General features: G+C 34.0%; 52 protein-coding genes and 1 other RNA gene (1 of these 53 running past the window's edge). 26 read left to right on the top strand and 27 right to left on the bottom strand.

The window, feature by feature from the left end:
- Positions 1 to 651, bottom strand: the 5' portion of a protein-coding gene (locus tag Q5N74_RS15800; protein WP_304389958.1) for a nuclear transport factor 2 family protein. The gene continues 279 nt to the left of window position 1, outside the view; only the first 651 of its 930 coding nucleotides appear in the window; its start codon is at positions 649 to 651; its stop codon lies off the left edge, out of view.
- Positions 652 to 746: 95 nt separating this feature from the next.
- On the bottom strand, positions 747 to 2,030 hold the full coding sequence (locus Q5N74_RS15795) for an NAD(P)/FAD-dependent oxidoreductase (RefSeq protein WP_304389957.1): 1,284 nt from the start codon (positions 2,028 to 2,030) through the stop codon (positions 747 to 749).
- A gap of 114 nt (positions 2,031 to 2,144) precedes the next feature.
- Here Q5N74_RS15795 and lpdA point away from each other — a divergent pair, with 114 nt between their 5' ends.
- On the top strand, positions 2,145 to 3,521 hold the full coding sequence (gene lpdA, locus Q5N74_RS15790; protein WP_304389956.1) for a dihydrolipoyl dehydrogenase: 1,377 nt from the start codon (positions 2,145 to 2,147) through the stop codon (positions 3,519 to 3,521).
- A 64-nt stretch (positions 3,522 to 3,585) separates the two neighbouring features.
- Here lpdA and Q5N74_RS15785 read toward each other — a convergent pair whose 3' ends face one another.
- Entirely contained in the window at positions 3,586 to 4,050 is a 465-nt protein-coding gene (locus Q5N74_RS15785; protein WP_304389955.1) for a hypothetical protein, read from the bottom strand.
- Between the two features lie 101 nt (positions 4,051 to 4,151).
- Positions 4,152 to 4,568 (bottom strand): type II 3-dehydroquinate dehydratase, encoded by a 417-nt coding sequence (gene aroQ, locus Q5N74_RS15780; protein WP_304389953.1) that lies wholly within the window; start codon positions 4,566 to 4,568, stop codon positions 4,152 to 4,154.
- A gap of 168 nt (positions 4,569 to 4,736) precedes the next feature.
- Between aroQ and xerD the strand changes: the two genes are divergently transcribed.
- Entirely contained in the window at positions 4,737 to 5,633 is an 897-nt protein-coding gene (xerD, locus tag Q5N74_RS15775) for a site-specific tyrosine recombinase XerD (RefSeq protein WP_304389952.1), read from the top strand.
- Positions 5,634 to 5,705: 72 nt separating this feature from the next.
- Here xerD and rny read toward each other — a convergent pair whose 3' ends face one another.
- The 4 genes from rny to Q5N74_RS15755 all read right to left on the bottom strand — a co-directional run bounded on the left by rny (position 5,706) and on the right by Q5N74_RS15755 (position 8,103).
- Complete coding sequence (gene rny, locus Q5N74_RS15770; protein WP_304389951.1) at positions 5,706 to 7,280, bottom strand: ribonuclease Y; 1,575 nt, start codon at positions 7,278 to 7,280, stop codon at positions 5,706 to 5,708.
- A gap of 59 nt (positions 7,281 to 7,339) precedes the next feature.
- Positions 7,340 to 7,446: non-coding RNA, 6S RNA (gene ssrS / locus Q5N74_RS15765), on the bottom strand.
- A 57-nt stretch (positions 7,447 to 7,503) separates the two neighbouring features.
- A complete protein-coding gene (locus Q5N74_RS15760; protein ID WP_304389950.1) occupies positions 7,504 to 7,797 on the bottom strand; it encodes a cell division protein ZapA in 294 nt (97 codons plus the stop codon).
- 15 nt (positions 7,798 to 7,812) lie between these two features.
- Complete coding sequence (locus Q5N74_RS15755) at positions 7,813 to 8,103, bottom strand: hypothetical protein (RefSeq protein ID WP_304389948.1); 291 nt, start codon at positions 8,101 to 8,103, stop codon at positions 7,813 to 7,815.
- A gap of 177 nt (positions 8,104 to 8,280) precedes the next feature.
- Between Q5N74_RS15755 and Q5N74_RS15750 the strand changes: the two genes are divergently transcribed.
- Positions 8,281 to 9,966: a M23 family metallopeptidase gene (locus Q5N74_RS15750; protein ID WP_304389947.1), complete on the top strand. Its 1,686-nt coding sequence runs from the start codon at positions 8,281 to 8,283 to the stop codon at positions 9,964 to 9,966.
- A gap of 17 nt (positions 9,967 to 9,983) precedes the next feature.
- Positions 9,984 to 12,446: a carboxypeptidase-like regulatory domain-containing protein gene (locus Q5N74_RS15745; protein WP_304389946.1), complete on the top strand. Its 2,463-nt coding sequence runs from the start codon at positions 9,984 to 9,986 to the stop codon at positions 12,444 to 12,446.
- Here Q5N74_RS15745 and Q5N74_RS15740 read toward each other — a convergent pair whose 3' ends face one another.
- On the bottom strand, positions 12,447 to 13,589 hold the full coding sequence (locus Q5N74_RS15740) for a cysteine desulfurase family protein (protein WP_304389945.1): 1,143 nt from the start codon (positions 13,587 to 13,589) through the stop codon (positions 12,447 to 12,449). It lies immediately after the preceding gene.
- Positions 13,590 to 13,690: 101 nt separating this feature from the next.
- Here Q5N74_RS15740 and Q5N74_RS15735 point away from each other — a divergent pair, with 101 nt between their 5' ends.
- Positions 13,691 to 14,614 (top strand): hypothetical protein, encoded by a 924-nt coding sequence (locus Q5N74_RS15735; protein ID WP_304389944.1) that lies wholly within the window; start codon positions 13,691 to 13,693, stop codon positions 14,612 to 14,614.
- On the opposite strand, the gene Q5N74_RS15730 is transcribed toward Q5N74_RS15735, so the two are convergent.
- Both Q5N74_RS15730 and Q5N74_RS15725 read right to left on the bottom strand, forming a co-directional pair.
- Positions 14,611 to 15,174 (bottom strand): Smr/MutS family protein, encoded by a 564-nt coding sequence (locus tag Q5N74_RS15730; RefSeq protein ID WP_304389943.1) that lies wholly within the window; start codon positions 15,172 to 15,174, stop codon positions 14,611 to 14,613. The two genes, Q5N74_RS15735 and Q5N74_RS15730, sit on opposite strands and share 4 nt — an antisense overlap.
- 11 nt (positions 15,175 to 15,185) lie before the next feature.
- The gene (locus Q5N74_RS15725; RefSeq protein ID WP_304389942.1) at positions 15,186 to 15,365 is read right to left on the bottom strand and encodes an LPXTG cell wall anchor domain-containing protein; all 180 of its coding nucleotides are present in this window, start codon (positions 15,363 to 15,365) and stop codon (positions 15,186 to 15,188) included.
- A 191-nt stretch (positions 15,366 to 15,556) separates the two neighbouring features.
- On the opposite strand from Q5N74_RS15725, the gene Q5N74_RS15720 reads away from it, so the two are divergent.
- Together Q5N74_RS15720 and Q5N74_RS15715 are read left to right on the top strand one after the other, a co-directional pair.
- The gene (locus Q5N74_RS15720) at positions 15,557 to 15,838 is read left to right on the top strand and encodes a DUF2752 domain-containing protein (RefSeq protein ID WP_304389941.1); all 282 of its coding nucleotides are present in this window, start codon (positions 15,557 to 15,559) and stop codon (positions 15,836 to 15,838) included.
- A gap of 20 nt (positions 15,839 to 15,858) precedes the next feature.
- Complete coding sequence (locus Q5N74_RS15715) at positions 15,859 to 16,191, top strand: CCC motif membrane protein (protein WP_304389940.1); 333 nt, start codon at positions 15,859 to 15,861, stop codon at positions 16,189 to 16,191.
- A 71-nt stretch (positions 16,192 to 16,262) separates the two neighbouring features.
- Here the strand turns inward: Q5N74_RS15715 and rocD are convergent, their stop codons facing one another.
- Positions 16,263 to 17,507 (bottom strand): ornithine--oxo-acid transaminase, encoded by a 1,245-nt coding sequence (gene rocD / locus Q5N74_RS15710; protein WP_304389939.1) that lies wholly within the window; start codon positions 17,505 to 17,507, stop codon positions 16,263 to 16,265.
- A gap of 206 nt (positions 17,508 to 17,713) precedes the next feature.
- On the opposite strand from rocD, the gene rlmD reads away from it, so the two are divergent.
- From rlmD to Q5N74_RS15680, 6 genes are all read left to right on the top strand, one after another.
- Complete coding sequence (gene rlmD / locus Q5N74_RS15705; protein ID WP_304389938.1) at positions 17,714 to 19,123, top strand: 23S rRNA (uracil(1939)-C(5))-methyltransferase RlmD; 1,410 nt, start codon at positions 17,714 to 17,716, stop codon at positions 19,121 to 19,123.
- A gap of 85 nt (positions 19,124 to 19,208) precedes the next feature.
- Positions 19,209 to 19,754 (top strand): DUF6452 family protein, encoded by a 546-nt coding sequence (locus tag Q5N74_RS15700; protein WP_304389937.1) that lies wholly within the window; start codon positions 19,209 to 19,211, stop codon positions 19,752 to 19,754.
- The gene (locus tag Q5N74_RS15695) at positions 19,720 to 20,451 is read left to right on the top strand and encodes a DUF6048 family protein (protein WP_304389936.1); all 732 of its coding nucleotides are present in this window, start codon (positions 19,720 to 19,722) and stop codon (positions 20,449 to 20,451) included. The genes Q5N74_RS15700 and Q5N74_RS15695 overlap by 35 nt, the downstream gene beginning before the upstream one ends.
- 47 nt (positions 20,452 to 20,498) lie before the next feature.
- Positions 20,499 to 21,386, top strand: a complete 888-nt coding sequence (locus tag Q5N74_RS15690) for a carbon-nitrogen hydrolase (protein ID WP_304389935.1) — start codon at positions 20,499 to 20,501, stop codon at positions 21,384 to 21,386.
- 38 nt (positions 21,387 to 21,424) lie between these two features.
- Positions 21,425 to 22,462 (top strand): agmatine/peptidylarginine deiminase, encoded by a 1,038-nt coding sequence (locus tag Q5N74_RS15685; protein WP_304389934.1) that lies wholly within the window; start codon positions 21,425 to 21,427, stop codon positions 22,460 to 22,462.
- Positions 22,463 to 22,762: 300 nt separating this feature from the next.
- Positions 22,763 to 26,761: a LamG-like jellyroll fold domain-containing protein gene (locus tag Q5N74_RS15680; protein WP_304389933.1), complete on the top strand. Its 3,999-nt coding sequence runs from the start codon at positions 22,763 to 22,765 to the stop codon at positions 26,759 to 26,761.
- Positions 26,762 to 26,848: 87 nt separating this feature from the next.
- Here the strand turns inward: Q5N74_RS15680 and hisS are convergent, their stop codons facing one another.
- The 5 genes from hisS to rpsF form a co-directional block, all read right to left on the bottom strand.
- Positions 26,849 to 28,219, bottom strand: coding sequence for a histidine--tRNA ligase (gene hisS / locus Q5N74_RS15675; RefSeq protein WP_304389987.1), 1,371 nt, complete (start codon positions 28,217 to 28,219; stop codon positions 26,849 to 26,851).
- A gap of 263 nt (positions 28,220 to 28,482) precedes the next feature.
- A complete protein-coding gene (locus Q5N74_RS15670) occupies positions 28,483 to 28,953 on the bottom strand; it encodes a DUF6495 family protein (protein ID WP_304389932.1) in 471 nt (156 codons plus the stop codon).
- Positions 28,954 to 29,066: 113 nt separating this feature from the next.
- The gene (rplI, locus tag Q5N74_RS15665; protein WP_304389931.1) at positions 29,067 to 29,516 is read right to left on the bottom strand and encodes a 50S ribosomal protein L9; all 450 of its coding nucleotides are present in this window, start codon (positions 29,514 to 29,516) and stop codon (positions 29,067 to 29,069) included.
- A 15-nt stretch (positions 29,517 to 29,531) separates the two neighbouring features.
- Positions 29,532 to 29,831 (bottom strand): 30S ribosomal protein S18, encoded by a 300-nt coding sequence (gene rpsR / locus Q5N74_RS15660; RefSeq protein ID WP_304389986.1) that lies wholly within the window; start codon positions 29,829 to 29,831, stop codon positions 29,532 to 29,534.
- Entirely contained in the window at positions 29,831 to 30,169 is a 339-nt protein-coding gene (gene rpsF / locus Q5N74_RS15655) for a 30S ribosomal protein S6 (RefSeq protein ID WP_304389930.1), read from the bottom strand. Before rpsF ends, rpsR begins: the two co-directional genes overlap by 1 nt.
- Positions 30,170 to 30,378: 209 nt before the next feature.
- On the opposite strand from rpsF, the gene Q5N74_RS15650 reads away from it, so the two are divergent.
- Positions 30,379 to 31,074 (top strand): LytTR family DNA-binding domain-containing protein, encoded by a 696-nt coding sequence (locus Q5N74_RS15650; RefSeq protein WP_304389929.1) that lies wholly within the window; start codon positions 30,379 to 30,381, stop codon positions 31,072 to 31,074.
- Positions 31,075 to 31,089: 15 nt separating this feature from the next.
- On the opposite strand, the gene priA is transcribed toward Q5N74_RS15650, so the two are convergent.
- From priA to nadC, 9 genes are all read right to left on the bottom strand, one after another.
- On the bottom strand, positions 31,090 to 33,540 hold the full coding sequence (priA, locus tag Q5N74_RS15645) for a primosomal protein N' (protein ID WP_304389927.1): 2,451 nt from the start codon (positions 33,538 to 33,540) through the stop codon (positions 31,090 to 31,092).
- A gap of 143 nt (positions 33,541 to 33,683) precedes the next feature.
- Positions 33,684 to 34,889, bottom strand: a complete 1,206-nt coding sequence (locus Q5N74_RS15640) for a T9SS type A sorting domain-containing protein (RefSeq protein WP_304389926.1) — start codon at positions 34,887 to 34,889, stop codon at positions 33,684 to 33,686.
- A 2-nt stretch (positions 34,890 to 34,891) separates the two neighbouring features.
- Positions 34,892 to 35,926 (bottom strand): hypothetical protein, encoded by a 1,035-nt coding sequence (locus Q5N74_RS15635; RefSeq protein ID WP_304389925.1) that lies wholly within the window; start codon positions 35,924 to 35,926, stop codon positions 34,892 to 34,894.
- A 101-nt stretch (positions 35,927 to 36,027) separates the two neighbouring features.
- Complete coding sequence (locus Q5N74_RS15630; RefSeq protein ID WP_304389924.1) at positions 36,028 to 36,966, bottom strand: hypothetical protein; 939 nt, start codon at positions 36,964 to 36,966, stop codon at positions 36,028 to 36,030.
- Positions 36,967 to 36,985: 19 nt separating this feature from the next.
- Positions 36,986 to 37,942, bottom strand: a complete 957-nt coding sequence (locus tag Q5N74_RS15625) for a DUF6175 family protein (RefSeq protein WP_304389923.1) — start codon at positions 37,940 to 37,942, stop codon at positions 36,986 to 36,988.
- A 16-nt stretch (positions 37,943 to 37,958) separates the two neighbouring features.
- Complete coding sequence (locus tag Q5N74_RS15620; protein WP_304389921.1) at positions 37,959 to 38,444, bottom strand: hypothetical protein; 486 nt, start codon at positions 38,442 to 38,444, stop codon at positions 37,959 to 37,961.
- Positions 38,445 to 38,499: 55 nt separating this feature from the next.
- The gene (locus tag Q5N74_RS15615; RefSeq protein ID WP_304389920.1) at positions 38,500 to 39,783 is read right to left on the bottom strand and encodes a hypothetical protein; all 1,284 of its coding nucleotides are present in this window, start codon (positions 39,781 to 39,783) and stop codon (positions 38,500 to 38,502) included.
- A gap of 293 nt (positions 39,784 to 40,076) precedes the next feature.
- Positions 40,077 to 41,018, bottom strand: a complete 942-nt coding sequence (locus Q5N74_RS15610) for a YihY/virulence factor BrkB family protein (protein WP_304389919.1) — start codon at positions 41,016 to 41,018, stop codon at positions 40,077 to 40,079.
- A 100-nt stretch (positions 41,019 to 41,118) separates the two neighbouring features.
- Entirely contained in the window at positions 41,119 to 41,979 is an 861-nt protein-coding gene (gene nadC, locus Q5N74_RS15605; RefSeq protein ID WP_304389917.1) for a carboxylating nicotinate-nucleotide diphosphorylase, read from the bottom strand.
- A 128-nt stretch (positions 41,980 to 42,107) separates the two neighbouring features.
- On the opposite strand from nadC, the gene rlmH reads away from it, so the two are divergent.
- Positions 42,108 to 42,581, top strand: coding sequence for a 23S rRNA (pseudouridine(1915)-N(3))-methyltransferase RlmH (gene rlmH / locus Q5N74_RS15600; RefSeq protein ID WP_304389916.1), 474 nt, complete (start codon positions 42,108 to 42,110; stop codon positions 42,579 to 42,581).
- A gap of 15 nt (positions 42,582 to 42,596) precedes the next feature.
- Here rlmH and raiA read toward each other — a convergent pair whose 3' ends face one another.
- Complete coding sequence (raiA, locus tag Q5N74_RS15595; protein WP_304389915.1) at positions 42,597 to 42,896, bottom strand: ribosome-associated translation inhibitor RaiA; 300 nt, start codon at positions 42,894 to 42,896, stop codon at positions 42,597 to 42,599.
- A gap of 122 nt (positions 42,897 to 43,018) precedes the next feature.
- Here raiA and Q5N74_RS15590 point away from each other — a divergent pair, with 122 nt between their 5' ends.
- From Q5N74_RS15590 to Q5N74_RS15540, 11 genes are all read left to right on the top strand, one after another.
- Positions 43,019 to 43,591, top strand: coding sequence for a non-canonical purine NTP diphosphatase (locus tag Q5N74_RS15590; RefSeq protein WP_304389913.1), 573 nt, complete (start codon positions 43,019 to 43,021; stop codon positions 43,589 to 43,591).
- Between the two features lie 70 nt (positions 43,592 to 43,661).
- Positions 43,662 to 45,881: a bifunctional (p)ppGpp synthetase/guanosine-3',5'-bis(diphosphate) 3'-pyrophosphohydrolase gene (locus Q5N74_RS15585; RefSeq protein WP_304389912.1), complete on the top strand. Its 2,220-nt coding sequence runs from the start codon at positions 43,662 to 43,664 to the stop codon at positions 45,879 to 45,881.
- Positions 45,882 to 45,907: 26 nt separating this feature from the next.
- Complete coding sequence (locus tag Q5N74_RS15580; protein ID WP_304389911.1) at positions 45,908 to 46,360, top strand: Fur family transcriptional regulator; 453 nt, start codon at positions 45,908 to 45,910, stop codon at positions 46,358 to 46,360.
- 12 nt (positions 46,361 to 46,372) lie between these two features.
- On the top strand, positions 46,373 to 47,647 hold the full coding sequence (locus Q5N74_RS15575) for an adenylosuccinate synthase (protein ID WP_304389910.1): 1,275 nt from the start codon (positions 46,373 to 46,375) through the stop codon (positions 47,645 to 47,647).
- A 110-nt stretch (positions 47,648 to 47,757) separates the two neighbouring features.
- Entirely contained in the window at positions 47,758 to 49,881 is a 2,124-nt protein-coding gene (locus Q5N74_RS15570; protein WP_304389908.1) for an OstA-like protein, read from the top strand.
- Positions 49,882 to 49,927: 46 nt separating this feature from the next.
- Positions 49,928 to 51,106: an aspartate aminotransferase family protein gene (locus tag Q5N74_RS15565; RefSeq protein WP_304389907.1), complete on the top strand. Its 1,179-nt coding sequence runs from the start codon at positions 49,928 to 49,930 to the stop codon at positions 51,104 to 51,106.
- A gap of 162 nt (positions 51,107 to 51,268) precedes the next feature.
- Positions 51,269 to 52,657, top strand: coding sequence for a tetratricopeptide repeat protein (locus Q5N74_RS15560; protein WP_304389905.1), 1,389 nt, complete (start codon positions 51,269 to 51,271; stop codon positions 52,655 to 52,657).
- A gap of 52 nt (positions 52,658 to 52,709) precedes the next feature.
- Complete coding sequence (locus Q5N74_RS15555; protein WP_304389904.1) at positions 52,710 to 53,630, top strand: DUF368 domain-containing protein; 921 nt, start codon at positions 52,710 to 52,712, stop codon at positions 53,628 to 53,630.
- The gene (locus tag Q5N74_RS15550) at positions 53,630 to 54,649 is read left to right on the top strand and encodes a DUF368 domain-containing protein (RefSeq protein WP_304389903.1); all 1,020 of its coding nucleotides are present in this window, start codon (positions 53,630 to 53,632) and stop codon (positions 54,647 to 54,649) included. The genes Q5N74_RS15555 and Q5N74_RS15550 overlap by 1 nt, the downstream gene beginning before the upstream one ends.
- Positions 54,642 to 55,382, top strand: coding sequence for a shikimate dehydrogenase (locus Q5N74_RS15545; RefSeq protein ID WP_304389902.1), 741 nt, complete (start codon positions 54,642 to 54,644; stop codon positions 55,380 to 55,382). The genes Q5N74_RS15550 and Q5N74_RS15545 overlap by 8 nt, the downstream gene beginning before the upstream one ends.
- Before the next feature lie 105 nt (positions 55,383 to 55,487).
- Entirely contained in the window at positions 55,488 to 57,488 is a 2,001-nt protein-coding gene (locus Q5N74_RS15540; protein ID WP_304389901.1) for a DUF349 domain-containing protein, read from the top strand.
- The last annotated feature ends 183 nt before the right edge of the window (positions 57,489 to 57,671 follow it).

The raw sequence follows: 57,671 nt of genomic DNA, 5'->3' as shown, positions 1-57,671 counted from the left end.
TTTACCCATATCTAAGTTAGTGAATTGGGCGTTTTCAGCAAAAAAACTAAACCCTTTATCAACATCTCCATGTTCCAAAGCCCCCATCATCATTCTTACTTTATTAATGTTTTCATGTTGGTTATAAATAGTTCCATTGGTTCTTGAAGCAAAACCATTTCGAATTTCATCAAAAACGGAACCATCATCATAACTAATCATTCGCGCAATTTTATTATCCTTATTAACAATAAACAACCTGTGTAATTGCATGTCTAACTTAACTCCGGTTTTACTATGAATACCTCTAAGATAGTCCCAAGTTTGAACCCAAGTGCCACTTTTATCATACTCTAAAGCATCTGGATACGCTTCACCACTACGTTTAATGCTTAAATATGAAGCATTGTCATTCCAAAAAATTGATTGATTTAAAAACGCTTTTTTATCCGATCCTTTAGAATCTGGATTGGAGTTCATACCATTAATAGCTCGAAATTCCTTTGCTAAATAATTTGAAACTTTAGCCGTATCACCTTTTATAAAGGCTTGCTGCATAGCTTCTACAACGGTAATGGCAGGATGCTCACTGTAAATAGTCCCGTTTTTTTTCTTTTGAGAGTACATGACAACTGTAAACAGCAGCATTATCAAGATTGCTTGTTTTTTCATTTTTAATAAAATTTAGTTGATTATATCTTTAAATTTAATCAAAAACGACTGACATTCAATGAATTAAAATAAATTTTATTAGAATTAAAAATTATTTATTTCTTTAAACGCTTCTTATAAGGCCTTATAATTAAACGGGCTTCTCTATCAAAACGCACATAATTATATACCCAATTTATAAAAACTATCATGCGATTTCTAAAACCAATTAAGAAAAAAAGGTGTATAAACATCCAAACATACCATGCGAAAGCTCCTTGAAATTTAAACTTTGGCAAATCTACAACGGCTTTATTACGCCCAATAGTTGCCATAGCGCCTTTATCATTGTAAACAAAAGGAAGCATGGGCTGGTTATCTATTAACCGAACCATGTTTTCGCCTAATTGTTTTCCTTGTTGAATGGCCGGTTGCGCCATCATGGGTAAACCATTAGGGAACTCATTGGTGACCATATTGGCGATATCGCCTACCGCAAAAATATTTTGAAACCCGTTTACTTGACTAAACTCATTTACTAAAAGCCGTGCACCTTTGGTAATTAAATCGCCTGCATCTAAGCCCTTTATAGTCGCTCCCTTTACTCCTGCTGCCCAGACTAAGGTGGCGGTTTCGAAGGTTAAATCGGTATTTGTAGTGACTGTTTTTCCATCATAATTGGTCACTCTTACGTTTTTCCAAACGTTTACTCCTAGCTTTTCTAGAAAGTCTTCAGCTTTTTCAGATGCCTGATCACTCATCCCCTTTAAAATACAATTACTAGATTGAATGATATGTATTTGCGCCAAACGTGTATCTAAATCAGGATAATCTTTAGGTAAAATACCTTTTTTAATTTCGGCCAAAGCCCCTGCTAACTCTACGCCTGTTGGTCCGCCACCTACAATAACAAAATTCATAAGGGCATTGCGTTCGTTTAAATCGGACGTTAATAAGGCTTCTTCAAAATTTTCAAGAATTAAACTTCTTAAATTCAGCGATTCAGGTATGGTTTTCATCGCCATACTGTTTTTTTCTATTTCAGAATTACCAAAATAATTAGTTACAGCACCTGAAGCAACCACTAAATAGTCAAATTTAAGCTCCCCTATATCGGTTAAAACCTTGTTTTCAAGCGTATTTATTTCTTCAACATTTGCCAATCTAAAATGAAAATTGGGAAAATCCTTTAAAATTTTCCGAATTGGATACGCAATAGAATCAGGTTCCAAGCCACCTGTAGAAACCTGATAAAGAAGTGGTTGAAATGTGTGATAGTTGTTTTTATCAAGTAAAACGACTTGTACTTCTTGTTTAGATAGTTTTCTTGCCAAAGCAACCCCGGCAAAACCACCACCTATAATCACCACGCGAGGAAAACTTGTTCTTGGTATATTCATAAGGTAAATCTTAAAACAAAGGTAATAAAAGATATAAATTTATAGGATTCTAAATTCTTTATTCAAATTAGGTTTCGTAAATTCGTAGCTTGAAATAACGATTAAAAAAATCTCATGAGTAAATACGATATTATTGTTCTTGGAAGTGGTCCTGGTGGTTATGTTACAGCTATTAGAGCGTCGCAATTAGGTTTTAAAACCGCTGTTGTTGAAAAAGAAAACCTTGGTGGTGTATGTTTAAACTGGGGATGTATCCCTACGAAAGCATTACTAAAATCTGCTCAAGTATTTGAGTATTTAAAACATGCAAGCGATTATGGCTTAACTATTACAGAATACGACAAAGATTTTAATGCTGTTGTAGACCGTAGCCGTGGTGTTGCTAATGGTATGAGTAAGGGTATTGAGTTTTTAATGAAGAAAAACAAAATAGACGTTATTAAAGGTTATGGTAAAATTAAACCAGGCAAAAAAATAGATGTTGATGGTACTGAATACAGTGCAGACCACATTATCATTGCAACTGGAGCACGTTCTCGTGAATTACCTAACTTACCTCAAGATGGTAAAAAAGTAATTGGATACAGAGAAGCGATGAGCTTACCAAACCAACCAAAGAAAATGATTGTTGTAGGTTCTGGTGCTATTGGTGTTGAATTCGCTTATTTCTACAACTCTATGGGAACTGAAGTTACCATAGTAGAATATTTACCGAATGTTGTACCTGTTGAAGATGAAGACGTATCTAAACAATTAGAAAAATCTTTTAAGAAAAGTGGTATTAATATCATGACTTCTGCTGAAGTAATTAAAGTAGACACATCTGGTGAAGGTGTGAAAGCAACTGTTAAAACGAGTAAAGGTGAAGAAGTTTTAGAAGCTGATATTATTTTATCTGCTGTTGGAATTAAAACAAACATTGAAAACATTGGTTTAGAAGATGTTGGAATTGTTGTTGATAGAGATAAAATTTTAGTAAATAGCTTTTACCAAACAAATATGCCAGGATACTACGCTATTGGCGATGTAACTCCTGGACAAGCTTTAGCACACGTTGCTTCTGCTGAAGGTATTTTATGTGTTGAAAAAATTGCTGGACTTCATGCTGAAGCTTTAGACTACGGAAACATACCAGGTTGTACTTACTGTACTCCTGAAATTGCTAGTGTTGGTTTAACTGAAAAGCAAGCAAAAGAGAAAGGACTTGATATTAAAGTTGGTAAATTCCCATTCTCTGCTTCTGGTAAAGCAAGTGCTGCTGGTACTAAAGATGGTTTTGTAAAAGTAATTTTCGATGCTAAATATGGTGAATGGTTAGGTTGCCACATGATTGGTGCTGGTGTAACCGATATGATTGCTGAAGCTGTTTTAGGTAGAAAATTAGAAACTACAGGTCATGAAGTATTAAAAACAGTACATCCTCACCCAACTATGAGTGAAGCGGTTATGGAAGCTGTTGCTGCTGCTTATGATGAAGTAATTCATTTATAGAAAAAAAGATATTTAGAATTCTAGATAATAAAAAAAGTTCCGAGAAATCGGAACTTTTTTTATTTTAAAACCTAAATTTTGAACCTAAGGTAAATGCACTCTTAGACCCAAAAGAATAGTCTGTATTTATTGGTATATCTCCTGTTAACCTGTAATTAAACTTCGCTTCGATTAAAAAACTTTCAGATATATCATATTGAATACCCATGGTTCCAAATACTGCTGGAGCACTTTCTAACCCCTTACTATTCGTGTAAAAATCCAATTTTGGGCCAATTAAAAAACTTACTTTTTTAGTTATATTATACTTTAACAATAATGGAAATTCAAATACGGCATAATCACCACCGGTTCTTGTTTCCATGCCTTGTTTGAAAGCCCAATGGCTGTTAATCTTAATTTCATCAAAACGAGAAGCCTTTTCCTCGGTAACTCCTTTTGAATGTACCGAACTATCTACTTGTTCATTTTCTTGAGCAACCAGACTAATGGTAAACAATATAAATATGATGACATTTATAATTTTCATGATTTGAATTCTATTCCGAGTGTAAATCTGTTTTGATCAATTAAACAAATATAAATCCACTCTTATTAAAATTCTCACAAATAAATTATAAAAAATTTACTCTAAAAAAAACTTTGAATAGCCAACTCATAGCTCTGCAAGCCAAAACCAAGAATAACCCCTTTCGCATTAGGTGATATAAATGACTGATGTCTAAATTCTTCACGACCAAATGTATTGGAAATATGAACTTCAACCACGGGTGTTTCTATGCCCTTCACAGCATCACCAATACCTATTGAAGTGTGTGTATAGGCACCGGCATTTAAAATAACGCCATCAAAACTAAAACCAACTTCATGTAATTTATCAATAAGCACTCCTTCAATATTCGATTGAAAATAATTGATTTGAACATTTGGGTATTTCTCTTGAACTTCTTCTAAAAACTCGGTAAAAGTTAAACTACCATAAATATTTGGTTCGCGTTTTCCTAATAAATTTAAATTGGGCCCGTTGATGATCATAAGTTTCTTCATAACTCAAAAGTATTAAAAAAAAAGCATAAAAAGATGAAGATATAAATATTGCCCCTTTTCATAATAACATGCTCCTTCAATTTATAAAAAATAAAAAATTTAAGTTTCTAGATTTAGTTACCGCAAATATCTCTACTAAGTTCTAAAATTTCCGCTATTTTTACACTTATGAAATGGGAAAACGCATTAAAAGACTATCAATTATATTTGAAAATTGAACGCGGTTTATCCAAAAACTCCATCGCTAATTACAGTCTTGATGTTAAAAAACTTATGGGTTATTTGGAGGAACATGGCATTAGTGAATCGCCTATTTCCATAAAATCTGCCACCATACAACAGTTTATTTATGAAACAGCCAAAGCTGTAAATGCACGCTCCCAGTCGCGGTTAATATCTGGCTTACGTAGTTTTTTTAGTTATTTGATATTTGAAGATTATATAACATCTAACCCTTTAGAACTTATAGAATCACCGAAAATAGGGCGAAAATTACCTGATACTCTTTCGGAAGAAGAAATTGATAAACTAATTAACGCTATTGATTTAAGTAAACCCGAAGGAGAACGCAACAGGTCTATGCTCGAAACTTTATACGGTTGTGGACTGCGTGTAAGCGAACTTACCAATCTTAAAATATCAGATTTATTTTTTGAAGAAGGCTTTATTAAAGTAACCGGTAAAGGTGATAAACAACGCTTTGTACCCATTATAGGCATAACCCAAAAATATATTAATATTTATAGAAGTCAAATTCGGAACCATATGGTTGTTAAGCCTGGGTTTGAAGACACCTTGTTTTTAAACCGAAGAGGCAAACAACTTACACGCGCCATGGTTTTTACCATTATAAAACAATTAGCTGAAAAAATAGGGCTTAAAAAAAGCATTTCACCACACACCTTCAGGCATTCATTTGCAACACATCTATTACAAAATAATGCCGATTTAAGATCCATACAACTTATGTTAGGACACGAAAGCATTACCACTACCGAAATTTATGTTCATCTTGATAAAAGTCATTTAACCAAGGTTGTAGAAAAGTATCATCCTAGGAAATAACTTTGAACTTTAGACTAAACTAAAAAATCCAGCCTAGGCTGGATTTTTAATATATGATAGTATTAGATTTTACTACTTCGCTATATTTACGGCTCTAGTTTCTCTAATAACAGTTACTTTAACTTGACCTGGATACGTCATATCAGTTTGTACTTTTTGAGAAATACTAAATGATAAATCGGCTGCCTTTTGGTCGTCTACTTTTTCGCTTTCAACAATAACACGTAATTCTCTACCTGCTTGAATTGCGTAAGCTTTCTTCACACCATTAAATCCGAAAGCAATATCTTCCAAATCCTTTAAACGTTGAATGTAGCTATCTAAAACTTGGCGACGTGCTCCTGGACGTGCCCCTGAAATAGCATCACAAACTTGAATAATTGGCGAAATTAAAAACTTCATTTCTACCTCGTCGTGATGGGCTCCAATAGCATTACATACCTCATCTTTCTCACCGTATTTTTCAGCCCATTGCATACCTAAAATAGCATGCGGGGTTTCCATATCTGCTTCCGCATCTGGCACCTTACCTATATCGTGTAATAAACCTGCACGTTTAGCCAATTTCGGGTTCAACCCTAACTCAGCAGCCATAACGCCACAAAGTTTAGCAACTTCACGCGAGTGTTGTAATAAGTTTTGTCCGTAAGATGAACGATATTTCATTCTACCTACCATTTTAATAAGTTCAGGATGTAAATTGTGAATTCCTAAATCTATAACAGTACGCTTACCTACTTCTATAATTTCTTGTTCAATTTGTTTTTTAGTTTTCTCTACAACTTCTTCAATTCTTGCTGGGTGAATTCTACCATCGGTTACTAATTTATGTAACGACAAACGTGCAATTTCACGTCTAACAGAATCAAAACAAGATAGAATAATTGCTTCTGGAGTATCATCAACAATAATTTCTACACCTGTTGCTGCTTCAATGGCACGAATATTTCGACCTTCACGACCAATAATACGACCTTTAACATCATCAGATTCAATATTAAATACAGATACACAGTTATCAACCGCTTCTTCTGTACCAATACGCTGTATCGTATTTATAATGATTTTCTTAGCATCTTGTTCCGCCGTTAATTTGGCTTCTTCCATCGAGCTTTGAATGTATGCCATCGCATCACTTTTAGCTTCCCCTTTTAAAGACTCCACCAATTGTGATTTAGCTTCTTCAGCTGAAAGGCTAGAAATAACTTCAAGTTGTTGTACTTGGCTTTTGTGTAATCTGTCTATTTCCTCTTGCTTTTTATCAATCACTGTTAATCTGTGATTATAATCTTTCTCTTTAATTTCAAGATTTTCACCTAGCTTTTTAGTTTTAGCAAGTTCGCTAGATATTTGAGATTCTTTATCACGAATACGTTTTTCAACTTCAGCCATTTTTTTATCACGTGAAAAAATAACCTTTTCGTGTTCCGCTTTAAGCTCTAAAAATTTCTCTTTTGCTTGAAGAATTTTATCCTTTTTAATCGACTCGCCTTCACTATTCGCTTCTTTAAGTACTAAAGTCGCATTCTTTCTAGCTTCCTTTACTAGTTTAGAAGCATTGTTTTTCTCTAAGGTTTTTGCTATAATAAAGCCTATTATAAGCCCTAATAATACACCCCCAGCAATCAATATAATTGAGTTATCCATTCTTGTGTTTAGTTAATAATTGTATATAAAAAAGCCCACACCAGTCTAAAGTTTTGTATAAACTCCTTAAAAACAAGTTTAGGGCTAACAAGCTGATCAAGGATCTACTCAAGGTAGCTTGCTTTTACAACTTAAACTCACCCTTTTTAAAGAATTAACGTTGAGTTTATCAAAAAAAATAACTAATGCAGGCAGTAACTTTTTAGTTTATTTAAAAGAACGTTTAAGAGACTAATTGAGATTGTAACAAATCGTTTAAAGCATTTAGTTTTTCTTCAACATGCTCACTTACACTCTCTTTATCCATAGACTTCTGTTCTACTTGAGATGCAAACTGTAAGGCACACATGGCCAACACATCTTGTTTATCTCGAACCGAATAACTTTGCTCAAATTGCTTAATCATCTCGTCAATTTTCTTAGCCGCTTTACGCAAGCCTTCTTCTTGACTGGCATCAATAGTTAAAGGATACACTCTATTAGCTATAGATAACTTTATTTTAAGCTTTTCTGACATTAAATATGATGTTGCTTAATCAGATAGTTGAGCAATACAATGATCAATATCTCTAATTAATGCGTTTATTTTAAGCTTAGTTTCTCTTTTATTTTCGTCACTACCAAGTATTGTATTTGCCATTTTTAGCGCTTCATACTTCTCTTCCCAACTTGCAATGTACAATTTTTGGTTTTGAATTTCTTGCTTTGAAACTTCTAATTCTTCATTCAGTTTCAAGTTCGCAAGCTTCAAAAGCTCTAGTTTGTGTAATACCTTGCTAATTTTGTTTTCTAAAGAATCTACAATATCTTCAATATTACTCATTTACAAATTTCAATACTTATCTCACAAAGTTAACATACCTGCTTATAAATTACAATTGTTTTTTAATAAAATTTCAAAAAATTCGTTTACACTCATATTCAATACCATGGCTCAATTTTTGTTTTATTCTTTTGCACATTCATAACTAATTAATAATTTAGCAGCAACTACTTACATATGCGATTCATCCTTTATTTCCTTTTGGTTTCCTCAACATTAATCAACGCTCAAAATAATTATCCACAAGATTATTTTGCATCACCGCTAGAAATTCCACTCATATTATCTGGAACTTTTGCCGAACTTCGTTCTAACCACTTTCATTCTGGCTTAGACATAAAAACCCAGCAACGTGAAGGCTTAAAAGTAATTTCTTGCGCAGATGGTTTTGTTAGCCGAATAAAATTATCACATTTCGGCTACGGAAAAGCCTTGTACATAACACACCCAAATGGTTATACCACTGTTTATGGGCACTTACAAAATTTTTCACCCGAGATAGATGCTTATATTAAAAAGCAGCAATACGAAGCAGAATCGTATGAAATTGAACTATTCCCTAGTGTAGAGACCTTGCCCGTAACAAAGGGAAGCTTGGTAGCCTATAGCGGAAATACTGGTGGCTCTGGTGGCCCACATTTACATTTTGAAATTCGCGATAAAGAAGAACGCCCTATAAACCCCATGCTTTTTGGTATTGATATTAAAGACAATTCACGCCCTATAGTAAGCGCTGTGTATGCCTATGCTTTGGATGAAAACGGTTCTGTAAACAAATCGAGCTCCAAACAAAAGCTAAGACTTATTCCTTTAAAAAACGGTGAGTATACAACTGAAAGTATTGAAGCCTTTGGCGCCATTGGTTTTGGTGTTGAAACTACAGACAGACAAGATTTGGCAGCCAACTCTAACGGCGTTTACAACATTCAAACGTTTGTAAATGGAAACCAAAACTTTGAAGTCGATTTTAGCATATTTTCTTTTGATGAATCGTCGTGCATCAATCAGTTTATTGATTATGAACATTATATAAATAGTAGACAGCGTATTCAACGCCTTTATAAAAAGAATAATCCGCTAAGTATTTTAAAACCCACTGTAAATGATGGTATTTTAGAAGTGAAAGATAGTACTGCCACTGTTTATAAAATTCGTGTATCCGACTTTAAAAACAATGAAACTTTTGTAACCATTAATATTAAAGGGAAAAAATCAAACGTTTCAAACCCTAAAGTTGAAAAGACAACACCTTATTATATTACAGCCAATCAAGCTACCAATTTGAAATCGGGTAATGTGTCTGTTGATTTTTACCCGAACACTTTTTATGAAGATTTCTATATGAATTTTGATGTAAGCAACGACACCCTAACCCTGCACCAAGACGTTATGCCTACTCGTAAAAACTTCACTATAAACTACGACATTAGTAATTATAAGGATGCAGACAAAGACCAATTGTTTATAGCACGATTAGTTGGCTCTAGAAAATACCCGTCGTACTCCACAACAAAAAGAGAAGGAAACATATTAACAACGAGCACCAAAACACTGGGCTCCTACGGGCTTGCTTCCGATACAACACGACCTTCTATTTCTCCTATAAATTTTAAAGAGGGCCAATGGTTAAGCGATTACAGGTTTTTAAAAGTGAGAATAAGTGATAACCTTTCTGGAATTTCAAATTACCGTGCCACCATTAATGGCAAATGGATTTTAATGGAATACGAGTACAAAAACAACACACTTACTTATGATTTTAATGACAGTACAGTGACCGACACTAAGAATGATTTTAAACTAATAGTAACCGATAATGTTGGAAATAGTGCTACTTTTGAAGCAACATTTTTCAGGAAATAACACCTAACCACAGCCTTTTGAAAACAAAACTTTACGCCCTTACCCTAGTCTTTTTTTCTATTATTCTTGTTGGTTATTCGCAAACAGCAACCATAAAAGGTGTTATTTTAGATGAAAACAACACTCCTATTGTAAACGTAAATATTAAAAGCAACGCCAAAGGCACCGTTACAAATATTAATGGATTTTATCTGTTAGAAATTCCAGCCAATAAAGATGTTTCTATTGAATTTACCCACCTATCTCATAAAAAGATAGTGAGTGTTTTCAATTTAAAAAATGGAGAGGATTATGAATTTAATCCGGTAATGAGCACTTCCTTAGAACAAATAGCCGCGGTTATTGTAACCAATAAACGCCAGCGCGATGTAGAAGGTATCATTACCCTAAAGCCCGAAACCATTCGTAAAATACCCGGAGCCAATGCCGGTGTAGAAAACTTACTATTAACACTTCCTGGAGTTAGTAACAACAACGAATTAAGTACACAATACTCGGTACGTGGCGGTAATTACGACGAAAACTTAGTGTATGTAAACGATATTGAAGTGTACAGACCCTTTTTAGTACGCTCTGGCCAACAAGAAGGTTTAAGTTTTGTAAATACCGATATGGTACAGAATGTCGATTTTTCAGCAGGTGGTTTCCAAGCTAAATATGGCGATAAACTTTCTTCTGTGTTAGATATCACCTATAAAAATCCTTATCAATTTGAAGTTAATGCCGATTTAAGTTTATTGGGCGGTAGTTTTTCAATTGAAAATATAAGTAAAGATTCTAAATTCTCTGGTATTGTTGGTCTTCGTTATCGTGATAATAGTTTATTGGTAGATGCTAAAGAAACTGAAACTAATTTTAAACCATCGTTTGCAGATGCACAAGCCTATTTCACTTATAAGTTTACAAGTAAATTTCATTTAAGCTTTTTAGGTAATGCGGCTATTAATAAATATGATTACCAGCCACAAACAAGACAAACCAATTTCGGGACCCTTACCGACCCTATTGCCCTTTTAGTATTTTATGAAGGACAAGAAAAAGATCGTTACCAAACTTATTTTGGAGCTTTTAAAGGAACTTACTTTGCCAATGACGATTTAACTTTAAAACTGATTGCTTCGAGATACAACACTACTGAAGAAGAGTATTTTGATATTTTAGCACAATACCGCTTAGGTGAAGTAAACTCCAATATAGGTGATGAAAGTTTAGGTGAAGTTGAATTTAGCCGAGGTGTTGGAGCGCAACTGAATCATGGTCGAAACGATTTAGATGCCTTAATTACGAATATTGAACATAAAGGTGATTTCAATGTAAACGACAACCGTTTTGAATGGTCTTTAAAATATACCAATGAAGATATTCGCGACCGTTTAATTGAATGGGAAGTGATAGATTCTGCTGGATTTTCAATTAGACCGCCAAAAACAGTCCCTGCAAACGAGCAACCTTACACTCCTTACAGTGGCCCTTTAGAACCATTTACAAATGTGCGTGCTACCAATTACACACAAATTAATAGATTGCAAGCATATGCACAATGGAGCAAACGCGCTACTTTAGGCACAAGCGATGTTTGGTACAATGCAGGTGTTCGTGTTCACAACTGGACTGTAAATGGCGATAATATAACAACATCTAACCAAACCGTATTTAGTCCGCGAGCGCAATTCGCTATAAAACCCAATTGGGAGAAGGATATGCTTTTCAGGATTGCTGCTGGTTTATATTACCAACCTCCTTTTTACAGAGAACTTCGTGATGCTGGTGGTGTGGTACAACCCGATGTAAAAGCCCAAAAATCGTTTCACTTGGTTTTAGGAAATGACTATAGTTTTAAAATGTGGGAACGTCCTTTTAAACTAACATCTGAAGCTTATTACAAGAAACTTTCAGATGTAAACCCGTATACTTTAGAAAATGTGCGTATTCGCTATTCGGCAAACAACAATGCTGAAGCCTATGCTTACGGATTAGATTTACGATTGAATGGTGAATTTGTTCCCGGAACCGAATCATGGTTTAGTTTTGGGTATTTAAAAACCGAAGAAAACATTAATAACAGAGGCTATATTGCCCGCCCAACAGACCAACGTTTAAAATTTGCTGCCCTATTTCAAGATTATGTACCAAACGTACCTAATATGAAATTGTACTTGAATTTAGTTTACAACACTGGTTTACCTGGAGGCTCGCCAAGTTATGCAGACCCTTACGATTACCAAAACCGTTTACCAGACTACAAACGTGCCGATTTAGGTTTGCAATTTGTAATTGTAGATGCTAAAAAACAATTCAGTAGCGGTTGGAAAAAACCTTTTAAAGAACTTTCATTTGGTTTTGAAATCTATAACATGTTTGATGTACAAAACTCCATTACTAACACTTGGGTACGCGATGTGTACACAAAGCGTCAATATGCCATTCCAAACTATTTAACGCCACGAGTTTTCAACGTGAGAACCACTATGAAGTTTTAATTACTCAGCAAAAGCCTTCAAAACGGCAACCACATAATCGATCTCTTCCTTGGTATTGTAAATACTAAATGAAAATCGGATAGAAGGTTTTTCTAAATCTTCAGCATTTAAAATTTCACTTAAAACATGCGATTTTTGGTTACTTCCACTCTGGCAAGCACTTCCTTTAGAACAAGCAATGCCTTTTAAATCTAATTGAAATAGTAACATTGCTGCTTTCTTGGGAGATATAGGTAAACAAACATTCACTAAGGTATATGTGCTTTTTTCTAAATGACTAGACCTTCCATTAAAAGTTACATTTGGTAGCTCGCTTTCAATTTTAGAAATGAAGTACTGTTTTAAATCTTTTACGTAAGCCACTTCAGCTTCTAAATTATCATAAGCACTTTTCAAAGCTATTTCTAACCCTACAATATTATGAACACTTTCTGTACCAGCTCGAAGTCCGCGCTCCTGCTCGCCTCCTAAAGTAACTGGTTTTAATCCTGAGTTTTTTCTAATAAACGCAAAACCTACCCCTTTTGGCCCATGAAATTTATGAGCGGCTGCTGTTAAGAAATCAACTTGAATATCTTGTAAATCCATTTTATAATGCCCTACAGATTGTACCGTATCGCTATGAAACAAGGCACTATTTTCCTTGCACAGGGTCGCAACACGCTTCATATTTAAAATGTTGCCAATTTCATTATTAATATGCATTAAACTTACTAAGGTCTTGTTTTCATTTTTAAGCAAGGTTTCTAAATGCAAATAGTCAATTTTTCCGTTCGGTTTTAAATCCACATAACTTACAGCTATTTTATAATCTTTAACCAATTGGTCTATGGTATGCAAAACCGCATGATGTTCAATTTTAGAGGTAATAATATGTGTCACCTTTAAATCTCGAACCGCACTTAATAATATGAGGTTATCTGCTTCGGTGCCACCAGAAGTGAATATAATTTCACTAGCAGCAACATTTAAATAGCTTGCAACAGCTTTTCTAGATTTCTCAATTAATGCCTTAGACGATCTCCCAAAACTATGTGATGATGAAGCGTTACCATAATTGGTTTTCATAACTTCGGTCATCCCGGTGATTACTTCGTCTCTTATGGGAGTTGTGGCAGCATTATCAAAATATACCTGTTGCATGTCTTTTTTTTAGAGTGCAAAAATACTTAGAATAAAATTATTATTAATATGCTACGTTATAATTAACAATTCGTTTATTTTTGCCTAAAAACCCAAACCTAATGCGTAAGTTATTTTTCATTTTTCTTAGTCTATCTCTCTTAAGTTTATACACTTGTGATGATGGTGATATTATTACCGTTGATTTTGACTTTGACGAATCATTTCAAGCCTGCGGTACCGATGGTTTGGTTTTCTATAAAACAAAAGACAGTCCTTCGGAATCTTTATCTATAAAAATTGCTTCTATAGCCCTTGCAGACCTTCTTGAAGTTGGTGATGATGGTGTGTATGAAGAAGATTTTCAATTAAGCTCAACAAACACATTTAATTATAGAACTTATAGTAATGCCTCACTGCCTTCTTCTGGCTTATTTTGTAGTGATGTGCCACTTTCTTCAATTAAAATCACACAAGATATTGAAAGTACCAGCGGAAATGTAAATATTAGAACCGTACTAACTGAAGATGATAACGACGGTATTGCCGCAGAATTAGAAGATATTAATGGTAATGGCGATTTAACCGATGATGATACTGATGGCGACGGCATTCCTAATTATTTGGATGAAGATGATGATGGTGATAATGTGCTTACTAAAAATGAAAAACCAGACCCAAACAGCGATGGCGATTTAAGTGATGCCTTAGATACAGATCTAGACGGAATTCCAAATTATTTAGATGATGATGATGATGGTGATGGTATTAAAACACGCGATGAGGAAAACCAAACGCAAAACCAAAACCCAACAGATGATATCTCTGATACCACAACAGGAATTGCAGATTATTTAAACGCTACCGTAAAAGAAACGGTTACAGCCACTGCTTATAGAGAACATACTATTTATCAAACCTATGTGGTTACACTTACTGTATCCAACTTTGATTTACAAATTATATCTTTAGATGTTTTTGAATTTGGAGTATTAGATGATAGTTCTTTATCGACAACAAGAAAAGAAACACCGCCTTTTAATTAACCGTTAGATACATTCTGAAATATATAAACTTCGGTAGCACCAACTCCATATTTTTGGTAGTTGGCATCGTAGAATTTCACATTGTTGTAACGTCCAAAAAGGTATTCTAATTCCACTTTAAGTACGCCTTCGCCCACGCCATGTATAAAAACTATTTTTTGAATACGTTTTGAAATAGCAAAATCTAATTGGCGTCTGGCTGTATCTAATTGCAGCGTTAGCATATCGTGATTGTTCATCCCTCTTGGTGACTTGACTAGCTGATTGATGTGCAAATCGACTTCCATAGTAGGCTCAAAACGCTCTTTAGCTTTCACCTTTGGCTGCTTTCTTTTTGGAAATTGCTCTTTTTCTTTTAATGCTGAAATAGCACTCGCATGTGAAAACAACTCTTTCTTCATGTTTTCTTTGGAAGAAACTTTCACCAACTCGTTACTTTCAAAATCGAGTAAAAAACCATCCGTTGTTTCGACTGAAATAGTATTACCAACTATTTTTTTCACAACACCAGACATGGCCTCATCCATAACCAAAACCTTATCACCTACTTCAAAAACCATAGTTTTTAATTTTATTCGTTATTCAAATCGTCTTCATCCCTACTCGGAATTGTTTTTGACACTCTATAAATACCAACCATTAATAGCACAATACCTCCAATTAAAATCGACTGACTTTGTTCTGTTCCGGTTTTGGCATAAATAGCCACTATAGCACCAAGCACTATAAAAATATAGTTTAAATATTTCATTATTAATATAGGAATTTAAAGTCCAAAATTACATCAAAAATTAGAGTTATTGAAGGCATCTGCAAAATGAATTTTGATAGCAAACCAAGACATTACAATTATAGGAAGACATTTTATAAAAATTATCACCGTATAAAACTTCAAACATGCTTATAATTTTTATAATTTTGGTTGCCGTTTAAAAATACAAAATGCAAGCTTTAGAAGATTATATGTTACCCTGCTTAAATAAAAAACTATTTGGTTTTGACTGTATGGGCTGTGGGTTTCAGCGTTCTTTTTTACTTGTATTTCAAGGCGATTTTGTTGCCGCTTTTTATATGTATCCTGCAATTTACACGCTTATTCCTTTGGCTTTTTTTATAATAGCCTCCTTCTTTTTAAAAATAAAATACGCTAACAAAGTTATAAATGCACTTGCAATTACATCTGTTATAGTAATAATTGTTAGTTTTATAATTAAGAACATCTAACACAAACTAACAACCAATTTATGAACAAAAATCTTAACACAACGCTCATTTACATACTATCAATACTAGGGTTACTATGCTGTTGCCTAGGTGGTTTTGGAATTGTATTTGCGGGTCCTGCCTACTATATTTCTCACAAAAAAATACAAGAAGCAGAATTAAACCCAGACGACTTTGAAGGTGATAAAAATGCTATGAATACAGCTAAAATAGTTGCCTTAGTAGTAACCATTATTTGTGCTATTACCTTACTAATTAACGTTTACGATTTATCTACGGGCGGTTTTGAAAAACGCAAAGATATTATCGAACAATTTATGGAAGGCTATCAAAAAGGCTTACAAGGTAATTAATTCAACCTTGTCTTTAAACATAAAAAAAGCGACCAATTGGTCGCTTTTTTTATATCTAAACATTTATAAAACTACTTTTCAAATTGTTTAAGTGTTTTAGTGATGATGTGGACACAGTCTAATAACTGCTCTTTAGTCATTACTAAAGGAGGTGCAAAACGAATGATATTTCCATGGGTTGGTTTTGCCAATAAACCATTATCGCGTAATGCTAAACAAATATTCCAAGCGGTATCGCTTTCTTCGCTATCGTTTATCACAATCGCATTTAACAAACCTTTACCGCGCACTAGGTTTATAATAGAACTTGTTTCAATAAATTTATTCAATTCACTTCTAAACAAGTTACCTAAAGCTTCAGCATTTTCTGCTAATTTTTCATCTTGAACAACCTCTAAAGCTGCAATAGCTACTGCAGCAGCCACAGGATTTCCTCCAAAAGTACTACCGTGGTTTCCTGGTTTAATAACATCCATAACGCTATTGTTCGCCAAAACCGCAGATACCGGATAAACACCGCCACTAATCGCTTTACCTAAAACTAAAACATCTGGTTTTACATTTTCATGATCTACTGCCAACAGTTTACCTGTACGCGCAATACCCGTTTGTACTTCATCTGCAATAAACAAAACATTATAGCTTTCGCACAATGCTTTCGCTTTAGCTAAATACCCTTCTTGTGGCACATAAACCCCAGCTTCACCTTGTATAGGTTCTACTAAAAAACCTGCTACATTGGGGTTGCTTTTTAAAGTAGCTTCTAAAGCTTCTAAATTATTGTATTCAATTTTAATGAAACCCTTTGTGTATGGTCCGAAATTTTTACGAGCCACAGGATCGTTCGAAAATGAAATAATGGTAGTGGTACGGCCGTGAAAATTATTTTCACAAACAATAATTTCAGCTTCATTTTCATCGATACCTTTTACCTCATAGGCCCATTTTCTACATAATTTCAATGCCGTTTCTACAGCTTCGGCACCCGTATTCATGGGTAATAATTTGTCGAAGCCAAAGAATTTACATGCAAATTCCTCATACTTACCTAACACATCGTTAAAAAAGGCACGCGATGTTAAGGTTAATGTTTGTGCTTGATGCACCATCGCATTAACAATTTTAGGGTGGCAGTGACCTTGATTTACAGCGGAATATGCCGATAAAAAATCATAATACTTCTTGCCTTCTACGTCCCATACAAAAACGCCTTCCCCTTTACTTAATACAACAGGGAGCGGGTGGTAGTTGTGTGCGCCATACTTGTTTTCTAATGCAATTACTTCTTGTGGTGTTAATTTTTCTAAAACAGCCATTTTAATTTAATTTAAAATTGATAAAATAACCATTCCTACTGTACCTTTATTCTTTCGAAGTGTTCGAAAAAGCAGCGTGGGAGAGAAATCATCCCCAGATAGACGTGCAAGTTACTAAATATTTCTGTAATTCAAATATTCAGAAAAGCATCAAAAATCGTTAATCAAAAATCGTAAATCGCAAATCGTTTCATTACTTTTGCAGCATGTCAAAAAGAAGAAAAAAGCAAGCGTTTACAAACGTTGAAGTTATAGATGCTGGTGCAAAGGGAAAAACCATTGCTAAAGCACCCGATGGAAAGGTTATTTTTCTATCCAATACCGTACCTGGCGATGTGGTAGATGTACAAACATTTAAAGCACGAAAAGCTTACTACGAAGCCAAAGCGACCGTATTTCATAAATTATCTGATAAGCGAACCACGCCTGCCTGCGAACATTTTGGCGTGTGCGGTGGTTGCAAGTGGCAAGATATGGGGTACGAACACCAATTGTATTACAAACAAAAAGAAGTCACCAATAATTTAACACGCATTGGGCATGTTGAATTACCAGAAATAACGCCTATTTTAGGAGCTGCTTCACAGTATTTCTACAGAAATAAAATGGAATTTTCTTTTAGTGATAGCCGTTGGTTAACACAAGAAGAAGTAGACTCTGATGCCGATTTAGGTGACAGAAACGCTTTAGGCTTTCATATTCCTGGAATGTGGGACAAGATTCTTAACATAAATAAATGTCATTTACAAGCCGATCCTTCAAACGCTATTCGAAACGCGGTGAAACAATTTGCGCTAGATAATGATTTTGAATTCTTCAATACCAGAAATCAAACGGGCTTATTGCGAACCATGATGGTACGTACTTCTAGTACGGGCGATATCATGATTGTGATTCAATTTTTCAAAGAAGATGAAGCCAAACGTATCATGTTGTTAGATTATCTTGCTGAAACCTTTCCGCAGATAACCTCATTACAATATATCATCAACGAAAAAGCGAATGATACTATTTACGATCAAGAAGTGGTTTGCTATAAAGGTCAAGACCATATTTTTGAGGAAATGGAAGGCTTGAAATTCAAAATTAATGCCAAATCGTTTTATCAAACCAATTCAGAACAAGCTTTTGAATTGTATAAAATAACCAGAGATTTTGCAGGTTTAACAGGTTCTGAACTTGTTTACGATTTATATACGGGTACAGGAACCATTGCTCAGTTTGTTGCAAAACAAGCTGATAAAGTAATTGGTGTAGAAGCGGTGCCAGATGCCATTACTGCTGCTAAAGAAAACGCACAATTAAATGGTATTAATAACGTTGAATTCTTTGTAGGAGATATGAAGCACGTTTTTAATGATGCCTTTATAGCGGCTCACGGGCAACCAGATATTATTATTACAGATCCACCACGTGATGGAATGCATAAAGATGTGGTTCAACAAATATTAAATATTGCACCTGCAAAAATAGTATATGTAAGCTGTAATAGTGCAACGCAGGCCAGAGATCTAGAATTGATGGATGCTATGTATAAAGTAACTAAAACCCAAGCAGTGGATATGTTTCCACAAACTTTTCATGTTGAAAATGTAGTGCTTTTAGAAAAACGATAGTAAGTTAAAACGTTGCCAGGTTTAAAAAATTTGATAGATTCACATCGATTAAACCCATCAACAAATAAACATATTAAAGAGATTGATGAAAAAAACAAATCTACTTTTTATTCTTCTAATTATTTCGGGAATAGGAATGACTACAAGTTGTGAACGTGACGACATTTGTCCGGAAAGCACCCCAACAACGCCTAGTTTAATTATAGATGCTTACGATATTGACGACCAAGACAGTAAAAAAAGCATCTCTAAATTACTAGTTGGCGGTATTGGTAACGATGCTGTTTTATCTGGATACACCATTGTATCTACAACTCAAATTGTTTTACCTCTAAAAACCGATGCTGACTCAACAGAATACGCCCTTATAAAAGACACTTTTGTAAATGATAATGGCACTACGGATGATACAAGCGATGATTATTACGATGGCAATATCGATATCGTTACCATCACTTATACACGAGAAGAAGTATATGTATCGCGTGCTTGTGGGTATAAAACCATTTATAAAAACGTAACATTTACCGTTGAACCAGATAGCGACAATTGGATAAAATCAAGACAACCTCTAAACGAAAACCAATCTGTAGAAGATGAAACAGAAACACATTTTAACATATTTCATTAGTAGCCTAGCGTGTATGCTTTTGTTTTCTGTGTCTTTAAACGCTCAAGAAGATACTAGTACAACTGCCGTTAAAGATTCTATTAAAATTAAAGAGAAATACGGACTTCGAGTAGGTGGAGATATTGGCAAACTAGTACGCTCTTTTATTGATGATGATTATACCGGGTTTGAAGTGATGGCCGATTTCCGATTAAAGAAACGTTTATACCTTGCCGGAGAAATTGGTATTGAAGAAAAAAACACAATTACTGATTATCTTGACGTAACCACCAGTGGAAGTTACCTAAAAGCAGGTATAGACTACAATTTATATCAAAACTGGCTAGACATGGATAATATGATTTATGCTGGTTTTCGTGTTGGTGCAAGTACATTTAGCCAAAACATTAATAGTTACAGTATTTATACAACCAACCCATACTGGTCACCACAGTATGCATCAACCGATGTACAAGAGTTTAATGGCTTAACCGCTTTTTGGGGAGAAATTATACTTGGTATTAAGGCAGAGTTGTTAACCAATCTCTATTTAGGCTTAAATGTGCAGCTAAAAATCATGGCAAGCCAAACAGAACCAAATAATTTCGAGAATGTTTACGTTCCCGGATTTAACAAAACCTACGACAGTAACGGTATAGGTGCTGGGTTTAGTTATACCCTTTCTTATAGAATTCCACTTTATAAGAAGGATAAATAGTCTTTTTAAAATTATATATATTTGTATTAAACATTCAATAATTAGTAATGCCTAAAAACACATACAAAATAGCTGTTCTTCAATTAAACTTGAACGACAAGCCCGAAAACAATCTAAAAAAATGTATTCAATGGGTAAAAGATGCCGCTAAACAAGGCGCCGAAGTTATTTCATTACCTGAATTATATAGCAGTCATTATTTCTGCCAAAGCGAAGATGTTGATAATTTCGCTTTCGCGGAACCTTTATACAGCACGTCCTTCAATGCGTTTAGTGCCTTAGCCAAAGAATTAGGCGTGGTTATTATTGTGCCTTTTTTCGAAAAAAGAATGGCTGGTGTGTATCACAACAGTGCTTACATTATTGATACAGATGGTACAGAAGCTGGTTTATATAGAAAAATGCATATTCCAGACGATCCGCATTTTTACGAAAAATTCTATTTCACACCGGGAGATATTGGCTTTAAATCATTTCCAACAAAGAAAGGAAATATTGGCACCCTTATTTGTTGGGATCAATGGTACCCTGAAGCTGCTAGATTAACGGCTTTACAAGGTGCCGAAGTATTATTTTACCCAACCGCTATTGGATGGCACCCACAAGAAAAAGCAGAATTTGGAGAAAACCAACAAGGTGCTTGGATGAACGTAATGCGTGGTCATGCCGTAGCAAACGGTGTTTATGTAGCCGCAGCAAATAGAATTGGATTAGAAAAATACCTACCAGAAACCAATGGTATAGAGTTTTGGGGTTCTTCATTTATTGCGGGCCCACAGGGTGAAATTTTAGCGCAAGCTTCCGTAGATCAAGAAGAAATATTAATTGCCGAAGTCGATTTAAATTTACAAGAAAATGTACGCCAGAATTGGCCATTTTTACGTGACAGACGTATTGATAAATATGGTGATATTACTAAAAGAGTCATCGATTAACATTCAAATAAAAAATTCCAAATTCCAAAAAAATTAGGATGAAAAATAACTGGATATTTCCTGCCGAATGGGAAAAACAACAAGGTATTTTATTATGTTTTCCTCACAATGGTAACGACTGGCCAGGGAAATACGAAGCAGTACAATGGGCTTTTGTTGAGTTTATTAAAAAAGTAGCTTCAGTAGAAGAGGTTATATTAGTAGTTGCTAGTGAAAAACTTAAAAGCAAAGTTTCGGTGCTGCTTGAAACAGCACATGTTAATATAGAAAATATAGCCTTCATTATCCACAAAACAAATCGCAGTTGGATGCGCGACTCAGGACCTATTGTTGTGAAAAACGGAACTTCCAGAAAAGCCATCAACTTTAATTTTAATGGTTGGGCAAAATACAACAACTACAAACTAGATAAACACGTACCCGCTAAAGTTGCCGAATTTTTAAACATTCCTTTAGAACAAGCTACTTATAAAGGCAAGCCTTTTATTTTAGAAGGCGGCGCTATTGATGTGAACGGAAAAGGCACCTTATTAACTTCGGAAGAATGCCTGCTACACCCAGACATACAAGTAAGAAATGAAGGTTTCACCAAACAAGACTATGAAGCTGTTTTTAAGGAATACTTAGGAGTTAGTAACGTCATTTGGTTAGGAGACGGCGTTGAAGGCGACGACACCCATGGACATGTAGATGATTTGGCGCGTTTTGTTAACGAGGACACCATTATAACCGTTGTTGAAAACGATACCAAAGACGCTAACTACAAACCGCTTCAAGACAATTTAAAACGCTTAGAAGCTGCCACTTTAGAAAACGGTAAACAGCCTAAAATAGTAACATTACCCATGCCCAAACGCTTGGATTTTGATGGTGTTAGGTTACCTGCTAGTTATGCTAATTTTTTAATTTTAAACAAAACGGTTTTAGTACCTACTTTTAACGATGCGAACGACCGTATTGCGCTAAACATTATTGCAGATTGCTTTCCAGACAGAGAAATTATTGGCATTGCTGCCACCGATTTTATTTGGGGTTTTGGCACTTTGCATTGCTTAAGTCAACAGATTCCTAAATAATATTTTTATCTTTTCATAAAGGGATTTGAAAATTTCATTTAGACAATTATATCCAAATGGGTTGCTATATTTATAGCAACCCATTTTTTTTTAAATAAAAACACCTTCAAAACACCCCCTATTTCCTATCCTCATTTCACAAAACACAGCCACTAGTTAATAGTCCCAACTTTACAAAAATGCATTTCATCGATTAAATTTGCATTTCACGGAATAAAAATATACATTTGACTCGGTAATACTGATTAGTCCCAAACTAAACTTAACCCTCTTGTGAAAAAATATTATACATCATTAAAAATGTGCACATATCTATTATGTGCGTTTCTTTCATTTAATGCCTTTTCACAGACTCAATCGTTTATCAAATCAAGCACAGAAAGTCTTAAACTATTTTTTGATAGTGATAATGATGGTGTTAACGACGATGTTGACATCGATGATGATAATGATGGTATTCCAGATGCCATTGAAGAAACGAATTGCAGACTAGCCTCTGGAGCTTCCAAAACAGATTATAAATTTATAAGTGAAACTTTTGAGGCCTATCCCGAGAGCAGAATAAGCTTTGTTAATGTATCTAACAATTCTGAAATTTTATATGAAACACAAATTGCAGGAACTTTAGCAAACATACCGGTTTCTTATAGTTTCCAGGTCATGAATACAGATGACAAGGATCAAAATTACACAACAACCGGGGCGACAAGTACCTATACACATAGAGATTTACCAAACCTTACCATAAACTTTTTAACACCAGATAGAGCGAGTATTATAGCTACTATCAATACCGGTGACATCACAAGATGTGGTGATACTTTCAACGCTACAGACCATACAGGAACCTATCCACACACTGCAGATTCTAGTTATAATACTTGTGAAACCTCTGTTTGGAACCAATTCACTCAACAATTTACCACTTCAGAAACAGCTTTTATTGTACAAATTGTAAATAACACCACAAATGGAAGTGTCATTAACTTTGCTATTGATACTATTCAAGTAAGACAAAGCCTTTGCGATACAGACAGTGATGGTATTGCAGATGTATTTGATTTGGATTCAGACAACGATGGTATTCCAGATGTAGTTGAAGGCAACCCAACAAGCGCTCATTTAAGTGAAGGCAAAGCAACTTTAACAGGCACCTCGAATTGGATTGATACGAATGGAAATGGTATGCACGATTCATTAGAATCTATTTTACCTATAAATTCTGATGGCGATGCGATTCCTGATTATTTAGATTTAGACTCAGATAACGATGGACTATTTGACATCGATGAATATGGAGTAATTAACACAAACAATCCAAACTTTCAAAATAGTGACGGCGACATTACAGGAAATGGTGTTGGCGATGGTGCTGATACTGAGAAATTCAGAAATAAAGATTCAAACAACGATGGCATTATTGAAGGTTTTGGTGATGGCATCTTAGATATTTTCGATTTCCACCAAGGAACTAATTATACAAATTCTTATGGAAACAACAGCCAAGGTACAGCCCCATTATACGCTTTAGATTCTGATGCCGATGGTATTCCAGATTACAAAGACCCCTATAATGATGTAACACTTACTTTTGATATAGAAACCGTTGAAATTTATGCCAATTTACCGCATACAGCAGGTGTTCTAGATAGTTTAGTGGATGCTGATGGCGATGGTATTATGGCCTCGCGAGATGGTGATGACACTCTATTTGGTTCGCCAAGAAATTTAAATGGAAGCTATAGTTTATACTTTGATGGTAGAAACGATTATGTGGAAGACACCAATATTATAAATTCTGGAGCCGCTACTTTAATGGCTTTTATAAAATATGGAGGTGAGAATACGGATACTACTAATCAAATTATTACTGGTCAAGACGATTTTTACATACAAATAAATAATAACACCAATACCATTACTGCTGTAAGTGAAGGCGTAAGCTTAACATCTACAAGTGTAGCTGCACAAGGAATTTGGATGCATGTAAGCCTCTCAACAACATCAAACAAAACAACATTATATATTAATGGTATTGAAGAAGCGAGTTCTACTTCTGGAGGTATTGCAAGTACTTCAAATTTTACCATAGGAAGTTCAGCTAATAAAACCCATTATTTTAAAGGTGAAATTGATGAAGTTAGAGTGTTTAACACCGCACTAACAACCTCTGAAATTAAAGCCATGGTGTATCAAGAACTAGATGACTCCAACGGTTTTAATCGTGGTAAAATAATTCCTGTAGACATTTCTACTTCAATCGGTTCTAGTTTAGTAAACTATTATAAAATGGATGCTTTTAAAAACAACATTTTAGACAACAAAAAAACGAGCACTATAGACGAGGTTACAGGTGCTAAAATGTACAATTTTAAAAATATATTTTTCCAAAAAGCACCACTACCCTATGTTACAAGTGCCGATGGCGATTGGACCAACACTTCAAATTGGTTACATGGCGATGAATGGGATATTGCTGCAAAACAAGACAACCCAAATGACGCATCTATTGTTCACATAAAACACAACATCAACTTAAACGGCACCTACCAAACACAAGGAATGACTGGCTTGATAGTCGATTTAGGAAAAGAATTTTCTATAGAAACGAGCAAAGGTTTATACAACAGTATGTACTTAAAAATAAATGGTTTGATTGATTTGGATAATGAATCTCAACTTATTCAAACCGATGGTAGTATTTTAGACATCGCTAGTACTGGTAAAATAGAACGCGACCAAAAAGGCATTAAAGACTATTTCACTTATGAATATTGGTCCTCTCCAGTAGGTAAAAGCAATACAAATAGCAATAACAACAGCTATAAAATGACCGATAACATTATTAAGAATGGCACCATCCCTAGTGACCCAAGTCGAATTACTTTTTTATCGTCAGGTTATAACGGTAGTGTTTCTGGCACCAATATAAGTGTTGCAGATTATTGGATTTGGAAATACACCAACAGTACAAGCAAATCCTATTCCTATTGGCAACATGTAAGACGTAACGGTACACTTCAAGCTGGCGAAGGTTTTAGTATGAAAGGGGTTGAACACACAAGTGGTTCTTTAACCCAAACACAAAATTACGTATTCAATGGTAAACCAAATAATGGTGATATCACCCTTAAAATAAATACTGGTAACGACTATTTAGTTGGTAACCCATACCCTTCTGCTATAGATGCTAATGAATTCATAAAGGACAACATGAGCGCTCTTGAAACAAATGGTAGAAACACACAGGGCAATGTGTTCAATGGAACATTATATTACTGGGACCACTTTGCAGGAAACACCCATATTACAGGAGAATATGAAGGTGGTTATGCGAGTTACACTCTAATAGGTGGCGTTCCAGCCATTAGTAATGATGTTCGAATTAATGCTACAGGAAGTTTAGATACGAAAACACCAGGTCAATACATTCCTATTGCCCAAGGGTTCTTTGTTTCTTCAATTCTAGACTCACAATTAGAAGGAAAATCACACCCTGTTGTTGGAGGTAAGTTAGTATTCAAAAACAGTCAACGCGCTTTTGTTCCTGAAGGAAGTACAGCTTCCATATTCATTAAAAGCACAAATACAGATAGTAAACAAGCAACCAAAAACGTTAATAACAGACAAAAAATAAGACTTAATTTTGATTCTCCGAAAGGATACCATCGCCAATTATTGGCTGGTGTAGATGAGCAGGCTACTAATAATTTCGATATGGGGTATGATGCACCACTTATTGAAAACAATAAAGAGGATATGTTCTGGGTGTTTGATGACACCAACTTTACTATCCAAGCGGTAAACAATTTTAATGAAACACAAGCACTTGCTTTAGGTATCAAAATAAATAAAGAAGGTATCGCTTCTATAAAAATAGATGCTTTAGAAAACATTCCCAACAACAGCATGATCTATTTACATGATAAAGAATTGAATATTTATCATGATTTAAAAGATGGTAAATATGATGTATACTTGCCGGTTGGTCAATACCTAAATCGTTTTGAAGTCGCTTTTTCTAAAGCCGATGCACTTAGTTTAGACACCAATGAGATGGATGCTGTACAAGTATATTATTCAAATGAAAACAGACATGTTGTTATAAACAATCCGGAATTAACCCCTATTAAATCTTTAGAAATATTGAACATATTAGGACAGTCCATTAATTCTTTTGAAATAAAATCAAATCAAAGTTATAGTGAATATTCCCCAAGTTATATACAAACGGGGACTTACATCATCAAACTAAAAACTGAGACGGGCATCGTTTCAAAAAAAGTAATTGTAAACTAAAGCTTCGAGTTAAACTAGTAGTCCCAAAATCTACATCTATATTACAGAAGCTTTATAAGGAAGTCCTAAATTAATTTTTAGGACTTTTTATTTTATATGATTTATTAATTCCTGAAGGGTCACTTTATGTTGCTCGCCAGAAATCATATTTTTTAATGTATACTTATTAGAAGCAACTTCCTCATCACCAACTAAAACTACAAACGGAATGTTTCGTTTATTCGCATGATTCATTTGTTTCTTCATCTTGTCTGTATCAGGATACAACTCTGTATAAATACCAACAGAACGTAATTCTTTAATGGCTTTCAAACAAAATAAAGCTTCTTTATCGCCGAAGTTAATAAACAAAACCTCAACGTTTTTATTCACTGTTTCTGGGAACAAACCTAATTCTTCCAGCACCAAATAAATACGATCTAAACCAAAACTAATACCAACGCCACTTACATTGTTTAACCCGAAAATACCGGTTAAATCGTCGTAACGTCCACCGCCACCTATAGAACCCATTTGCACGGTTTTTGGAGCAGCCACTTCAAAAATAGCACCAGTATAATAATTTAAACCACGAGCTAAAGTAACATCCAACTGTAAAGTGGCTGTTTTTAACCCTAATTCTGAAATAGCTTCGTTTATAAAAGATAGTTCTTCAATACCTTTGGTGCCTTCTTCAGAAGAAGATAAAATAGCTTTTAAAGATTCAATTTGTGTTTCAAAAGAACCCGACAAGGTAAATAAAGGCTGTAATTTAGAAATACCTTTTTCTGAAATCCCTTTAGAACGCATTTCCTCTTTCACCTTCGCTTCGCCTATTTTATCAAGCTTATCTAAAGCAACGGTAAAATCAATTAATTTATCTGAAGCACCAATAACTTCTGCTATACCAGCAAGTATTTTTCGGTTATTAATTTTAATAGTCACACCTTCTAACTTCAATGAAGAAAATACAGTGTCGTATAATTGTATAAATTCAACCTCTTGCCAAAGCGACTTGCTACCAACCACATCGGCATCACATTGAAAAAACTCTCTAAAACGCCCCTTTTGAGGTCTATCTGCACGCCACACAGGCTGTATTTGGTAACGCTTAAACGGAAATTCTATTTCGTTTTGGTGTTGTACTACGTAACGTGCGAATGGTACTGTTAGGTCGTAGCGTAAGGCTTTTTCTGAAATATTTGATGTCAGTTTAAGTGAATCTTTATTTATATAAGCTTGCTCATCTACCTTAGCTAAATAATCACCCGAATTTAAAATTTTAAAAATCAAGCGGTCACCTTCTTCACCATATTTTCCCATTAAGGTATCTGAATTTTCAAAACTCGGGGTTTCAATAGGTTGAAATCCAAAAGTTTCAAAACTACCACGAATGGTATTAAAAATATAGTTACGTTTTGCGACCTGTTCTGGATTAAAATCTCTGGTGCCTTTAGGAATGCTTGGTTTTTGAGCCATATTAACAACCTGCAAAAACAGGTATCTTTTTAATGATTATAAAATATTTTAAATGTGGGTTCCGCATCACAATATAACCTTTAGGTTTTAAGATGCTGAACGGCAAAAATAATTAATGAAAACGTCTTTCCGAGCTTTTCATTAGAAAAAAAGTGAAGCAACCTTATGGTGCCTATTATCAAATCACAATAAACAAGTTGCGTACCCAGCAATGGCGTAAACGATTAACAGATTGCTTCAGTCGTTCCTCCTTCGCAATGACGTTAATTTATCAACTCATGAAAATAACCAAACAACTCGCCTTTTGTAATTGAGGCACCTTGCTCAATCATTTTAAACTTATCTAAGTTTTTATCATCTGTATAGTCTTTATCTGCTTGTAAAAACTCAACACGTTCATCCATTAAATTTTCACGTAACCAATCATACCCCTTTTGGGTGGTAATATCTACCTCTGTATTTTTAACATTTACTACAATGGCTTTCATTTTCTTTTTTCCTAAACGGAATAAATACATATGTTGTGCCGAAAAATGTTCTAGATATTCTGCTTGGTTTAAAACACCTTCCCAAACTAAATCGCTAAAAACGTCTAGCTCTGTTTCGGCTAACTCTGGTTTATTCACTTTTAAATTCTCCCACTCATCAGCAGTAACAGATTGGGTCGCTAAAAAGTTTATAAACTCTTGGTGTAATTCTTCAAATTGCTCTTTTGTAAGTCTTGAATATTTCATGTTGCCCATTTAATCTCCCTTCGAGGGAGGCTTTATAATAACTTGGTTTTAAAATATAAAATTATAAAAAAAGCCCCAACTAGGTTGAGGCTTTTTTATAAATCTATTTAAAATTATTCAGCAGCTTGTGCGATAACTTCAAATTCTAAATCTACTGTTACTTCTCTGTGTAAACGAACTACAGCATTATATTTACCTGTACGTTTTACAGTTGTAACTGTAATGAATTTTTTGTCGATAGATTGACCTTCTTTAGCTAAAGCTTCAGCAATATCAATGTTATTAACAGAACCAAATAATTTATCGCCTGTTCCTACTTTCGCAGCTATCTTAATTTCTAAAGCTTTGATCGCTTCAGCAATCACAGTAGCTTCATCAACTATTTTCTTTTCTTTATAAGCTCTTTGCTTTAAGTTTTCAGCTAATACTTTTTTAGCTGAAATCGTAGCCATAATAGCTTGTCCTTGAGGAATTAAAAAATTTCTACCATAACCGTTCTTAACTGTTACAACATCGTCTTTAAATCCTAAATTTTCAACGTCTTGTTTTAATATAAGTTCCATTGTTATCGGTGTTTTTTATTTTAATAAATCTGCTACGTATGGCATTAAAGCTAAGTGACGTGCTCTTTTAACTGCAACAGATACTTTTCTTTGAAACTTTAACGAAGTTCCTGTTAAACGTCTTGGTAAGATTTTACCTTGTTCGTTTACAAACTTTAATAAGAAATCTGGATCTTTATAATCGATATATTTAATACCAGATTTTTTAAAACGACAGTATTTTTTCGCTTTGTTTGTGTCAATATTAAGAGGAGTTAAATATCTAATTTCTCCGTCTTTTTTTCCTTTTGATTGTTGTTCTATAGATGACATAATTAAGCTTTTTGTTTAAGTTTAACTCTTCTTCTCTCTGCCCAAGAAATAGCATGCTTATCTAACGATACCGTTAAATAACGCATAAAACGCTCGTCACGTCTAAACTCTACTTCTAAAGTATTGATAACTTCACCTTCAACGGTGTATTCAAATAAATGGTAAAAACCACTTTTTTTGTTTTGGATTGGATACGCTAATTTTTTTAGCCCCCAATCTTCTTTTGATACCATCTTAGCTCCGTTCGAAACAAGAAAATCTTCGTATTTCTTTACTGTCTCCTTTATCTGATCTTCAGATAAAACGGGATTTAAGATGAAAACAGTTTCATAATGATTCATAAAAATCGTGTTTATTGTTAAAATTGGGTGCAAAATTAGTCAATAAATACATATTACACAACTATATTTGCAGTATATTTTATCATATATTTACTACAAGGTATGTGTGTTAAAATTATGTTAAAATCAACAGTTTAACGATGTTATTTGGTTTTTAGCCGAATTTTTCGTACTATTGTCGATATCTTAACCGAAATAATATAAATGTTATGACTTTAAACTGTGTAGTAGTAGACGATTCAGCAATACAACGTCTCTCTATTGTTAAGTTAGTAGAGAACCACCCCGCTCTTAACTTAATAGCAGAGTACAGTAGTGCCTTAGAAACCAAAAATGGTTTAAATACTCACCAAGTAGACTTAATCTTTTTAGACATTGAAATGCCAGTGCTAAACGGATTCGAACTTTTAGATGTATTAAACAACAAACCACAAATTGTTTTTGTAACTGGTAAAACCGAATATGCTTTTAAAGCATTTAATTACGATGCTACCGATTATTTACACAAACCAATTACTAGAGAACGTTTTAATGTTGCTGTTGAAAAAGCCCTTGAGCAGCATAAATTAACTCAAGATTTTAATGAAGAAGAAGGTGAACACATCTTCGTAAAAAGTAATCTTAAAAAACGAAAAGTTTACATTAAAGATATTAAGTGGATTGAAGCCCTTGGTGATTATGTAAAACTAGTTACAGAAGAAAACAGCTTAGTAGTACTTTCTACTATGAAATCTTTTGAAAAAGAATTACCTGAGAATAAATTTTTAAGAATTCACAAATCCTATATTGTGAACCTAGATAAAATTGACAGGTTTAACAGCAAAAATGTTGAAGTTGGTGCTTATGAAATTCCTTTAAGTAGAAATAAAAAGACCCAACTGGTCGACGCTTTAAATAATATTTAAATGTAACCTACTTAGTTAAAAGTTATCTACATTTAAAATCACTTTAACCGACCGAAAATCTTTTACACTCAAGAAGCTATTATTTATTTTAATGATAGCTTCTTTTGTTTTTCCTAACGATTGCTTTTTAGGAATCTTCACCAAGATATTTTTATGGAACTGATTTCTAATTCTAGCAATAGGCGGCGATTCTGGCCCTAAGATATTATCTCCAAACACACTACGAAGCGCTTTAGCATACCAAATAGAAGCCGTATCTACCCGAGCAAAATCTTTATGCTTTAACGTGATTTTTATTTGCTTATATATAGGAGGGTATTTAAAATTATAACGATCATTCATTTGCTCGTTATACATATCTATATAATTATTAGAGGAAACTTGCTGAAGAATATTGTGATGTGGGTTATACGTTTGAATTAACACTTTACCACGTTCTTCGGTACGCCCTGCCCTACCCGATACTTGAAGCATTAATTGAAAACTTCGTTCATGAGCTCTAAAATCTGGAAAATTCAACATATTATCAGCATTCATAATCCCTACTAATTTAACATGTCTAAAATCTAAACCTTTGGTTAACATTTGAGTACCCACCAAAATATCGATTTCCTGTTGCTCTAGGGCCGTTATAATTTTTTCATAGCCATATTTACCACGCGTGGTATCTAAATCCATTCTAGCTACTTTATAATCAGGAAACAGAAGCTTTACTTCAGCCTCTATTTGCTCGGTTCCAAAGCCCTTATTATCCAATTCCGTACTTCCGCAGGCCGCACATTTTTTCCGCATCATTTCAACAAACCCACAGTAGTGACAACGCAATTGGTCGCGATATTGGTGATAGGTTAAACTCACATCGCAATTAGGACATTGCGGCGAATGCCCACAGGTATTACATTCTACAATGGGCGAAAACCCACGACGGTTTTGAAACAGTATAATTTGATGACCATCACGAAGCGTCTCAGTCATTTCTGCAATAAGACGGTCGCTAAAGTGACCCTTCATGCGTTTCTTTTTCAACTTATCCTTAATATCTACCAACTCGACATCGGGCATTAAGACATCGTTATATCGTTTAGTTATTTCAACAAAACCGTATTTATTTTGTTTTGCATTAAAGTAACTTTCTAAACTAGGCGTTGCCGATCCTAAAAGTGTTTTTGCGCCATGAATGTGCGACAAAACAACCGCCGTATCGCGAGCATGGTACCGTGGTGCCGGATCAAATTGTTTGAAAGATTGTTCATGTTCTTCATCTACAATTATTAATCCTAAATTATTGAACGGTAAAAAAATGGAGGAACGCGCACCTAATACAATTTTCGCTTTCGCGGAATTATTTAAAACATGGTTCCAAACCTCAACCCGTTCATGCGATGAATATTTAGAATGAAATACCGCCACTTGTTCGCCAAAATAATTTTGTAAACGCGTTATTAATTGCGCTGTTAAGGCTATTTCTGGTAATAAATATAAAACCTGTTGCCCTTTACTTAGAACATCTTCAATAAGTTTTACATAAACTTCGGTTTTTCCTGAAGAGGTAACACCATGAAGCAACACTACCGATTGCTCCTTGAACGACTCTTTAATCTCAATTAAAGCAGTATTTTGGTAGTCATTTAAGCTTTTCGAATCCTCATTCTCATCACCCGAATACTGAACACGATCGGTTTGAATAAAATATTCTTCAAGTACACCTTTATCTATCAACGATTTAATAATAGAGGCTGATGCACCACTTTCTGTGGATAAATCTGCGACTTTTACAGGCTTCTTTGTTGTTGCCGAAACAGAGAACAAGGTTAAAATAACTTGATGCTGTTTTGGCGCTCTACTTAAATCTTCTAATAATTTCTGAAGCGCTTCTTGCGAAGCGTAATGCGTATGCAACTTGACATAACGCACTAATTTAGGTTTGTATTTTTCGTATATTTCTTCTTCAACAGCAATCGCTTCCTTTTCAATTAATCGTTTTATTACCGGAAGGACATTCTTCTTATCTAGAATATTAGCTATATCATGAATTTTTAAAGAAGACTGGTGCTGCAACGCTTCATAAACCAAAAACTCATCATCTTTTAAAATAGATTCATCTATAGCTTTACTGTGCTTAGTAATTACGGTCTCACTCTCCAGAACAAAAGCACTTGGTAAAGCTGCCCGCATCACATCGCCCAAAGTACACATGTAATAATTAGCCATCCATTGCCATAAGCGCAATTGTTTTTCATTCACAATAGGGCCGTCATCTAATATTTGATGAATCTCCTTCGCCTCATAAGCTGCTGGTGGATCTGTATGAATTTTGGCTACAATACCCGTATAAATTTTAGATTTTCCGAAAGGAACAGACACGCGCATACCAGGTTGCAGAAAATCGGCTTCAGAGGTTGTAATACTATATGTAAACAACTTTTGAAGCGGTACCGGTATGATGATGTCTATAAAATGATTCAAAGTTTAAAAGTTTCGAGTTACTGAAGCCGCAGACGAATATAAAGCAAAAATACAAACTTCTAAAACCCTAACTAACTTAGTTTATAATAAAAAGGACCACCGTAAAAGGTGATCCTTTATAAAACAACTACTCCTTGTAAAAATTATTCTTTAACAATTTTAAAACTAGCCGAACGATTATGGCTATTCAGGTGTAAGATATAAACCCCTGATGATAAAAAACCCAAATCTATCTTGTTAAGATTTGAAGTACTCTCGAAAACTTTTCTTCCATTAAAATCATAAATAAAGGCCTTCTCAAAAGGAATATTTAATGAAGAAGACAACTCAATAGTATTTAAAAATGGATTTGGATGAATAATTGTTGATTTAAAAAAACTTTCATCAACACCTAAAGAACCGTCTATTTTAAATAAAGCTGTATCGTAAATTGACCAGTCACCGCTCGTATCTCGAACCCTAATATAAAATACGTGATCTCCTTCTGCCAAACCTGCCGAATTTACGCTTAGAACTTGTGATTTTTCTGAAGGATTACCAAACACAACCGCCGTACCATTTCCAACACCAGGATCACTATCTATAAAATATTCTGCATTTGAAACTTCGTCTGGTGAAAAATCAAAATCTTTAATATAGATGATTTGTCTATCATACAAACTCCATTTTCCAGAAGAACTTTGAGTTCTTAAATAAAAACTATGAAACCCCTCCGTTAATCCAGTAACTGGTATAGAGAATGTTTGTGTTAACTGCCCTGAATTGGCATCAACAGCTAATCCTGTTCCATTACCAATACCAGGATCCAAATTATAGAAATACTCTGCCGCGGTTACATCAACAGAATTAAAATTTTTAATATAGAAGTGTTGTCTATCAAATAAACTCCAATCTCCATTGCTACTTAAAGTTCTAACGTACAAATTATTCAAACCGTCGGCTAAACCGGTAATAGGTATCGAATATGTTTGTGTTAATTGTCCCGTATTACTATTTACTGTTAATGCCGTACCATTACCAATACCTGGATCTGTATTATAAAAATATTCAGCAGACGTTATGTTCGTCGTTATAAATCTTTTAATATAAAAACGTTCCCTGTCATATAAACTCCATTTACCACTACTATTAAATGTTCTAACATACAGACTATTAAAGCCATCTGTTAAACTCGTAATAGGTATAGAAAAAGTTTGTATTAACTGCCCCGTATTACTATTTACAGCTAAGATTACACCATTACCAACACCTGGGTCTGTATTAAAAAAATACTCCGCAGACGATATGGTTTGAGCCGTTCCATAAAAGCTAAATAGTAATATACAGGTATAAATTAAAACCTGTTTCATTTTTAATTAGCATTTGTATTGATAGTTACACTTAAATTAGCTCCCGGTGCAATTCTATCTGTAATATTGGTGATTTTAACCGTAGGAATCCCATTGGTATACCCAAGGTTGTTAAATACAAATGGGCTCCCATCGTAAAGCCCCATATCGACTCCTCCTGCACCGGAACCTATTGCTAATGAACCCGCTTGAAGGTGATAGTCGTCCATTTCAGCTTCATATAAGCTATTATTGTTACTTTCTACAAACTGAGGATTTTGATCGTTTATATTATTCGTTCCTGCCAAGGCAGTAATACTTCCTGAACCCATATTATAACTTAGGCAATTTTCAAAAACAACTCCAGCCGAATTGGGATCAAAATTACTATTAGTATTATAATAAAAAATATTATTTTGAACTGTTATACTACCTGTTGTATCATTCGCATTATTAATTGCAAAAGCAGGGTAAGGCCCTAGAAAAATATTATTTTTAATGGTAACTGATTGATGATTTTTCAAGCCTATATAATACAAGATAATATTATTAGAAATAATAGCATTTGTAAAGTTATTACTCGTTGAACTTAAACCAGAAGTACCTATTTGATAAATTATATTTCCTCTAATTATAATATCATCAACCCCCGCAGAATTAAACGTCATAGTACTTTTAATATAGCAGTTTTCAACTATAATACCGCTTAACACATTTGTGTTATTTGTATAAAAATCATCCGTTAAATGAAGTCCACTAAATTTACTGTTGGAAGCATTATTTAGTAAAACAATATCGGTAACTAGTGTTTGTTTTTCTGTACCCAGGTGTGAATATCCAATTAAGGTTATCTCTTTATCTATATTAACATTTCCGTAATTAATTTCAGAAGGGTGTATATAAATAACATCTCCGCTACTTGCTGCGCTAATGGCGCTTTGCAAATTTGAGTATTGCGCGTTACTGCCTACCGAGTTATCAACAGTAATTGTGTTTTGTGCCTGACATAAGCTAGCGATACTTAATGCCGCACTTAAAAGTAAATGTTTTGTTTTCATTGTATATAATTATTAATTAATAGCCAATTTTAAAATGCCATTTACTGTTTTTAGGGAGCATTTTTCAGGGAATTACTCTATAGTAGTTTTAATTAAAAAAACTAATACCAACCTCTAATATTATAAATAGGCTGCTGGTTTAAACCATATGCAACACCAACATCTCTAGCTGCCTGAATACTGGACCTTTCTACATCTAACTCTTTAAGCTTGTATTCCCAATCTCTATCTAATAATTCTTTAGCCTTAATACGTTGCGCAATATCTTGATAAAGTGATCGCACTTCTGGAAAACATGTTGCCTCAGGCTCGATTAAGGCCAGAATAGAACCAGCTTCATTAGCAGCGCTTAGATCCTGGTTGGCAGCCCAGATACTTTTAGCCTCATTAAGTTTTCGCTTACAACCTATGTTTATAGCTTTCACATACATTGGCCCTATTTTGGTCTTTACTGAATTAAAACAGGTACTAACCTCAGGTATACCAGCCAAAGCTACTAACGCCTCGTCGTATTTATTTTGTGCTGCTAGTGCATCAGCTCGATTTATAATCACGCTACAGTTTTTATTATAGTACTCAATAATCCGGTCTTTACTTCGAGATACCAAATTCTGTAATGCTTGATTTTTCGGCTTTATTTGGTTTATGGCCGCCATATACGCCTTATTTTCATTCGTTCCAACACCTTTAACCTGAATAGATTCACTTGTAAAAAGCGTACCTGAAATCCCGTCACCAACATAAAGTGTCACTTCTAAGTTTAAAGCAACGCTGGGTGGTGCCGTAGGCACAATATCTTTACTTAACACTATAATATTAGGAGTTATTATAAATTGGGCATCATACCCCCCTTGACCAATATCGTTTTTTGTTATAATTTGATTCAGTTTATTTGCCAACATGCTTTGTGCATAAGCTGGGACACTTTCTAATTGTTGCGGAATGTAGGAGCCTAAAAAAATACCATCATAATTAACATTATTTTGAGCCACCAATGTAAACGAACAAAGAAGCATGAAACTATATATTTTTTTTTTCATCTGTATTAGTTTTAATAGTTTATTTGCCTCCTAAAATAACGGTGGCTCTACCAAGTCCTTTCATTACTAATTTATTAGGTATGTTATAAGGCGCGCTTTTTAAAAACTTACTCAATTCGTTTACAAAGCGTCTTGCGTCTATTGCTCTGCCTTCTTCACTTTCTAGTGGCATTCTAACTTGCTCAAACAGGGCCATATTCTCAGTCATATCCGTGGTACTAAAACGCCCTTTAACTGCATTTCTAGCCATCCAATCTTCAATAACAAAACCGAGCTCTTCCCCATCAAATTCCGTTTCTAAATCACCATCCCAATCATTCCATTTTTGAACACGAACAATAATTTCTCTACCGTTTGCAAACATATCGTCGAAATGAGCTTGTAAGCGTTCGGTGAATTTATCCATGTGAGTTAAAACTGCCTCTGAAAGCAACACGGGTAATTCTGCAGAAAAAGAGGGTGCTCCTGTACCTGCGGCTGAAGCTATTTGCTTATCGGTATACGCGTCTAAACCTTGAAGATTAAATGTTACCGACTTTTTAGGCCCTGTGGAATTAACACTCCATGTAAGCTGCATAATAATATCTGCTTTCGCTACTTTTTTTAAGGCATCAATAGGACTTTCTGAGATATCACTACCAGAATCCTTAGAGCTACGTAAATTATCTTCTGCTGAATTGGATTTTAATGTTTTAATAGTAGATTCCATATTCTTTAAAGGAAACCCCCTATCAGCCATCATGCCATTAATTTGACTGATAACCAAAAGTATATCGGTATTTTGTTGAAAGGCTTTTTGATAATCTGGTATTTGAACCATGGTCCCTTGGTCATCAAAATTCATTACATACCCATTTTTAATACACCAAGCATCACTTGGCACCACCATAAGTGTTGGCTTTTTAGCCTGAGCAAACGCCAGGACACTAATAAAAAACAGGCAATATGTTATATTTAATTGTATATGTGTTTTCATGTGTTTCTTTTTGTAGTTAAAAACCAGACGTCAAACCTCTTATAACCCCCTCTTCCTCCAGTCGTTTTCTTAACATATCTGTTTGTACATTAACAATAGCACCAATTTTATACTCTCGTTTACTTATTTTCAGTCTATCACCAGGAGCAATATTGCCATCTGTGGCAGCAGATACGTATTTAAGATACTCACCACCATCAGCAAAAAAAGCGTCAAAAAATGCTTCATGATTAGAAGCGTTTTCTGCAGACTTCAACAAAGGACTAAAAGATGTACAGCCTTGACCGCCGCCGCCAAAGCCCTTAAAAATAATACCATGTACTGCATTTTTCATTGCATGTGAGATAGCATGTTTAGGATTTTTGGAATACGACCATACCTTGACAAGTTTAGATCCCAATTTAGCAATACCTTCACATTCTATATCATACCGGAATATTTCAGTATCCTTATTGGCTTTTTCATTTTTCCATTGTGCATTGCCTTTTAACGCAAACATCATGAAAGCTAGAATTACTAAGCAATTTTTTAGTTTCATATTATAGATATTTAGTTGGTTAATTTATTTGTCTGATTAGCATTCCAGAATAATATTTATTCTGTGAACCACTAAAAGTAGTATACATAATTTCAGAGGGACTCTCCTCATCAGCTAGATACCTATTGTCCCAAATCTGCTCTTTGTCAACCTTAATAACGCCTACACGCTTATATTCGGTGACTCCATCTTTATTAATAACTTGCTCTAACACTTCATACTTATCTCCTTTTTCAATTCCTTCCTTTAATCCCACCTTTGCAGAAATAGGATCTCCACTTAATAATGGCGATTTGGTTCTAAATACCTCATATTCTCTTTGAAGTTTAGCTATAACATTATCTATTGCTCTTACGGTGGCCGTGGCAATTAAATCTTCATTTGATTTTTTTGTAAGAACTGTACTTTGCACATCTGCCAAAGAGGATTCAGTTCCAACAAGTTCAAGCTTAAAAATATCGGTCGCATCAAAGGCCTTCTTCTTATTTAAATCCAAGGACGAATCATCCGTCCAAAAATCATTATAAAAAACAGAAGCTACCTCTTCATTCCAAACTAGTTTATATAAGTAAGCAGTTGTTTTTATGATATAACCTTTCCCCATAACTCCAACACCTACGGAAGTTACATCAGCAATATTAGCAACTTCACTGTTACCTGTATAAGTAGACACCATTGAAAGTAAACCTTTCGCCTTTGCTGCCACTTCTTCTTTATTGGTATATTTAAAATCGGTAATAATAACAAATGTGTTATTTATTAATTGTTCACCAGCATCTGCCAACAAAGCTTTACCCCTTTCAGTATTATGTGCGATTTTAATATCTAAATCCGTGGCATTATACAAGCCTCTTTCAGAGATTAAATTCATATTAAACCCGCCCTTTTCACTTCTATTAAACCATTTAGAAACAATTTGTTTAGCAATATCATTTTCATTCAAATAGCTGTAAATCCCTCTTTGAATACTTTCTTTTGCCTCCTTATTTTGACCACCTATCTTTGGTAGTTTAGATAACAGTCCTTTTTTTTCTTCAACTGGTTCATCCTCCGTTTCAACAAATGTAGTATCCACCTTCGGAACGGTTCTTAGACTTAAAATATGATTGTTAAACTTTTCTGGAATGGGGGCACTTTCAAATGTATTTTGTATAATTTCGCTATGCTCTCTAGAAGCATCGTTCACCATTAGAGTACAGAGTGAACTTCGCTTATATTTTACATCAGTAAAAGTTTCTTGAGAATGTGAATAATAGAAAAACGTAAGAATAAAAAGAACTATCCCTTTTTTTAATGAATTCATAATGAGAGGTATAATTGATTAATAGCTCTGTAAAGCTATAAATAAATACGACACACCCCTACGTAGTTTATCGATTTTTTCCTACAGTTTAAATAATAATATTAATATTAGTGTAAAAAAACAGGCTAAAATAACTGAAACTAATTTTTCGCGGATATTTTTACGACAATCCTTTAAATATTAATACGATACGTTTTTTGAATTTACAGATATAAATTATCGAGCTAAAACACAGGAGCTAAAGTTTGAACCATTCAGTTTGATAACGAAGATTGAATATGAGGAAGTGCAAGTTAACTCCTTTTACGCAATTTATTCAAAGATGCATTTAAATCGTGCCCAAGTAATAAAATATTAGCATTAAGCCACAAATAGATCATAAGTATTAAAAGCGCTCCAATAGAGCCATATAACTTATTATACTGTCCAAAGTTTTCAATATAAATACCAAATAAATAAGACAAAAGAATAATTAAAAACGTTGTAAACCCAGCGCCTACCGAGAAGAATTTAGAAAATTTCCCCTCTTTTGTTCCAAAATAATACATGGTTGCCGTGGCTATATACACTATTAATACAAAAAAGACATATTTAGCCATATTAAACCAAAAAACACTTTGTTCTGCAACATCGTACCCTTTATTATCTAAAGCATCTAACACCTTTTGCACAACAAAAATTTGGAAATACCCCAATACTGCGATGGTAATTATTAGTAAAAACGCTAAAATTAGAGCAACCCCTAACGCGTATAAATATTGACGAAATACGTTTCTAGATAATTGTTCATGGTATGAGTTTTCAAACCCAGAAAACAACGCATTAACACCATTTGCCATAAGGCCAATAGATAACACGAATACAGATGATAATAACCCACCACGTTGCGAATTATCGATACCCTCAAAAATGTTTTCAAAGAAAAAATCGGAGGTACTTGATGGTAAAAAGGATTCTAAAAACCGAAGAAACTCAATTTTAAAATCGTCTATAGGCACATAAGGTATCACGATTAAAACAAAAAGTAGAAAAGGAAACAAAGCCATGAAAAAGCTAAAGGCAATAGCACTTGCTCGTGTAGTTAACGCGCCTTTTACAATACCCGTAATATAAAGTTCGAATAAATCGTAAAACGATAAACCGTCTAGACCTGGTAATTTAGCCCGTTTAAAAAAACGAACTAAAACATTTACAATAGGAATTTTATCGAGTTTTTCGTCAAGGGGCTTTGTCATTAATAATTTACGTTAAAATTCAAGACAAAGTTATTAAAATTAAAAATGTCAGTATAATAAAACTAGATTATACTGACATTAAAATATATAGTAAGTTAAACTACTTAATCGCTTTTAAGCTTAAATCCATGTTATGAACAGAATGCGTTAAAGCTCCTGAAGAAATATAGTTTACACCACATTCTGCATAATGCCTGATGGTTGCTTCGTTAATGTTACCAGATGATTCCGTAAGGCAGGTATCACCTATTAATTTCACAGCTTTCTTAGTATCTTCATAATCGAAGTTATCAAGTAAAATTCTAAAAACGCCATCGTTTTGTAAAATTTCTTCAACTTCGGTTAAATTTCTAGCCTCCACCATTATTTGTAAATCTTTGCCTGTATCTTTTAAATACTGTTTACTCATTTCAACAGCTTTAGTAATACCTCCAGCAAAATCGATATGGTTGTCTTTTAGCATGATCATATCATATAAAGCAAACCTGTGGTTTTCACCGCCACCAATTTTAACTGCCCATTTTTCAAGCACACGAATACCTGGTGTTGTTTTTCTAGTATCTAATATTTTCGTTTTAGTACCTTCTAACAAATCAACAAACATTTTTGTTTTTGTGGCAATAGCACTCATACGTTGCATCGCATTCAATACGGTGCGTTCTGCTTTTAAGATAGATTGCGACGATCCTTCAACATACATAACGATGTCTCCATAGGTTACTTCAGTACCATCTTCAATTAAAACTTCTAACTTTAAGTTTTTATCAACATATGCAAAAACTTTTTTAGCAAAGTTAACACCACCAATAATACCTTTGTCTTTTACTAAAAGTTTAGCCTTGCCTCTGGCATTATCTGGAATACATGCTAATGAACTATGATCGCCGTCTCCAACATCCTCTCTAATAGCGTTAGAAATAATTGACTTGACTTCTTGATCAAATTGCTCTTGTGTTATCATAATATTAGGTTGATTTGCAACAAAAATAAGAAATTGATTTACTTATTTAAATTTTACATTTATGAATTTTATAAAATTTTCATATTTAAATTCATTATTCATAAATACTAAGTAGTAATTTTGCCATTATGACCATCAAATTAATTGCCATAGGAAAAACGGATAATAAAGATTTACAATCGCTTATGGACGACTATACCAAGCGATTAGGCTTCTATATTAAGTTTTCCATTGATATTATTCCAGATTTAAAGAAGGTGAAAAACCTAAGTGAAGACCAGCAAAAACAAAAAGAAGGCGACCTTATTTTAAATAAGTTAACAGCCACCGATGTTTTAATTTTACTGGATGAAAACGGAAAACAACAAGATTCTGTTGGTTTTTCCGAGTATTTACAAAAACATATGAACTCTGGAATCAAACAATTGGTGTTTGTTATTGGAGGCCCTTATGGTTTTTCGCAAGATGTTTATAACAAAGCAAATGGGAAACTATCACTATCTAAAATGACATTTTCCCATCAAATGATTCGCTTGTTTTTTATTGAACAACTCTACAGAGGCTTTACTATTTTAAAAAATGAACCCTACCACCACCGGTAGTAATTGTCAATTGAATTAATGTGCTTTTAAAACTTCCTTTCGTTTTTGTAATTGGCGTTCTAAATCTTTAATAGTTGCTCTTACAGCTACTTCAAAATTCCTTTCGGTAGAAGTCGCAAAAACTCTTGGACCTGGTAAGCTTAGTTCTATATTACATATTTTACCTGTGTCGTGTTTATTTTCATCTTGTTTAAAAAAAACAGTCGCACTTATTAAAAACTCATATTTATTAAATAGTTTTTCTAATTTTTCTTCGGTGAAAGCTGATAACGTTTCACTTACATCAACACCTACATACTGAAAATTTACTGTCATATTTATTCGTTTTATTAATTTATAAATTTCAAATAGCCCCTAAAATATTAGTTGATTATTATCATGTAAAATACAAATTTTTAAAATGATTCCTATTAATTTTGGCATTAAACTTAAAAATCATGAAAATCGTTTTCGCAACCAATAATTTAAATAAGCTTAAAGAAGTACAAGCTTTAATCCCTAGCCACATTAAACTACTTAGTTTAAAAGATATTGAATGTTTTGAAGATATTCCAGAAACTCAAAATACTATTGAAGGGAACGCTGTTCAAAAAGCTAATTATATTAAAGAAAATTACGGTTATGACTGTTTTGCTGATGATACAGGCTTGGAAATTGACGCTTTAAACGGTGAACCTGGTGTGTTTTCGGCACGTTATGCTGGCGAACAACGCAGCGATAGCGACAACATGAATAAAGTATTAGAATCGCTAAAAAGCAAGCCCAATAGAAATGCGCAATTCAAAACCGTTATATCATTACACCTTAACAACCAACAACATAGCTTTACAGGTATTTGTAAAGGACAAATTACCAAAACAAAACAAGGCGAACAAGGATTTGGCTACGACCCCATTTTCAAACCTAATGGTCACGATAAAACCTTTGCCGAAATGGATTTAAATCTTAAAAACAGTATAGGACACAGAGGGAAAGCGGTATTACAACTGGTTGCTTTTTTAAATTCCTAACCACTAAAAAAACGTTATAAAATTTATAAATACTATTGGTTGTTAATATTCTTTATGTTACTTTTAAATTATGACAGAGGAAGCTATTGAAAAAGAGAATGCAGCCATTACCAAAGCCTACAAAGAGTTATTAAAAGTTAGTTACACAACGCTTACTGATGATGATAAAAAACTAATTCGTAAAGCTTTTGAAGTTGCACTAGACGGACATAAAGACCAGCGCAGAAAATCTGGTGAAGCCTACATATTTCACCCCATTGCTGTTGCTAAAATTGTAGCCCAAGAAATTGGCTTAGATGCCACATCTATTGCTGCTGCATTATTGCATGATGTGGTTGAAGACAACCCAGCTTATGAAATTTCGGATATTGAACACCAATTCGGACCAATCATCGCAACTATTGTTGAAGGGCTTACCAAAATATCCTCGTTAAGTAAAGAAAAGGACATGAACGTGTCTTTACAAGCTGAGAATTTCAGAAAAATGCTTCTCACACTTAATGATGATGTACGCGTTATCATTATAAAAATCGCAGACCGTTTGCATAATATGCAAACCATGGATTCGATGCGACCAGACAAACAAGAAAAAATAGCTTCTGAGACCTTATATATTTATGCGCCTTTAGCACATCGTATTGGCCTTTATAACATCAAGACCAAACTTGAAGATTTAAGTTTAAAATATACCGATCCTGATGTTTACAATGATATTGTATTCAAAATAAAAGAAAGTAAGGAAGAACAAGACCTATATATATCACAATTTAGTGAGGTTATAAAAAACTCACTAAATAAAGAAAGTTTAGCATACACTATAAAAGGGCGTCCGAAATCTATTTTTTCCATCAGAAAAAAGATGCAAAAGCAAGGTGTTTCTTTTGATGAAGTTTATGATAAGTTCGCCATTAGAATTATCTACGCAAGCGAACCTGCTACTGAAAAATTTATAGCCTGGAAAATATATTCTATAGTTACCGATCATTTTAGACCCAACCCTATTCGGTTACGTGACTGGATTTCTTCGCCAAAATCTACAGGTTATGAAGCCCTGCATATTACGGTAATGGGACCAAAAGGGCGCTGGGTAGAGGTTCAAATACGTAGTGAGCGTATGAACGAAATTGCCGAAAAAGGGTATGCGGCCCACTATAAATATAAACAAGAAGGTGAGAAAGAAGACAATTTAGAAGCTTGGATAAACAAATTGCAAGAGGCACTAGAAAATCCAGACACCAATGCTGTCGATTTTGTTGAACAATTCAAACTCAATTTATATTCCAAAGAAATCTTCGTATTCACCCCTGCTGGCGAATTAAAATCATTACCAAAAGGAGCAACTTCATTAGATTTTGCCTTTAACATACATACCGAAGTTGGTATGAAAACCCGCGGAGCTAAAGTAAATGGTAAGTTAGTTCCCTTAAATCATATTCTAGAAAGTGGCGACCAGGTAGATATTATAACATCTGATACTGCAAAACCAAATGCAAATTGGCTCGATTACGCCACAACAGCAAGGTCTAGAAGTAAAATTAAATCGGCCTTAAAGGAAGACAAAAAGCGTATTGCTGAAGATGGTAAAGAAATACTACGCCGTAAATTAAAACAATTAAAAGTAAACCTTAACGAAGCTTCTATAAACGAATTGGTAAGCTTTTTCAAAATTAAAACCAGTTTAGATTTATTTTATAGAGTTGGCATTGGCACCATAGATAACAACATGCTTAAAGACTATGCGTCTTCAAGAAGCAATGCGTTAATGAGTTTCATAAAAAGTAAAATCTCTAGAAAAACAACCATTAAAAAGGAAGAAATTGAAAGAGAAGAAATCACCACTAATTATGATTCGCTAGTTTTTGGAAAAGAAGAAGAAAAACTAGATTACAAACTAGCAAGTTGCTGCAACCCAATTCCTGGAGATGATGTTTTTGGTTTCTTAACCGTTTCTGAAGGGATTAAAGTTCATAAAAAAAATTGCCCAAATGCATTAAGTTTACAATCGAACTATGCATATAGAATAATGATTGCAAAATGGGCAGATTCTTCTCAGCAAGAGTTTTTAGCGCAAATTGTAATTACCGGTATAGACCATATAGGATTGGTTAACGACATTACTAAAATAATTTCAGAGAACATGCACGTAAACATGAAAAGCATTAGTTTTGAAAGTGAAGGCGGCCTGTTTTCAGGAAAAATTAATGTAGTCGTTAAAAATAATACCCTCTTAAAAAAGCTATTAGATAAACTTAAAAAAATTAATGGTATAGATAAGGTTACTAGACTGTAAAAAAAGTGTAAATTTGCGACGAAATTATGGATGAAAACGCAGAAACTAAAAATCAAGAGATAGTAAAAACTGTTTTTACTAACTTTCTAGAGAATAACGGACACAGAAAAACGCCCGAAAGATACGCTATACTGCAAGAAATCTATAACAATAAAGAACACTTCGATATAGAATCTCTATATCTTAACATGAAAAACAAAAAGTATCGTGTTTCTAGAGCGACACTTTACAATACCATAGAATTACTTCTTGAATGCAAATTGGTTAGAAAACATCAATTTGGACAAAACCAGGCACATTACGAAAAATCGTATTTTGACAGACAACACGATCATGTTATTTTAACTGATACGGGGGAAGTTATAGAGTTTTGCGATCCAAGAATTCAATCCATAAAAAAAACAATCGAAGAAATTTTCGATATCGAAATTAATAATCATTCACTTTATTTCTACGGAAATAGAAAATCAACTAAATAACTTTTTTTTACAATGGCAGTAGATTTACTACTAGGACTACAATGGGGAGACGAAGGCAAAGGGAAAATTGTTGACGTACTTACCTCGAACTATAACATTATAGCACGTTTTCAAGGAGGTCCTAATGCAGGACACACATTAGTTTTTAATGGAAAAAAACATGTATTACACACCATTCCATCTGGAATTTTTCACGATGGGACTACTAATTTAGTGGGTAACGGTGTTGTAATAGACCCTGTTATTTTTAAAGGGGAGTTAGACAAACTTGAAGCTCAAGATGTAGATTACAGAAAATCTTTAGTTATTTCGCGTAAAGCACACATTATTTTACCAACGCATCGTTTATTAGATGCTGCTAGCGAAGCATCTAAAGGAAAAGCAAAAATTGGATCTACCTTAAAAGGTATTGGACCAACTTACATGGACAAAACCGGTAGAAACGGTATTCGTGTTGGAGATTTAGAGTTAAGCGACTGGAAAGAACGTTACAGAGCATTGGCAGACAAGCATGAATCTATGATTGCTTTTTACAATGTAGATATAGAATACAATTTAGCTGAACTTGAAGCTGAATTTTTTAAGGCTGTTGATGTTTTAAAAAGTTTAACATTTATCGATTCAGAAGAATACATTTACCAAGCACAAAAAACAGGAAAATCTATACTTGCTGAAGGCGCACAAGGCTCTTTATTAGATATTGACTTTGGAACCTATCCTTTTGTGACATCTAGTAACACAACTGCAGCCGGTGCTTGTACTGGTTTAGGAGTTGCTCCAAACCAAATTGGTGAGGTTTTTGGAATTTTCAAAGCATACACTACGCGTGTAGGTTCTGGGCCATTCCCTACCGAATTGTTTGATACAGATGGTGAAACTATGAGTCGTGTTGGTAACGAATTTGGTGCAACTACAGGCCGTGCAAGACGTTGTGGTTGGTTAGATTTAGTAGCCTTAAAATATGCATGTCAAGTTAATGGGGTTACCCAATTAATGATGATGAAAGGTGATGTACTTTCAGGTTTTAAAACTTTAAAAGTATGTACTTCTTATAAATACAAAGGTGAAGTTATTACACATTTCCCTTATAACATTGAACCAGAAAATGTGGAACCTGTTTACGTTGAAGTTGATGGTTGGCAAGAAGATTTAACGGGTATGTCTGATGCTTCTCAACTTCCAAAAGCGCTAAACGAGTATATCGCGTTTTTAGAAAAAGAATTAGAAATCCCTATCACCATAGTTTCTGTGGGCCCAGATAGAAAACAGACTATTTTTAGAAAATAAAAGACATCTAATTATATTAAAAAACGCTTCAAATTAATTTTGGAGCGTTTTTTGCTTTATAACAATTATACATTATAATTATCGTTATTTTTGCGACAAACTTTTTTATTTTGAACAAACAATCATTTTTATATATCGTCATTTTATTAAGCTTATTTTCCATTGGAATTAGTCATTCCCAAGAAAAAAAGAAAATTGAAATTGTATATGCTGGTAGGTTAGATATTGAAGAAGAAAACTATCCAGGAGCCAGAATTTTAACTCGTGATGAATCGCAGCAAGTACACATTATGCAAGGCAGCATTAATATGTGGAGTGATAAGGCTATTTATTATAGTGCTGAAAACTTCATTGAAGCCTATGGCAACGTGAAATTAGTTCAAGGAGACACCATACACATGACCTCTAAATATATTGAATATAGTGGTATTACACAGCTGGCTTTCGCAAGTGGAAATGTAACGTTAAAAGACCCAAATTCAACCATTTCTTCTGATACTTTGTATTTTGATCGTATTAAACAACAGGCTTTTTATAAAAACGGAGGTACCGTTGTAAAAGATACCTCGGGCACCATTACGAGTAGAGTTGGAAGGTATTACATGGAACAAAAAAAATACCAATTTGTTGATGATGTTGTTCTGGTAAATAAAGATGCAACCATTAACTCTAATTACTTCGATTTTTATTCTGATACAGGTTATACGTACCTATTTGGACCTTCAACTATAATAACGGCCGAAAGTAAAACATATACCGAAAAAGGGTTTTATGATACCAAAAACAAAAAAGGCCATGCAGTAAAAAAATCTGAAATCCATTATAACAACCGCATCATCCAGGGAGATAGTTTGTATTTTGATGATACCACAAAATTTGCATCCGCAACCAATAACATTAGAATAACCGACACTGTAAATCACAGTATCGCAAGAGGCCATTACGCTGAAGTTTTTAAAGCACAAGATTCACTATTTATAACTAAACGCGCTTTAGTTGCAACTAAGCAACAGAATGATTCCATTTACATGCATGCCGATAAAATAATGATGACAGGCAAACCAGATCATCGTATTGTTAGGGCTTTTTATAATGCTAAAATTTTTAAATCGGATTTAAGTGGAAAAGCAGACTCTATTCATTCTGACCAAAACACAGGGATTACGAAGCTTATTAATTTAGAACGCTTATCATCAAAAGATGTATTCTCAACCAAACGAAGACCCATCCTTTGGAATATTGAAAACCAAATGACTGGAGACACCATTCACTTAATTTCCAACCCAAAAACAGAAAAACTAGATTCACTCCTCGTATTTAACAATGCATTTGTAATAAGTAAGGATACTATTAGTAAGACTGGTTTTAATCAAATTTTCGGAATGAAATTAACCGGTCTATTTAACGATGAAAATTCACTAAAGAAAGTAGACATTGTTAAAAATGCAGAATCTATTTTTTATGCACGTAATGACAAACAAGAACTTATAGGTATAGATAAAGCACGCTCTGGTAGCATCTCTATTGTATTTACAGAAGGTGATATTGAAGAATACACCCGATCTAATCAAATTGACGGTAACTTATACCCTGAATCAAAATACCCAGAAAAAGAAAGACGCCTCAAAGGTTTTGATTGGCGCGAAGATGAACGCCCACTAAGTGTTGAGGATCTTTTTAAAGATGATGAACCAGTAGTTTTACCCGTTATTAAAGGCCTAGATGATTATATTCCACAAGACAATTTCTTTGATGATGAATTACTGGAACGCATTAAATTGGGTGGTGGAAATGTATATAAAAAGATAAATGACGACCTTAATTTATTATTGTCCTCTGAAGAACTTGACTCCAACTCATGGGTTAAAGACGCATTAGTTATCAAGTCCAATAACGAAATGAACCCTAAAGGAAAACAAAATGCCGAAACCATTACCGGTCAAGGAATGGGTGATGGATACATATTACAAGTAGTAGAAAAAATCACAGGCACTTTTATTTTATCGGTATGGCTTAAAGGTACTGGCAATGTTAATATTGGGTTAGAAGAATATGGAGGCGACTACACAAGATATAAAGTTTTGAATATTGAACTTACTCCAAAATGGGTAAAATACACATTGAAATGCACGAAAGAAGAAGACAATGATTGGATTAGATTTTTTATAAATGACATACAATCAACAGATAAATTTTCTGTTTGGAATGCCGAATTATTTGAATTAATTCATTAAATCAATTTATTACTTTTAATAAAATTAAAAAGATTTCTCATATTCAATGACTTCCAATTTCCACAAATATCAAGCACAAACAACCCCACACCCATTAGCCATGGAGGTATCCCACGCTAATGGTAGTTATATATATGACACAAACAACAAAGCATATCTAGATTTTGTTGCCGGTGTATCGGCAACCCCTTTAGGCCACAGCCATCCCAAAGTCATTAGTGCAATAAAAGAGCAACTTGACAAGTATTTACACGTCATGGTTTATGGCGAATACATTCAGAAACCCGCTGTAGAACTTGCCAAATTATTAGCTGAAAATTTACCATATCCATTAGAAAGCACCTATTTAGTAAATTCGGGAACCGAGGCTATTGAAGGCGCTCTAAAACTAGCTAAACGTGCCACTGGCAGAACTGAAATTATTTCAGCCAAAAACGCCTATCATGGCAATACTATGGGTTCCATGAGTGTGATGGGCTACGAAGAGCGCAAACAAGCTTTTAGACCACTCGTTCCAGATGTTCGGTTTATCACTTTTAACAATGAAGAAGATTTAAACTCTATTACAAAAAAAACCGCAGGTGTTATTTTAGAAACTATACAAGGAGGTGCTGGTTTTATAGAACCTGAAAACGGCTATTTAGAAAAGGTTAGAAAGCGCTGCGATGCTGTTGGAGCTCTTTTAATTTTAGATGAAATTCAACCAGGAATGGGCAGGACAGGTACTCTTTTTGGGTTTGAAAACTACAACTGTATTCCAGACATTTTGGTTACAGGAAAAGGTTTAGGAGGAGGCATGCCTATTGGTGCATTCACAGCATCTCGTAAATTAATGAATTTACTTCAAGACAACCCCAAACTTGGTCATATCACAACCTTTGGTGGTCACCCCGTAATTGCAGCCTCGGCACTTGCTACATTAAAAGAAATAACTGAAAGTAACTTAATGGCACAAGCCTTAGAAAAAGAGCAGTTATTCCGTAAACTTTTAGTGCATCCATTAATAGAAGCTGTTCGAGGGAAAGGCCTTATGCTTGCCATTATCACCCCGTCTGCCGATATAACAAATGAAGTCATTTTACAGTGTCAAGATAAAGGGCTGATACTCTTTTGGTTGCTTTTCGAACCCAAAGCCATTCGAATTACCCCACCTTTAACCATATCAAACGATGAAATTATAGAAGGGTGCTCAATTATCATGGATGTTTTGAATAAAATTCAATAGCAACAAGAATATCACAATACACTGAAATACAGTCGAAAACACCGTTTAAAAACCCTTTTCATAAAAACTGTTCATTACTTTGTTAAAAAGATTTAACTATTACGACCAATATCAAAGAATAGAACCTTAAATTTATTCAAGTAGAACTTTACAAATGTGCTTATGGAGTTTAGTCATGATGACAATAACGATTTACCATTAACCAAGTTTGAATCGATGCTAAAAACTAATCATGTTTTATTCTTCGATTCGGAAGAATTTGAAAACATCATTCACCACTATCTTAATCAAGGTAAAATAGCCTTAGCTAAAAAAGCTATAAAATTAGGTTTGGATCAACACCCAACCTCTATTAATTTAAGGCTATTCAAGGTTGAAATTTATGTTTTTGAAGATAAACTTGTTGATGCAGATAGGTTATTGAATGAACTATATAATTTAGACCCAATGAATGAAGAAATCTACATTCAAAAGGCTAATATTTTTTCTAAAAAAGATGATCACTTACAGGCTATTCAAGTTTTGAAGAAAGCCCTAGAACTGACTGATGACGTACTCGACCTATACTCACTTATAGGTATGGAGCACTTATTTCTAGACCAGTTTGAAGAAGCTAAAGAATGCTTCAAAAAGTGTTTAGAAGAAGACACTGAAGATTATTCGGCACTCTATAATATTATTTATTGCTTTGAATTTTTAGATCAAACTGAGCAAGCTATCGAATATCTAAACACATTTTTAGATGAAAACCCGTATTGCGAAGTAGCATGGCACCAACTAGGAAAACAATATTACACACTTAAAAACTACAAAAAAGCATTAACGGCATTCGATTTCGCTATCATTTCCGATGATACTTTTGTTGGAGCCTATTTAGAACGTGGTAAAGTATTAGAGAAATTAAAACGTTTTGAGGAAGCCATAGAAAATTACACCATTACTTTAACACTAGACGAACCAACATCGTTTGCATTATTGCGTATTGGCTTCTGTTATGAGAAACTAAAAAACGACGATCTAGCTGTTCAATATTTCTATAAAACGGTTCACGAAGACCCCTTATTAGATAAAGGTTGGATTGCTATAACCCGATATTACAATAGAAAACATAACTACCAAAAAGCTTTTTATTACATAAATAAAGCTATTAATATTGATTCTGAAAATGTAACTTATTGGAAATTATACTCCCAAATAAGTCAACGTTTAAACCTTTTTGAAGAAGCCGAACGCGGATTTAAAAAAACATTAGAACTAGGTAATTACGAATTAAACACGTGGCTCTCTCGCGGCGATTTATTAATTAAATTGGGTGAGCCTGAAGCTGCTATTTTTAATTTTGAGCAAGCGTTAGATTTCTATCCTGAAAATGCTGAAATTGAATACAGACTTGCGGGCTTAAATTTCTCACTAAATGAAAATGACAAAGGCTTATTTCATTTAAAAAACGGTTTACGTTATAATGAAGAATACACGTTTATAATTGATGAACTTTTCCCAGACGTCGCCAATAAATTACTCGTTAAAAATTTGCTAAAAACAAATCAATAGTAAAACGTCAACCTAAAATCCATACCTTTGGTTTTAGGTTAAAAATCAAACTATGCAAAGACGTTTTAAAGACTATGCCGTAATTTCCCTTAAAGGCTTAGCAATGGGAGCTGCCGACGCAGTTCCAGGAGTTTCTGGAGGCACTATCGCCTTTATTTCTGGAATTTATGAAGAATTAGTTTCTACCATTAGTAATGTAAATGCATCACTTTTTAAAACACTTTTTAGCAAAGGGCTCAAAGCCTTTTGGAACCAAGCCAACGGTAATTTTATACTCGCTCTTTTAAGCGGTATCATAATTAGCTTTGTTTCTTTTATGCAAATTGCTAAATACTTACTAGAAAATCATCCCGTATTAATTTGGTCTTTCTTTTTTGGGTTAATAATTGCGAGCATATACTTTGTAGGCAAACAAATAACAAAATGGAATTTACCCGTTATCATTGCCTTAATTATAGGTACTGGTCTCGCATTTTATATTACCATGCTTCCTACTCTAGCGACTAATAACAGCCCATATTTCTTATTTTTTGCTGGCGCCATCGCTATTTGTGCCATGATTTTACCGGGTATTTCTGGCTCCTTCATTTTGATTATTCTTGGTGCTTATAAAACCTTAAGTGACGCCATTCATGATGTTGATATAAAAAAAATAATCATTTTCGTTACCGGAGCCGTAATTGGCTTACTCAGTTTTAGCCATATTTTAAAATGGCTTTTTAAAAATTATCATAACATAACCTTAGCATTACTTACTGGGTTTATTTTCGGATCGTTAAACAAAGTTTGGCCTTGGAAAAGAACCTTAACTTGGCATACCAATTCAAAAGGAATAAAAAGTCCGTTGCTTCAAGAAAGCGTATCACCTTTATCATTTGATGGAGATAATATGCTCACCTATGCAATAATTTTAGTGATTCTTGGTTTTTTAACTATTTTTATTCTAGAGAAAGTAGGCACTAAAAAAGAGTAATGGAAAAAACCAGAACACTAAAAGATAAATTATTCTTAATTCTGAAAGGATTAGGAATGGGGGCTGCAAATAAAGTGCCTGGTGTTTCTGGAGGTGTTGTTGCTTTTGTTGCTGGTTTTTACGAAGAATTTATTTATTCACTTAAAAAAGTAAACAGAAAAGCGTTTAAATTAATCATTAACGGACGCTTTAAAAGCTTTTACACCTATATAAATGGACGTTTTTTAAGTTTGCTCATTTTCGGAATGATTGTAAGCTATTTTAGTGTTTCCAAAGTACTCGATTACTTTATAAAACACTATGAACTCTATATTTGGAGTGTGTTTTTCGGAATGATTATAGGCTCGATTTATTACATAAACAAAGATTTTAGAGATTGGAATTATAAAACATACACCTCGCTAGCCTTAGGGATTCTGGTTGGCTTGAGTATTAGTTTTTTAAACCCTGCGAAAGAAAACGACAACCTTCTATTTGTGTTTTTTTGTGGTATTATAAGTGTTTCAGGGATGACATTACCTGGGTTTTCGGGCTCCTTTATTCTCATTCTTTTAGGGAATTACGTATTATTACTAGTCGATTCCGTAAACGCCTTATCTGATACTTTTTATGAAATAGTAAGTGGAGATTTTGGATTTATTAACAACGTCGAACGTATTAGAATGCTTCAAGTTCTCGCCGTTTTCACCTTAGGTTCGGTAACAGGTTTAGTGACGTTTTCCCACATTTTAAGTTACATTCTAAAACATTATAAAAGCATTACGCTTTCGGCCATTATTGGTTTTATAGTAGGTTCACTAGGTGTGGTTTGGCCCTGGAAAGAAACCATCTATAAACTAACAAAAAATGGCACACATATATTAGATTCTACCGGAACAAAAGTAGTACTAAACTACGAACGCTATATTCCACCATTAAATAGTAATACTTATTACGCAATCGCTTTTATTTTCCTCGGAATTGCTATAGTTTTGGCACTTGAATATTACGGACAAAAAACCAGAAAAGTTAATGAATAAATTAGGGCTTTTAGGCAAAAACATATCCTACTCTTTCTCTAGAGTGTACTTTAAAGATAAGTTTGAAAAAGAACAAATCACAGATACAGAATACGGGAATTTCGATCTAGAAACAATCGATTTATTTCCTTCCATAATAAAAAACACCCCAAATTTAAAAGGTTTAAACGTTACCATTCCTTATAAAGAAGCTGTGATGCCTTTTCTGGACAAAATAAACAAAAAGGCCAAAGCCATTGGTGCGGTAAACACTATTAAAATAACAAAAAAAGGAAAATTAGTTGGCTATAATACAGACTGCTATGGGTTTAAAAAAACTTTAAAACCATTTTTAAAACCACATCATAAAAGCGCCCTGATTTTAGGGACTGGAGGCGCTAGTAAAGCCATTGCCTACACGTTTAAAGAATTGGGCATCCCTTATCACTATGTTTCTAGAACACAGTCTGAAGGCATTAGTTTTACTTATGATTCGCTTACGGAAGACGTTATTAAAAATCATCAAATTATAATAAACAGCACCCCACTAGGTACTTTCCCCGATGTGGAAGCATGCCCAAACATACCATATCAAGCCATTACTAGCGATCATGTTTTATTTGATTTAATTTACAATCCTGAAGAAACTAAGTTTTTAAGATTAGGTAAAGAACAGCAAGCCACAACCATTAACGGACTTAATATGCTGAAATTACAGGCTGAAAAAGCTTGGGCTATCTGGAATTTATATTAATTACAGCCCTCAAAGCATTAAAACCCGATATAGTACTTTGTAAATAATAGACTTGTTAGTATCTTTAAACTTTAAAGAACATTAAAGAACCCTAACATTTTTAAAATGTCTGATATAAATAACCTGCCAAACGCAGAAGGAGAAGAAGAAGTTAATAAGAATGTGGAACATTCGGATAACATCATAGAAGAGAAAGCATCAATAGAAACAGATTCGTCTAAAACGGAAGAGACCACTGTTGTTTCAGAAGAAAAATCTATTGACACAAATGAAAGTACTACCACTCCTACTGAGAGTACAGACAACAATAACGACGAAGTTTTAAATGAGATTGAAGATTCTAATGCTGAAGACGCTGAAGATGAAGGCAACAAAGATAGACATACTATTGAAGTAAAAGCATACGACACCATGTCGTTAGAAGCGCTTGCCATTGAACTAGAACGACTTATTAAAGGCGAAAAAGTTCAAGCTATAAAATCGCATGTTGATGGTATTAATAATGAGTTTAAAGACAAGTTTCAAGCCCTCTTAGACGAAAAGAAAGAAGAGTTTTTAAATGATGGTGGTAATGAAATAGATTTTTTCTACGTTTCTCCCATACAAAAACGCTACAAAGAAGCTTACAACGAGTACCGTAAAAAGATAAACGACCACTACCAAAATTTAGAGAAAAATCTAAAACAAAATTTAGCCGATAAATTACAAATCATTGAAGAATTAAAAGGCTTAATTAATGTTGAAGAAAACATAAATACTACTTACAAGCACTTTAAAGAATTACAAGAACGTTGGAGAACTACAGGGCCTATTCCTAGAGATAAATACAACAATGCTTGGAATAGTTACCACCACCACGTAGAAATATTCTATGACTTTTTGCACCTTAATAGAGACCTTCGCGATTTAGACTTTAAGCATAACTTAGAACGTAAATTATTAATAATTGAACGTGCAGAAGAGTTAGCCGAAGACGATAACGTGATGCGTGCTTTTAGAGAGCTACAAGAACTTCATAAAATGTGGAAAGAAGAACTTGGACCTGTTGATAAAGAGTATAGAGAAGCTATTTGGGAAAAGTTCAAAATAGCTACCAAAAAAATTAACGATAAACGTCAACTTTATTATCAAGATATAGATAAGGTTTATGAAAAAAACCTTGAGCAAAAGCTTGAACTTATTGAAGGTATTAATGCTATAAACGCACAAGATTCAAACTCTCACAATGCTTGGCAAAAGAAAATTAAGGAGATTGAAGCATTAAGAGAGCAGTTTTTTAATATTGGTAAAGTGCCTAGTAAAGTAAACGAAAGTACATGGGCTAAGTTTAAAGAGTCGGTACGAACTTTTAACAGACAAAAGAACGCCTTTTATAAAGATCTTAAAAAAGACCAATACACCAATCTTCAAAAGAAACAGGAACTAATTAAAATTGCCGAAGACAACAAAGACAATGAAGACTTTGAAGTAACCACCGCTTTGATGAAAAAAATTCAGAGCGATTGGAAAAAAATCGGACATGTACCACGTAAAGACAGTGATAAAATTTGGAAACGTTTTAAAGCTGCCTGTAATTCTTATTTTGATAAATTGAACACTTCGCGGAATGCCGCAAATAAAGAAAGCCTAGATGCTTTTAACCATAAAGTAACACTATTAGAAACATTAAAAACTTTAAAACCAGTTGGCGATAAAGAAAAGGATGTAGAAATTATAAAAGGCCACATTAACCTATGGAAAGAGTTAGGGCGCGTACCTAATGATAAACGTTATATAGAAGGCAAGTTTAATAAAGCTATTGAAGATTTTCTAACTAGCCTTAAAATGGATAAAAACGAAGTGGAAATGATTAAGTTTGAAAACAAACTTGATGCCATTAGTGATTCAGATAACACTAAAGATCTAGACAACGAGCGTTACTTTATCAGAAAAAAGATTGATGAAGTTAAAGGTCAAATTAATCAATTAGAAAATAATTTGCAATTTTTCACAAATGTTGATGACGATAATCCGCTGGTAAAAGAAGTTCATAATAACATAAAAGCTCACAAAGAAAATTTAAAACTTTGGAAAAGTAAGCTTAGTAAAATTAAAGAACTTTATTAATTACAAACAACTTTAAATAAAAAGGCTTGGTTAAAACCAAGCCTTTTTATTTTTAACAAGTGCGCTTATCGTTTTAAACTAAAATGCCCTTTATAAGTTATAGTTTGACACTATCCTAAAATCTGTGTAAGTTCAAAATTTCAGGGTTAGATTATTTATAGTTTAATCCTGTTTTCAAATATA

It is taken from the genome of Mariniflexile sp. AS56 (assembly GCF_030552475.1).
Classification (GTDB): Bacteria; Bacteroidota; Bacteroidia; order Flavobacteriales; family Flavobacteriaceae; genus Mariniflexile.
Note: the sequence above shows the minus strand (reverse complement) of the source record. Positions and strands in the feature narration are given on the sequence as shown.

Coding starts and splice junctions, on each gene's coding strand:
- Q5N74_RS15795 (WP_304389957.1), bottom strand. CDS start 2,030: ATGAATATACCAAGAACAAGTTTTCCTCGCGTGGTGATTATAGGTGGT.
- lpdA (WP_304389956.1), top strand. CDS start 2,145: ATGAGTAAATACGATATTATTGTTCTTGGAAGTGGTCCTGGTGGTTAT.
- Q5N74_RS15785 (WP_304389955.1), bottom strand. CDS start 4,050: ATGAAAATTATAAATGTCATCATATTTATATTGTTTACCATTAGTCTG.
- aroQ (WP_304389953.1), bottom strand. CDS start 4,568: ATGAAGAAACTTATGATCATCAACGGGCCCAATTTAAATTTATTAGGA.
- xerD (WP_304389952.1), top strand. CDS start 4,737: ATGAAATGGGAAAACGCATTAAAAGACTATCAATTATATTTGAAAATT.
- rny (WP_304389951.1), bottom strand. CDS start 7,280: ATGGATAACTCAATTATATTGATTGCTGGGGGTGTATTATTAGGGCTT.
- Q5N74_RS15760 (WP_304389950.1), bottom strand. CDS start 7,797: ATGTCAGAAAAGCTTAAAATAAAGTTATCTATAGCTAATAGAGTGTAT.
- Q5N74_RS15755 (WP_304389948.1), bottom strand. CDS start 8,103: ATGAGTAATATTGAAGATATTGTAGATTCTTTAGAAAACAAAATTAGC.
- Q5N74_RS15750 (WP_304389947.1), top strand. CDS start 8,281: ATGCGATTCATCCTTTATTTCCTTTTGGTTTCCTCAACATTAATCAAC.
- Q5N74_RS15740 (WP_304389945.1), bottom strand. CDS start 13,589: ATGCAACAGGTATATTTTGATAATGCTGCCACAACTCCCATAAGAGAC.
- Q5N74_RS15735 (WP_304389944.1), top strand. CDS start 13,691: ATGCGTAAGTTATTTTTCATTTTTCTTAGTCTATCTCTCTTAAGTTTA.
- Q5N74_RS15730 (WP_304389943.1), bottom strand. CDS start 15,174: ATGGTTTTTGAAGTAGGTGATAAGGTTTTGGTTATGGATGAGGCCATG.
- Q5N74_RS15725 (WP_304389942.1), bottom strand. CDS start 15,365: ATGAAATATTTAAACTATATTTTTATAGTGCTTGGTGCTATAGTGGCT.
- Q5N74_RS15720 (WP_304389941.1), top strand. CDS start 15,557: ATGCAAGCTTTAGAAGATTATATGTTACCCTGCTTAAATAAAAAACTA.
- Q5N74_RS15715 (WP_304389940.1), top strand. CDS start 15,859: ATGAACAAAAATCTTAACACAACGCTCATTTACATACTATCAATACTA.
- rocD (WP_304389939.1), bottom strand. CDS start 17,507: ATGGCTGTTTTAGAAAAATTAACACCACAAGAAGTAATTGCATTAGAA.
- rlmD (WP_304389938.1), top strand. CDS start 17,714: ATGTCAAAAAGAAGAAAAAAGCAAGCGTTTACAAACGTTGAAGTTATA.
- Q5N74_RS15700 (WP_304389937.1), top strand. CDS start 19,209: ATGAAAAAAACAAATCTACTTTTTATTCTTCTAATTATTTCGGGAATA.
- Q5N74_RS15695 (WP_304389936.1), top strand. CDS start 19,720: ATGAAACAGAAACACATTTTAACATATTTCATTAGTAGCCTAGCGTGT.
- Q5N74_RS15690 (WP_304389935.1), top strand. CDS start 20,499: ATGCCTAAAAACACATACAAAATAGCTGTTCTTCAATTAAACTTGAAC.
- Q5N74_RS15685 (WP_304389934.1), top strand. CDS start 21,425: ATGAAAAATAACTGGATATTTCCTGCCGAATGGGAAAAACAACAAGGT.
- Q5N74_RS15680 (WP_304389933.1), top strand. CDS start 22,763: ATGTGCACATATCTATTATGTGCGTTTCTTTCATTTAATGCCTTTTCA.
- hisS (WP_304389987.1), bottom strand. CDS start 28,219: ATGGCTCAAAAACCAAGCATTCCTAAAGGCACCAGAGATTTTAATCCA.
- Q5N74_RS15670 (WP_304389932.1), bottom strand. CDS start 28,953: ATGAAATATTCAAGACTTACAAAAGAGCAATTTGAAGAATTACACCAA.
- rplI (WP_304389931.1), bottom strand. CDS start 29,516: ATGGAACTTATATTAAAACAAGACGTTGAAAATTTAGGATTTAAAGAC.
- rpsF (WP_304389930.1), bottom strand. CDS start 30,169: ATGAATCATTATGAAACTGTTTTCATCTTAAATCCCGTTTTATCTGAA.
- Q5N74_RS15650 (WP_304389929.1), top strand. CDS start 30,379: ATGACTTTAAACTGTGTAGTAGTAGACGATTCAGCAATACAACGTCTC.
- Q5N74_RS15640 (WP_304389926.1), bottom strand. CDS start 34,889: ATGAAACAGGTTTTAATTTATACCTGTATATTACTATTTAGCTTTTAT.
- Q5N74_RS15635 (WP_304389925.1), bottom strand. CDS start 35,926: ATGAAAACAAAACATTTACTTTTAAGTGCGGCATTAAGTATCGCTAGC.
- Q5N74_RS15630 (WP_304389924.1), bottom strand. CDS start 36,966: ATGAAAAAAAAAATATATAGTTTCATGCTTCTTTGTTCGTTTACATTG.
- Q5N74_RS15625 (WP_304389923.1), bottom strand. CDS start 37,942: ATGAAAACACATATACAATTAAATATAACATATTGCCTGTTTTTTATT.
- Q5N74_RS15620 (WP_304389921.1), bottom strand. CDS start 38,444: ATGATGTTTGCGTTAAAAGGCAATGCACAATGGAAAAATGAAAAAGCC.
- Q5N74_RS15615 (WP_304389920.1), bottom strand. CDS start 39,783: ATGAATTCATTAAAAAAAGGGATAGTTCTTTTTATTCTTACGTTTTTC.
- Q5N74_RS15610 (WP_304389919.1), bottom strand. CDS start 41,018: ATGACAAAGCCCCTTGACGAAAAACTCGATAAAATTCCTATTGTAAAT.
- nadC (WP_304389917.1), bottom strand. CDS start 41,979: ATGATAACACAAGAGCAATTTGATCAAGAAGTCAAGTCAATTATTTCT.
- rlmH (WP_304389916.1), top strand. CDS start 42,108: ATGACCATCAAATTAATTGCCATAGGAAAAACGGATAATAAAGATTTA.
- raiA (WP_304389915.1), bottom strand. CDS start 42,896: ATGACAGTAAATTTTCAGTATGTAGGTGTTGATGTAAGTGAAACGTTA.
- Q5N74_RS15590 (WP_304389913.1), top strand. CDS start 43,019: ATGAAAATCGTTTTCGCAACCAATAATTTAAATAAGCTTAAAGAAGTA.
- Q5N74_RS15585 (WP_304389912.1), top strand. CDS start 43,662: ATGACAGAGGAAGCTATTGAAAAAGAGAATGCAGCCATTACCAAAGCC.
- Q5N74_RS15580 (WP_304389911.1), top strand. CDS start 45,908: ATGGATGAAAACGCAGAAACTAAAAATCAAGAGATAGTAAAAACTGTT.
- Q5N74_RS15575 (WP_304389910.1), top strand. CDS start 46,373: ATGGCAGTAGATTTACTACTAGGACTACAATGGGGAGACGAAGGCAAA.
- Q5N74_RS15565 (WP_304389907.1), top strand. CDS start 49,928: ATGACTTCCAATTTCCACAAATATCAAGCACAAACAACCCCACACCCA.
- Q5N74_RS15560 (WP_304389905.1), top strand. CDS start 51,269: ATGGAGTTTAGTCATGATGACAATAACGATTTACCATTAACCAAGTTT.
- Q5N74_RS15555 (WP_304389904.1), top strand. CDS start 52,710: ATGCAAAGACGTTTTAAAGACTATGCCGTAATTTCCCTTAAAGGCTTA.
- Q5N74_RS15550 (WP_304389903.1), top strand. CDS start 53,630: ATGGAAAAAACCAGAACACTAAAAGATAAATTATTCTTAATTCTGAAA.
- Q5N74_RS15545 (WP_304389902.1), top strand. CDS start 54,642: ATGAATAAATTAGGGCTTTTAGGCAAAAACATATCCTACTCTTTCTCT.
- Q5N74_RS15540 (WP_304389901.1), top strand. CDS start 55,488: ATGTCTGATATAAATAACCTGCCAAACGCAGAAGGAGAAGAAGAAGTT.